This window comes from Acinetobacter kyonggiensis, from assembly GCF_900107285.1.
Taxonomy (GTDB): domain Bacteria; phylum Pseudomonadota; class Gammaproteobacteria; order Pseudomonadales; family Moraxellaceae; genus Acinetobacter; species Acinetobacter kyonggiensis.
In genome coordinates this window covers 1-57,671 of record NZ_FNPK01000012.1, presented here as the reverse complement: position 1 = coordinate 57,671, position 57,671 = coordinate 1, and the positions used below count along the sequence as shown (strand labels likewise).

Below are 57,671 nucleotides of genomic sequence, written 5' to 3'. Positions count from 1 at the left end.
TGCTCAATACATTTTAATACTAAGCTTCAACCATCTGTACTACAGCCAAACGGCCACCCTCTTGTTTTGAAAGTAAAATTTGAACGCCATTTTTGAGTTCAATTTTACCTCCAATCGGGATCACCGTTTTGGTTGTCACATCTGTCAAATCTGTAAGACCCTCATTGACTAACCACCAACGCTCATTATGCAAGACAAAATAGCCTTTACGTGTCGTTTGTTCTGATGTTAAACGCTCATTGGGTGCAATCATATTATTGGCATGCCATGCAAATAAAGACTGTCCTGTCCAAACCATTAAACGATGATTATCGGGTCTATAATTCCCTTGTTGACGCGCTGAATAAAGATTCAAAATCGGTAATTTACCGATAAAAGCGGTATTACAAAATGGGCATTTTGGCTGAGTTGTGTTATCAAATACATACCATTTTTGACTACATGCTGCATTGTGACAGGGTTGGATTAAATCGACCGTTTTAACTAAGGCTGTTTCCCAATCATTGGCAGATGGACGTTTACTTGGCTCATGTAAACCCTCAATAAAACTCTTATTAAATAATTCTGTTAAATAGGGTCCAGTGACTTGATATGAAATTTGACTGGGATCAGCCCAAGGTAATTGTGATGATTTCAATTGATTAGACTTCACCTGATTACTATGGTCCGTTGGGTGTTCAACAAATAATGCTTTTTCCCCCATGCCCATATTTTCATCTTTTTGTGGATCATCCATATCATGAATTTTGCCACCGCGCAGTGGATGTCTATATAGCAAATACATATAGATCAGCACAGCTAAAGCATGTTTATCTGTTGCAATACTGGGCAAAAACCGCTTTGGATCTTCTTTAGATAAATGATTGGTCATCACCACTTCAGGTGCAATAAAATCAGGCGTACCCACAACATCAGGCGGATATTTTCCTGGAACGACTAAACCATCCACATCAATTACACAAGCACTGCCTGTCACGGGATCAATCAGTACATTTTTATAAGATAAATCCGAATGTGCTAGACCAGCAGCATGCATTCGACGTACAGCCCGTGAAATTAAAATACCGATTTTCAGGTAATTCAGCCAACTTCCTTTTTCGCGATCATCTAAAAAGCGGTTTTGGTTATTGGCACTCGCAAACCACTTCCCTTCCTTTTCCTTGCCTTTGATTTTTAAAAAATCGTTATTTTTTGAACCATAAGCAAAAAAGTAATATTTCTTATAAGTAGGCGCGGTGATTCCTAACAAATCATTGTATTCAATGAGTCCATCAGGCCAACAAAAAATATTTTTCCAATAATCACCACCGACCCCATTAAAAATACCATCCCACTTATTGCCAACAATTTCTTTTAAGCGATCTTTTTGCTGTTCTAATGCTGCTTTTGATTCATAAAATTTATTTTTTTCTTTACTGAAAAAGCAGACCACATAACTACGGTCAGGGGAAAAATAAACATCTTTCATTGCGCCTGAAGCAATAACCTCATCAACAAATTCAATTGCTCTACCATCTACAGTGTTGCACTTAATAATCTTTGCAGACATATGTATTCACCTGATCTTTAAACTATTTTACTGAAGCAACTCTGCCTTATTTTTATTGCAAAGTACCGCCAAGGTACGATCATCATGATGGCCTGGCGTAAAGAAATGCATCCACTCCAAAAGCTTACTTGCAGCATTTTCAGTGTGTAATAAAGGGACTAACTGCGCATATAAGTCTTTCCATTTTTGCTGGTTTGCCAATCCAACCTCTGTTTCAAAGATAGGATCTGAAATCCCATCGGTCATCACCATGACTGCATCAATATTGCTATAACATCCAATTTTGATCCGAGCGCCCAATTCTTGCCCAATACTGCGGTCTAAAAACTTGGTTTGACCTGCATATTCGCCACCATCCGCAACATTCATAATGCGAACCAGCGCATCGCTATAGGCTGCAATGACGCCATCACCGACTGAAAAAGTGCTCATAAAAGTTTTATCTTTCTGGTGACACAGTACCGCGATTAATAAAGTTGTTGAAAAGGCCTTAGCAGCCACACCCATGTCTTGAGCCTGTTGTTCTATTTGAGTGATAATAGATTTATAAATTTCATAATAAACATGAAAAAATTGTTGATTCAATTTATTTGCAATGACTTTGGTTTGCTCATCTTGACCACCCACTCGCCATTTTTGGATATCCTCATTTAAAGAGTCAATGGTGTAATCATGTAAATAACGCTGGAATTCACTTTGCACAATTTCCACGGCAATACGTGAACCTTCCCTAGAATACTGTGCACTCCCCGCTCCATCAGCAACAGCAATCACTGACCATGCGCTATTCGGAATATGCATGATGGTAAAATCATCATCACGAAATGTCCCAGCATGTTCATGTGAGCGACCACGTCGACTGGCAGCAATAAGCTTATAATTTTCAGTCTGTATCATTTTTTGTTCTGTATGGGTTTTAATAAATGGCTGTTCTGCTTCAGGCTCAAGTACTTTCCATAAATTTCGTGGATCAGGAATAATATTCATTTTGCACTTTGCCGTGCGAGTCTCATTTTTAATACAGTATTGAAAAGAAAAGATTAGTTCTTCTGCTATTTCAGGCTTACCTTGGACAGTCTGTGTTTCATCATCAAAATAAAAATCATGCTCAGCAAATTTAAAACTGTCTGATTTAAAAGTAATCTGTTTAGGATCGTGCTTAGACATCACCATAATGCTTGATTGGTATGGTTGACCTACACGAGCATTCTCGACCTGAAATTTTACTTCATCTGCAAATACGTTATTAAATACGTCGGTCATTTCAGCTCTATTTTTATTTTGATTGAGGGTACTTGTATCTATGTGAATAGCATCTTGAATATTCACTTGATCTACGACTGATTCCGTTTTGTTGAAATGAGGCTGTAAAATCGTACCCATATCATCGACTTTATTTTCAATTGATTGACCTAAATCAGGATGTTCAGTTTCACGATGATCTTCTAATCTCACCACCGCAGACTGTATTTTATCGCTTTCCTCTGGCATTAAAAAAAGATTAGATATTTTTTCTGCTGTATTGACGGGATCATGATTGGATTGAAGAACGGGTTCTATAATGGCAGTCTCAAGCGCTTCAATTTCGGTCAATTTTAATGGCGCAGCGGCTGTTTTTTGAGCAAAGTTTTGCTTTTGTTCAGGTTGGGAAATTCCGATTCCTAAACCCGATTTTGGGTTAAGGCGCAAGGCTTGTAATAACTTGGATAATTGTCCTAAATTTTCATCAGTAGAAATATAGCGAATAAATTGATCATTCAATCCTATTTCATTTTTTTCTAACAATGTTTTTATTTTACATTTAAATTCAATCATCACTTTCCCCCAGTCTGAACCATTTTGCTATTTTTATGCCTTAACCTTGCCCACGAGTGAGATTAAAATCTTCCCCTGATGCAGAAAAACTAATTTGACGCAGACACCATGGACAAACTGCAAATTCACTGTATCCGTCATAGCACATCAAATTGCCACATGCACACATTGCAAAAGCTGTTTCAGCATAACAATGAGGGCAATTAGAACCGCCCTCTAAAACAGAGGTATTAATTTTAGGCTTTTCAGCAGCATGATCTGTCCAACTAAAATAATCTTCTGAAATACCTGCACAGGTTTGTAATTTAAAATTGTATAAATTGATATTTACATCAGAAAGCTCGCCATACTGTAAGTGACGTGTATATTTTAAAATATAAGGATGATGAAGCTTTTGACAACGTCCTATAAATGTAACCGTACGATCATCAACCCGACCTTTTCGGAACGAAAGCTTTTCCTTAGCCAAATGCATATACCGCTCATCCAATGGCAAAAGATCTTGTTTTTCTTGATTATTCCCAACACTAATACTCTGTGAAACAACCGAAGCACTAATCCATTTACATAGGCTTTTGACATATTCATGATCAATCTGGGTCAGTGAAATACAATTTGTTGTTAAACGTTTTAATATGGAAAAATCAACATCTTGTCCCAAACCAATAGCGACTAATGTCACTTTGTTTTCATATTTAGCGTTCCAACGAGAAATCGCATCTTCATAATCATCTGTCGGACGACCATCCGTAAATAAATATACAATCGGTTTCCAGTCCCCTTTGACATCTGCCGTCGTTCTCATCACAGAACGTTCAATTTCTTTCGCCAAATGATCAAGTGCTTTGCCTAAATGTGTACCTCCCCCCAAAGGAAGTTCACAACTTCTATAAGCAAAAAGCTCTGTCAACGGTACTAAAGTCCGTACAATTCCTGCATAAGCAAGCACTGAAACATAGACCGTTTCTAAAGCATAGGGATCGGTACGCAAACCACTCATGATAAAGTCAATGCCTTCCTGTACTGCCTGTAAAGGCTGTCCAGCCATAGATTCAGAACAATCAATGACGAAAAAAACGGGTAATCGGCGCATATTTTCACCTAGGTTATTTTTGTTATATCAATCAAATATAAAGTGTTGGGATATTCAAAAGACAGCTATGAATGGTGCATATGTCTTTTGAATACGGACTATAAAACCAACTGAATTTCCGATGGCGGTGGCGGTAAAGAAATAGAGTCAGTGACTCCAGCACTGCTACTCCCCGCAACCACACTGGCTGAAACCCACTTAAAGAAACTTGAAAAAGAATTAGAGTCCATTGTGTCGAGTACAACCACCTGATTGGTTAGCTGTAATAAAAATTCTGTTTTCGCTTTCGGTCCCGCAGCACAAGCGACAATACTCGCAAAGTTTAATTGCTGAATGACGGGTACAATTTGTTGATAGGCATAAACGTCCGACGGTGAACCATCGGTCATTAAGAATAATAATGGACGCCAATCTCCTCTTTGTTCGTCTGTCGTTTTTTTAACATTTTGCTGAACTTCATGCGTTAACAACTCCAAAGCAGCACCCATAAAAGTTGCACCCACATTTGGTACATCAATATCAGGAATTTGGATTTGATCTAAAGGCGTTAAAGGCAAATATACTTTTGCGTCCATATCAAATGTGATGACACTCAAATGTACACTTTCTAAAGCATAAGGATCCTGCCTTAATGCGCTGAGCATAGACTGAAGCCCAACATTGAGAGAATGAATCGGTTCTCCTCGCATAGAACCCGAGGTATCAAGCAAAATATAAACTGGTAGACGACGCATTTTTATCTCTTTAGACGTATTTTTTTAACCATTCTACAAAATTATCAGATGCAGAAGATGAACCTAGCGCATTAAATTTCCAGCCATTACTTTCACGAACCAATTCTGCAAACAATAATGAACGTTGTTGATCGTATTGATCTTTTCCTGACAAATTAAAACGCACCATCTCTTTACCAGAAGCATCAACTGCACGAATAAATGCATTCTGAACTTGACCAAAGTGCTGATTGTTTTTAGCGCCCTCATAAATCTGAACAATAAATACAATCTTGTGATAATCATTAGACAGTGAATTTAACTTCACAATAATTTGTTCATCATCTCCATCACCGGCTCCTGTACGATTATCTCCGGTCAGCCAAATATCACCTGAACGATGTTTTAGATTATTAAAAAAAATTACATCACTGTTTTTAAGCGTTGGATTTCCTGACGAATCACGTCCTACATCTCGGACTGTATCGTTTGCATCACATAAAAAAGCAACCACATCTAGATCATATTCGGCAGGTTGCTCACTAAATAACCCCCCTAAAAAACGCTTCTTTTGTGCTGCAATATCCCAACCTAAACCAATCGTCACTAAAGACAAATTATGTTGTGATTTTTCAAGACTTAAACCTTGCCCTTTGGCTAATGTGATCGCCATTATTATTTCCTTTGTATTATTGAATTTTAATTAGAGTACAACATTTACTTCAGGTGGTGGCGGTGGTAAATCATTCAATCCACTCACTTCTTTCTGACCAGCATCAACTTTCTGACTGCCCGTAGAAATACTTGCAGAAACCCATTTAAAGAAGGCTTTGATGGTATTGGTATCGGCAGTTGCCAACTCGACCACAACTTCAGTGATTTGCTTTAAAATTGAAGTATCGGTACACCACTTAACATCTAATGACAAAACTGAAAAGTGAATGTGTTATCCATTATTTTCATAAATCACCTGAATCCTGCTTAAACATAATAGATTAACCGCCACTAGAAAACCTAGTGGCGGTTAATATCATTATTCGGTTACTTTAATGTTAAATTTTATTTAAAAAATTTTTCATTGGCTAAAATACGTTCCTTTTGTGAAGTCGGATATTTATTGTCTATAATCATTTTTTGTATTGCTGCCTTACCCGCAGTTTTATAAGCAATACAATAACTCGCTGCAACAGCAAGTTCGTCCAAAGCACGCCACTCATACACACTGGCATCCACAAATAATTTATCTTGCGGTAGAGTAATATTTGCCGCCTGCTGCGCAAAATAACTCGCCAAATCAAAAAGGTTCTTTCCTCTATAGTATCGTGCTAATTCATATAGTGGCTCTGCGCGTTGCTGCCGAGCAACCCAACTTTGTAGATACTCTTTGTAGATAATTTCTTCACTTAGCCCCAGACGTTCAGCCATTTGGGCCGCACGAAATTGCGCCATCCAGCGTTCTTCTTCCCAACCGCCTGCACTGGCTCTTTTTAAGTAAAACTCACGACTTTTTTCTAGCATTTTTGCATCACGATAACTCTGGGCTAAATAAAATAAATAGCGCAAATTATCAGGTTCGTCCTGCAAACCTTGCTCCAGTAATGCAATGTCCTTTAAATAAGTATCGGCAATTTTTGCTCGTGCACCATCATGCTTCTGTACGATTAAAGCCAAAATTTTTCTAAGGACGTTCATACAACTATCCGAATATATCTTTTAAATAGTCCTGAATAAGCTCCTGAGTACCATCACTAACCCGTATCCGAAATACACCAAGAGTCTATCCATGGCTTTACAGAGGCTAAACATCTTAAAATAACATGAGCTTCATTTTTGACCATCATATTAAGGCGAATATGCATTTCCATTAAATTCAAAATCTCCTCACTTATATAACCAACACAAAAACATACATTAAATTAATGCTTTATCAACTTATAAGACACTTTGCAAACCAATTTACAAAGTGCCTTTTGCATCCCTTAAATTCTAAAACTTAAAAGATAATTTGATCGTTATTCAATAAATCTTGCAGATTTGTATCGACATTTTTTAAGATCAGTAAATCGACTTTTCCTGTAAAGGCTGTACCATCACGGTCAGTAGCGCATATGCTTATGCTGCGTTTTATACAAAAACAGCTCAAAATCGGACAAACCCTGATCATTTTGCATAAGCTTGTCATTATTTATGCATTTCAAATGTTTAAAGATTAGTCACAATCTGGTCTTTTAAAATAAAGCCCTCTTTTCAAGCATTCTACTACTGTGTATAACAATGGGCAGTTTAGGGAAAACTGATAAGCATAGGCAAAGGACGTCAAAACACGTTAGACTATGCAACAATCAATACAAGCAAAATGTCGTTTGAGACAAAAAGAAGGTGAAGATTGATGCCGCTCAATACCGTTGAAGAGCTCGTAGCAGATATCCGTGCAGGAAAAATGGTCATCCTGATGGATGATGAAGATCGTGAAAATGAAGGTGATTTAGTTATTGCTGCGACACATGTACGTCCAGAAGATATCAACTTTATGATCACGCATGCACGTGGTTTAGTTTGCTTAACGCTTAGTCGCGACCGTTGTCAGCAACTAAATCTTCCGCTTATGGTCGATGCGAACGGCGCACAGCATGGTACGAATTTTACACTTTCTATTGAAGCAGCAGAAGGTATTTCAACAGGTATTTCACCTGCTGAACGTGCGCATACCATTCAAACGGCTGTTGCAGCTCATGCTAAACCTGCTGACATTGTTCAGCCGGGTCATATTTTCCCACTCATGGCACAACCCGGTGGCGTACTGCACCGTGCAGGTCATACCGAAGCTGGTTGTGACTTATCACGTCTTGCAGGACTTGAACCGGCCTCTGTAATTTGTGAAATCATTAATGAAGACGGCACTATGGCACGTCGTCCAGACCTTGAAGTTTTCGCAGAAAAACATGGTTTGAAAATAGGCACCATTGCGGATTTAATTCATTACCGCATGACCAATGAACAAACCGTTGAACGTATTGATCAACAAACCCTAGACACTGAATACGGCACTTTTGATTTGTATCGTTACCGTGAATTGGGTAATCCAGATATTCATTTGGCTTTAGTGAAAGGTCAGCCTGCTGAGGGCGTGACGACGGTTCGTGTCCATGGCTTTAGTCCAGTTCGTGATTTATTGAAACTCAATAAACAAGATGGTGAACCTGCATGGAACTTAGACCGTGCACTAAAAGAGATTGCCAACAGTGATCGCGGTGTTTTGGTGTGGATTGGTCAACGCCATTTACAAGATTTGGGTCCTGCTTTAAGCAACTTAACGGCACCAAAACCAAGCAAATCAAATGCAGCACTTTCTCAGCAATATCAAACGATTGGTGTAGGTGCACAAATTTTACGTGATTTAGGCGTTGAAAAGATGAAGCTACTAAGCTCACCTTTACGTTTTAACGCACTATCAGGCTTTAATTTAGAAGTGGTGGAATATATCACCGCAAATCAAACAACAGAGAAATAATCGAGGTTGCTATGGCAGTTCGCCGTATTGAAGGTATGTTACATCTCGCGAGCGAAGGCCGTTACGCGATTTTAGTGGGCCGTTTTAATAGCTTTGTGGTCGAACATCTATTAGAAGGTGCAATTGATACATTGAAACGTCATGGTGTATCAGAGGATAATATTACCGTTGTTCATGCACCGGGCGCATGGGAACTTCCTGTGGTTGCAAAAAAACTTGCCGCTTCAGATCGTTTTGATGCGATCATTGCACTGGGTGCTGTGATTCGTGGCAGCACACCTCACTTTGATTTTGTTGCTGGTGAATGCGCTAAAGGTTTAGGCGTTGTTGGTCTAGATACTGGCTTACCAGTGATTAACGGTGTACTTACTACGGATAGTATTGAACAAGCGATTGAACGCTCTGGTACAAAAGCAGGTAATAAAGGTGGCGAAGCTGCCCTTACTGCAATTGAAATGGTTAACTTGTTAAAGGCTATTTAAAGCATGTCGCAAACACTTCAAGCTACTTATGCAGCGAAACGTAAAGCACGTCGCTTTGCTGTACAAGGAATTTATGAATGGCAGATGAGCCACAATCCCGTCCATGAGATTGAAGCACGTACGCGTGTGGAAAATGCCATGCACAAAGTGGATCTCGGCTATTATCATGAATTGTTAACTCAAGTGGTTGCCAATCATGAAGCATTGGATGCGCTCCTAATCCCTGTGCTTGACCGTGAGCTTAATGCCTTAGATGGTGTTGAGCTGGCAGCACTTCGTCTAGGCGCATATGAACTCAAAGATCATCTTGAAATTCCATATCGCGTTGTTCTAGATGAGTCCATTGAGCTTGCTAAACACTTTGGTGGTGCTGACAGCCATAAATACATCAATGGTGTATTAGACCGTTTAGCAACCAGCTTACGTGCAGCAGAAAAGCAACAAGCCGACTAATTTTTCAGTAGATTTGTTGTATGGCTGAGTTTTCCATCATTGACACTTATTTCAATCGACAGAATCGAAATGCTGTCGACTTAGGTGTCGGTGATGACTCAGCCTTGCTCACCCCCCCACCCAACCAACAATTGGTCATCTGTGCCGATACTTTGGTTGCCGGTCGACATTTCCCTTTAGACACCACTCCGCATGCCATTGGCTGGAAATCTGTTGCCGTCAATTTATCCGATATTGCCGCAATGGGGGCCAAACCGCACAGCATTTTACTGGCCTTGAGCTTACCCCAAATTGATCATGACTGGCTCAAAGGCTTTAGTCAGGGTTTATATGATTGTTGCGATCAATTTGGCGTCAGTTTAATTGGTGGTGATACCACGCAAAGTCCACACCTCACTCTTTCAGTGACCGCACTAGGTTGGGTTGAATCGGGTCAAGCCGTAACACGTTCAGGTGCGCAAATAGGTGACTATATTTGTGTCAGTGGGCACGTTGGTGATGCTGCTTTTGCTTTACAGCATCTCGGTCATGTACTACAAAAGCGTTTGGATTACCCGACACCGCGCTGTCAACTCGGACAACAGCTTAAAGGCTTAGCCTCAGGCATGATTGATGTATCGGATGGTTTAGCCCAAGATTTAGGTCATATTCTCAAAGCATCTCATGTCGGTGCTCAAATTCAATTAGACAAACTTCCAATAAGTGAAGCACTTCATATTTTACCTCAAGAAAAACAATGGCATCACGCTTTAGCGGGTGGCGATGATTACGAATTATGTTTTACCATCAGCCCACAAAATTACGATAAACTTTTGCAACAAAAATTAGATATTAATATTACGATTATTGGACAAATTACCAAACAAAAGGGATTAACTTTTGAGCTGGATGGTGCACACTATCCATTACAATTTCATGGATACCAACACTTTGCATAAACCCGCAATCAATTTTAAAAACATGGCTTGGTTCAACCGCTGTATCGTGTTTTGCGGTGTTGGATTTGGTTCTGGACTGCTGCCAAAAGCACCGGGCACCTTTGGTTCTGCTTTCGCATTGCTGTTTATTCCAATTTGGCTGGCACTGGGGTTTTTAAACGCCACATTGGCTATAATTCTTATGTCTGTTGTTGGCATCTATATTTGCGGGCAAACTGCTAAAGTGATGGGGGTTCATGATGATGGGCGTATTGTTTGGGATGAGTTTGCTGGACAATCGATTACCTTTTTACCGCTCATTTATTTAGGGGTCATGAACTGGTATTGGGTCTTGATTGGATTTGCTTTATTTCGTTTGTTTGATGTATGGAAACCTTGGCCTATCAGCGTGATTGATCGTCAAGTTGGTGGTGGTTTCGGCATTATGCTGGATGATATTATCGCTGGCATTTGGGCCGCACTCTGCATCTGCATTTATTTATATTTTGTGATTGGCTTAAGCTAAGCTAAAACTTGTAGGATTGCATATGTCTACTAACGTTATTATTCTTGCTGCAGGTAAAGGAACACGTATGCGTTCAACTTTACCAAAAGTATTACAACCTCTTGCAGGACGTCCTTTATTGGGACATGTGATTGAAACTGCAAAAAAACTCAATGCAGCAAATATTATTACCATCTATGGTCATGGTGGAAATCTGGTTCAACAAGTATTTTCCCAAGAAAATGTAGAATGGGTTGAACAAGCCGAACAACTCGGTACAGGTCATGCTGTGAAAGTGACTTTGCCCGTGTTACCTACGGATGGCGTATCGCTGATCCTCTCGGGTGACGTGCCGTGTATCACTGAGGCGACCTTAAGAAAATTGCTGCAAGCCTCTACAGAAACGGGGATTGGCATTGTGACCCTGACGGTTGATGATGCCACAGGTTATGGGCGTATTGTGCGTAAAAATGGTGAAATTCAAGCCATTGTTGAGCATAAAGATGCCAGCGATGAACAACGCAAAATTAAAGAGTTTAATACGGGTATTTACTGCGTCAACAATGCCAAATTGCATGAATGGTTACCCAAACTGTCCAATGAAAATGCGCAAGGTGAATATTACCTAACCGATATTATTGCCATGGCGATTGCCGATGGTTTAAGCGTGGCTTCGGTTGAACCAGAATTGGCTTTTGAAGTTGAAGGGGTCAACGACCGCGTGCAACTGGCAACGCTGGAACGTGAATTCCAAAACAACCAAGCCAAAAAACTGATGCAGCAAGGCGTACATTTAATAGACCCTGCACGTTTTGATTTACGTGGCCATTTAAGCGTCGGTCAAGATGTTCGTATTGACATCAACGTGATCATTGAAGGTGATTGTGAATTTGGTGATCATGTCGAAATTGGTGCAGGTTGCGTGATTAAAAACAGTAAAATTGCCGCAGGCACCAAAGTACAACCCTATAGCATTTTTGATCATGCCATTGTCGGTGAAAATGCCCAAATTGGACCATTTTCACGTTTACGCCCTGGCGCTAAACTTGCCAATGACGTACATATTGGTAACTTCGTTGAAGTGAAAAACTCCAGTATTGGTCTAGGTTCTAAAGCCAATCACTTCACTTATTTAGGTGATGCTGAAGTCGGTGCAGGTTCAAATATTGGTGCAGGTACGATCACCTGTAACTACGACGGTGCAAATAAGTTTAAAACCATTATTGGCGATTGCGCTTTTATCGGTTCAAATAGCTCACTGGTTGCCCCAGTCCATATTGGCAATGGTGCAACGGTTGGTGCTGGATCGGTGATTACCCGTGATGTTGCAGAAAATAGTTTAGCTTTCGAGCGTTCAAAACAAGTGGCCAAAGAAAACTATCAACGCCCCCAAAAAGTGGAAAAATAAGAGGATTTAAATATGTGCGGAATTGTTGGTGGCGTTGCTGAACGTAATATTATCAATATTTTAATTGAAGGTCTTAAACGCCTTGAATACCGTGGCTATGATTCAGCAGGTGTTGCGCTGATTAATCAAGGCCAAGTTTTACGCGAACGTCGTGTCGGTAAAGTGGTCAATTTAGAACACGCAGTCAATGAAGCAAATATCGAAGGTTCATTAGGCATTGCCCATACACGTTGGGCAACACATGGCAAACCGACTGAAAATAATGCCCATCCGCATATTTCGGGTACAGTTGCAGTAGTACATAACGGTATCATTGAGAACTATCAAGAACTCAAAGATAATCTTGAGTCCCTCGGTTATGTTTTCACCTCGCAAACGGATACTGAAGTTGTCGCGCATTTAATCAATGATGCCCTAAAATCGACGTCTAGTCTTTTAACCGCTGTGCAACAAGTGGTTCCACAACTTAAAGGGGCTTATGCACTCGGAATCGTGCATACAGATCATCCAGATGAATTGATCACGGTTCGTGAAGGCTCGCCACTGGTGATTGGTGTGGGTATTGGCGAAAACTTTATTAGCTCTGACCAATTGGCTTTATTGCCGATCACGAATCGTTTTATTTACCTCGAAGAAGGTGATATCGCACGCTTAACCCGTAGCAGCATTGAAGTCTTTGTTGAAGGTCAATTGGTTCAGCGTCCTGTGAAAGAATTAGATGCAACCGTGAGTACGGTATCTAAAGGCGAATATAAACATTACATGCTCAAAGAAATTTATGAGCAACCCGAAGCAATTCAACAAACCATTTCCCAAGCGCTCAATAGCAATGCATTACGTGCCGATTTCTTAGCCGAAGCAGTTGCCGATTTTAAAAGCATTCAACAAATACAAATCATTGCCTGTGGTACTAGCTACCATGCAGGGATGATTGCAAAATATTGGTTTGAACAACTGATTGATTTACCTTGTCAGGTGGAAATTGCCAGTGAATTCCGCTATCGCACACCGGTCATTGTCAATCACACCCTGTATATCTGTATTTCTCAATCAGGTGAAACTGCCGATACTTTAGCCGCGCTGCGTGATACCCAACAACGTGCGCTGGCAAAAAATTTAAACATTGTCACCATGACCATTTGTAATGTAGCCACCTCTTCAATGGTGCGTGAAACCAAACATAGTTTACTGACTTTGGCTGGACCTGAAATTGGGGTAGCCTCAACCAAAGCATTTACCACGCAGCTTGCCGCACTAATGCTGTTGGTTTTAAAAATTGGTCAAGTGAAGCAAAGTATTGCTGTTGAAAAAATGACGACCATCATTACTGATCTATGGCATACGCCAAAAGTTATTTTAGATACCTTGCAGCAAAATAAAGATATTTTACGTTTGTCTGAATTGTTTGTTGAAAAACAACATTGCCTATTCCTAGGTCGTGGCACAGAATTCCCGATTGCGCTTGAAGGTGCATTAAAGCTGAAAGAGATTTCTTATATTCATGCTGAAGGCTATGCAGCAGGTGAACTCAAACATGGGCCGCTTGCACTGGTCGATAATGATATGCCTGTGGTCATTCTTGCACCGCAAGATGACATGCTGGATAAGCTGAAATCGAATATGGAAGAAGTCCAAGCCCGAGGCGGAGAGCTATTTGTCTTTGCCGATGAAAACAGTGGTATTAAAGGAAAAGACCGTCAACACGTGGTTCATATTCCGAGTATCAGCCCTATTCTTGCGCCGATTGTTTACAGCATCCCCGTTCAATTGCTGTCTTACCATGTGGCTGTACTGCGTGGTACTGATGTTGACCAGCCGCGTAATCTGGCAAAATCAGTCACTGTAGAATAACTTCGGATCAAAAGGTCAGTTTAAATGTTGTGTTCGTATAATTAAGTTTGTATCAAATAATTAAGTTTAGATTTAATTATTTTATTTTGTATATTGATAAAATAAGAAAACAGCAAATCTAACCCTTTAGGTATGGTAGTTCTCTGCCAGATCTAAAGGTTTTTTAATATAAAACAATCTAAATTACCCCCATGCTACAAAAACAAAGTTTTTATTAAAAATACAATATATTCAATAATATATATCTATATAAAACTCTTATTTAACATTCAAAAAGTATCAGTTTTTTAAATTTCCCTTGAAAATATCATTCTTATTTAAGTTGATCTTTGCCTTTCTGAGCAAAAAATCGTGTTTTCAAATGATGGAAATCTGCAAACAAACTTAATTTTGCTCATAATTTAATATATAAAATTTACATACAAACTTAATTTTAAAATTAAAAAATAATGAATTCAAAATATCAATAACTTAGGATAAAAAATTAAACAAACTTAATTAAATTCCCATAATTAGGCACAGTATTTAGTCATAAAAGTATAATTAGATTAAGAAGGAACTATGCTCACTAAGACGTGTGGTGGATGATTTAGCCTATCAATAATGTTTCCCAAGTCCATTAATTGAGTATTAAAATACCCAATTAAAACTTAAGTTATTGAATTATATAAATAATATAATTAAAATCATAAAATTTTGTTTGTGTATAAATGTATTTAAGTTTGTATCTTTTTGCCAAATACAAAGTTACCCCCCTTCAGATACGATTAATTATCAACCAAAACCCACAGGGGTCTTCTGTATGGCAAAAATTATAAAAAACTATGAAGAATTAGTAACGGAAGGGTATGGCCAAGGCCATGGACGCGATTATAAACCTTGTAAAACTGTTCAAAACTTCAGTTCAATTGGTCGCTCTCACAGAGTACAAGGCCGTGTCAGTAAACGTCTTCATCACTTATTTTCTGATCTAGAGCTATCCACTTTTTTACTACTTGATTGGAATCAGAAAGTTACAGATATTCGCGAACATTATCCTTTAGATATCTATGATCTTAACTCTATCTGTTCTCGTTATCGGATGAACAAGGTATCGGTTGATTATATACCGTTTACCCTATCTTCAGATTTTTTAGTTGATTTTGGCAAGTTTCCTATAGCACTTGACACTCTTTACAGCAAAGATCTGAATAAAGCTCATATTATTGAGTCATTAGAAATTAAACGTCGCTACTGGGAAGAAGAGCACAATACGCCTTTCAAATTGATTACTGAAAAAGACATTCCTGCTACGGTACTAGAGAACATTAAATGGCTGTATGTAGAAAAAAATGATCTTGAAATAACAAATCATATGATTGATCAAGCAATTTATTTTATGGAAGAAATTAGCCAATATCCTCAAAGCACATTGATCCTCTTCTGTAACCATACTGACCAAACTCAAAAAATGGGTATCGGAACGACGCTCGCATTGTTTAGAAAACTATTTGCACTGCGAATACTGCAATTTAATCTAGAAATTTCATACTTGGAGCTTAAACTCTCTGATATTCATGCAAGTAATTTGCTCCAGAATGAGAATACAATCCATGCAACTAATTAATTCAGTTTACATCTTGAATTCAACACAATACCGAATACTCAAATTCCTACCTCAATATACGGTATGGATTGCTATTGATAATAAAAATGCATTCCCTGAACTCATTTTGTCCAAGGAAATTCAAACTCTCTCAGATGATCAAAGCCTAATACCAGCACAAGATCCTTATGAATACTTAAAACGATTAAACTTGAGTGAAGATTCTATTCAACTCAAAAAAAGAGATGAAAACTTTTCGATTATTCAAGATCTAATTAATGATGAACACGTTCTTATCAATGCAAAAATTAGAACAGCAAGAATAAAAACTATACATCTGGAAAAAGAGGTATCAATTAATAAAATTTTACGACTCCTGAGACGTTACTGGCAGCGTGGTCAAACTATAAATGCTTTGGTACCAGACTATGAAAACTCAGGTGGAAAAGGCCAAAAAAGAGTTATAGGTAATAAAAAGATTGGTAGACCACGCATCTATGAATCGAGTGAAGGTAAGAATGTCACTGAACAGGTTGAATTGTATTTTAAGAAAGCCATCGAAGAGTATTTATTACCCGTCAAAAAACAATCCATTAACGAAACTTATCTTCGGTTTAAAAATTCATTTTCTAAGCACTTTCATCAAGTGCAAGCCGCAGATATTCCAACGTATGCTCAATTCTATTATTTTTATAATACGCGATACAGAAATAAGAACAATTCCAAGGAAATTCTGACGAATCAGAAAACACTGAAAGATCACAAACCTCTGACTTCAACAGCAACCAAGCAAGCAAATGGTCCTGGTGCACGTTATGAGATAGATTCAACAATTGCGGATATCTACCTTGTATCATCACGAGATCCATCACAGATTATTGGTAGACCTACCGTATATATTGTTATCGATGTATTCAGCCGGATGATTACTGGGCTTTATGTCGGTATGGAAAACAGTTCATTTAACACAGCCATACAATGCCTCAGCGTCGCAATCCAAGATAAAGTGAAATTCTGTCAGAGTTACGGCTTGCAAATACAACCGGAAGACTGGCCTATTTATGGTTTACCTAGCGCCATACTTGCAGACCGCGGTGAACTAATTGGCTATCAAATTGAACTTCTTGAAAAAAACTTTTCGGTTCGAATTGAAAATGCGCCACCGTATCGAAGCGATGCTAAAGGTATTGTGGAGAGGGCTTTCGGAATTATTCAGTCACGCTTTAAATCCTACGATAATATCGGTGTTGTTTCTGGATTCAAGGAAAAAAAGAAAGGCGGACATGATTATCGGCTAGAAGCTTGTCTGACTTTGGAAGAGTTCAGAAAAATCATATTAAGCTGCATCTTATTACGCAATAATTTTGATGTTTTGACGAAATATGATCGCAGTGCTGATATGCCGACTGATCTGCCTTCTATACCCCTTAAACTCTGGCAGTGGGGCCTACAGCACCGTACGGGGATGTTGAGACAAGTGGATAACAAATCACTATATGTTGGCTTGCTACCTAGGATCGATGCCTCATTAAGTGACAAAGGACTTAAAGTCAAAGGATTAGTCTATCAATGTCTGGAAATGCATCAACAAGGCTGGTTTATTCGTAACACGACCAAATCCCGCCCGAAAAAGTTGCGGATTGGTTTTGACCCATACTCAGTAAATACCATTTATGTTTTTTTTGATGAAAATAAATTGGAATACTGGGAAGCCCACTTAAGTGATGCATCACGTCAATATCAGCATCTGACCTGGTGGGAAGCTGAACAAATTCAAAAAGCAATCAAAACTGTTGAAAAACAGCATTCGCAACTAAAGTCTGTAGCCATCAGTGAGTTGCAGGATTTTACTGACAAAATCATTCATGCAGCACAGAGTCGGCAGGCTCAAGTAGGAGTTCATCAACTTTCTAAAGCACAACGTACTCGGGATATCCGTCAGAATAAACAAGAAGCTATCCAAGTGGAACGTGCGGAACATCTCCAGAACAGACCCAGCAATTCTATCCGGACTATCCATCCCAACCAAGACAATTCTCAAATATCCCAATCTGACAGCAGCAATCTGGATTTGACCAGTCAACCAGACTTAATGAGACAATTATTTGAAGAGGACGATGAAGAATGAATAATAATGAAATAGTAGTTAATACATCGATACAAGACATCTATGGGGATAATCCTCTAATTACTAAATTACCGCCTATCCTTGATACGAAGTCAGTCATTAAACACCTACGAGGAAAACTGAAATTTATTCCAGAGCAGCGTTTTTTACCCCAACCAGAAAGAATCCATCTGATTGCTCAGCTGCCTCATGATTTTTTTCAACCACTGACCAAACATCTATCACTGGAACAAAAAATTTCTATCATGATCCGGCAAGGTTACGTGAGTAGAAACATCAATAATGGTGATAGACAAAGGCATTTGCACGCCGCTTTTCAACAACTTGAACCATCGAATGAAAGTTCTTACCGCTATGCACCTCCAGAATCAACTGCGACCAGCATGTCAATTATAGGATGCTCAGGAAGCGGAAAAACAACGACGATGAACAAGATTTTGCGTTATTACCCACAAGTGATTGGGCATAAAGAGCTAGGATTAAAACAAATTGTTTTCCTTAAAATTGATTGCCCGCATGACAGCTCTTTAAAAAACTTATGTTCAAACTTTTTTAGAGCAGTAGATTTAGCGTTAGGAGATACTAACTTCGAGCATCGTTTCACCAGAAGCCGCTTAAATGTGAATGCCATGCTGCAACAGATGAAAATTATCGCAAATAATTATTCTATTGGACTTTTAATCATTGATGAAATCCAGCATTTGAATACAAAAAAATCTGGCGGGGCTGAGATCATTCTTAATTTCTTTGTGACGCTGGTGAATGTGGCATCGATTCCTATCGTGATGATTGGGACACCTAAAGCCAATGAAATCCTGCAAGAAGACTTAAGGTCAGCTAGACGCAGTGCAGGATTAGGCTCTTTAATCTGGGAACCTATGCGCAATGAAGCGCCTATTCCAGATCCTGGCGACCCTGATCAAATGATCATTTCTGAATGGTATGCCTTTACCAACAAGCTGTGGCAATATCAATGGGTTCAACAACCAGCTGAACTGACCGATGAATTAAGAAACACTTGGTATTATTATACGCAGGGTATTCCAGATCTAGTGGTTAAGCTGTTCTGTCTGGTACAAATTCACGCCATCACCATCGGCCTAGAAAAAATCACCTCAGAATTATTTAAAAAGGTCTATGAAGAACAATTACAGCCAGTCCACGACATTTTAGATGCACTGCGTTCAGGCAATCCCGCACGTATTGCACGGTATTCTGACCTAACTATCCCTCAAGTTCAAATTAAAGAATATGTTGAAAAACAACTCTTTAAATCTGAATTAAAAATGAAAAAACAGCATAAAGATTTAGGACCGCATTATTCTACCCTCATTGGTATGCTGACAGCCTTGGGTCACCCGGCTGCTACAATAGAACCGTATGTTACTTCTACATTAAAACGATATCCAAACGAAAAATTACAGGTACTTCTCCAGCATATTTTAGAGATATTAGATAGCTCTTCCACTGAAGATGAACTTGGACAAGATCAGACTATGACTCCAGTAAAGAAGCCAAGAGCATCACGTAAAGTGATGAAAGCAGAGGAATGGAAGAGTACTGAAGCGAATGATTTACGAAATTTTTTCAGTCAAGCACAAGAACAGGAAGTAGATGTGTATGAGCTATTAAAATCATCTAAATATTTGTTTAATCCTATATCTCCGAATGTACATTAAACAAAACTGAGAGGATGAAGCATCATGATCTCAAACTTTCCAATACCATATCCAAACGAATTAATTTATAGCGTGATTGCACGTTATGCAGTTCATAATGGCATTATCAGTCCTAAATATCTCACTGAAGAATTGTTTAATAGCAGAAACTTAACGCCAACCTATGATTTATCCACTCATCTCGATAGATTGGCAAGTTATTTACCTGATCATTATGATGCGCATAGTCTCATTCAAAATCATACATTGTTCCCCCTATTTCAGCCATTTCAACCAGATAGCGTTGTGAATTATGCAGTACAAGCTCTACGAAGTGAGCGCACTCAATCACTGCATACCAGACTGGGAAAAAATGCGTCGCGGATTAAATCTGTGAATTTTTTTCGGTTCTGTCCACACTGCTGGCAAGAACAGATGGAGCAATATGGTGAAGTCTACTGGAAACGCAGCTGGCAGATTACTGGATACGAGTATTGTACAAGGCATCAACAACCTCTTTTTGTAAGCTCTGTCCCTTGCAATGGACTAGACCGAAAATTTTATGTTGCTCATTTAAATGCTCTTAAGGACTCTTCACAGCTCGAATTTAATCCACAGGACTTACATCACCATATCGAGCTTGCAGAACTAATCGAAGAGCTACTCACTCATTCAACCTACATCACTGTGCAAGATTTTTCGATTTTATCGAAGGCCTATTTCAACCTATTGAAAGACAAGGATTTACTATCAGGTCAAAAAAATGTCAACTATGAAAAAGTCCGTCAACTTGTTGTCAATTATTGGGGGGAAAGTTTTCTTCAATACTATCACTTAGGTGATCTGCGGTCTGAGAATTGCTGGCTCAAGAATATCTGCAGAAAACACCGAAAAGCTTTTTCATATCTCGAACATTTGATCCTAATAAGGGCTCTTTCTCCCAAATACAGTCCAATTCACACATATCAACAGTACCTTGATATGGCGACCACAGCTATAGAGGAACAAACCATCACAGTCAATGTGAAACCTGAGATCAATCAAACATTGTCGGAGGATCAACTCAAATGGATACAATTGATTCATGATATGTCAGTCAAACTAGCTCGTAAACATGATGGCGCACTGTACGCACGTTTATATCGTAATCATAAAGACTGGCTGTTACAAATCAATCAAACCGCTGTCATGGCACCACTTTCCCCACCCAAGCCACGTGTCGATTGGAATGTTCGGGATCGTCAGTTTATGAAACAATTGATTAAGATACGTGATGAATTATTAGAAGACTTAGATTCACCACAATGGACCAAAAAAAAATTGATCAAACAACTAGGTCATGTTAGCCTGATTGAGAAAAATTGGCATTTTCTGCCGTTGACCAAAACATTTTTGGAGCGTTACGCTGAGTCAGTCGACTGTTATCAAATACGTCGTCTTACTCGGACCTATATTCATCAACAAACTGAGAATAAGTACTATCCACCGAGCATTTTTTTACGCCTATCCGGATTAAGCCCAGAACGCTTAACGCCAGAAGCACGTCGATTTTTTAATCATATAATGGGGTAAAAATAGTGAGGACTCTTCCTTTAGCCTGTGTACCAAAAGAAAACATTTACTATTATGCAACGCAGATTACTCATCGTGGGGAAACTCGTTTTGATATCGATACCACTTTATGTGATGCACCTGATAATAGATATTTTGATACTACAATGCCAATTGAAAGCATCCTCTTATATCACTACAAAACACCGCTAAATCAAATTGACCCAGTACCTCTAGTCAACCGTAAGCTCACTCAAATCAATTTGGGAAATTTGAACGAGACCAATGCAGAAAATCCAACTGTAAATACTCATCCAACATATCGAAATCGTTCTTGCTTCAGTTTCCAATATCACAATCCTGAAGATGCTTTGGATGGGTGGACCATTCAAATACCTAAACTGGTATTAGGACGAGATCTTCTCTTCTCTCACCCCTATTTTTTACGTGCGGCACTGTTTGCTGAAAGATACACAACTGATGTACTAATTGATCGCAATGAAAAGAAAGCATTTCATATTTTTATTGCACCGAACAGAAAAATAACTGCAAAGGATTTAAAAGATCGTGTTTTTCTACAAAAACTCGCCTTAATTCTTTTACACCCTGAATTAAATCAGGCATTCTTAAGTGTTTATGAAAAAACCATTGCAAATCAGGCTCATTCCCAAGCCTATCACTTTGATATGGATGCCCCTGTCTTGGACAACATTCAACTCGATATGGATGGTTGCATGTATCCAGAAAAAAATATTTTTCGGATCGAGCGTATCAATTCGTTCGAAAATTTAAAAACAGGAATAGAGAAGCCCATTATATTTCATGTGGTCTCTCAAAAAAAATTGAGAAAAATTAAAGATGTATTTAATAAAAATGAGCAGCTTAAAAAGCAAGTGAGCCAAGATAAATCTAAACTTGACAGTGAAGCTAATACTGATATCGATCAGCAAATTACACAACTTCGAAATAAAGTTGGGCAAATTCTTACTATTGAAGACCTACGCTTCTCTATACATGCCTCCCGTTCAGAAATTGCCGGTCAAGGAGGGAATACAGGTAGAAAAAATGATTCAATAGAGCATGGTTTTGCAGGTGGCGAAGCACAAGATGATGGTACTTTACCAGGCTTTACTATAGATTCAGGAACCGCTTTTGTAGATGAGCATCATCATAATTTTTTCCTAATGATAAAAGAAATCGAGAAAAAGGGATATAAAGTCATAAACATCCATAATAAAGATTTCGTAAAATGTGGCAGATTTAAAGGACATAAACTCAAGAATGGTAAAAATCGCCGATTTTATGTAACACTAATACTTGATCAGAATCATAATGAGCTGTTTTACTTATGTGAAATAGATACATCAGATGGGAAAAAAAATATTTCCACACTCATGCTCCGGTATAATTTTAATACCAATCGATTCATGAATCGGCAGATAGAGCCTTTCAAAATTGCAATCCTGTCACAATCTCTAAGTTGGCCTAAAGAATTCTTGGCTACAATTCATAACATAGAGCCATATATGATTAACCATCCTGCAAAAGACCTTATTGCCGTTGATGCTCGTTATTATGAAGGCTGGGCAGAGCGTATTCTTGAGAAATGGCGCTCAGTAAAAAATTCATCTTCACCAATCACATAACTCATACTCGATAATATAGATCATGAGATTGAGATAAAAAACCGATTGAACATCACATAAATAAGGCGGTTACAATCATGACTGCACGAAATCCGATGAGAGAATTATAGTGCTATGATATGGTCACTCCTTCCGTTTCCCATTAGTTTTAAAGGATCTTGATAACTCACATGATAAAACTCACATGCTTTAAAGCCTACGATATTCGTGGAAAATTGGGTGAAGAATTAAACGAAGACATCGCTTATAAAATTGGCCGGGCTTATGGTCAGATTTATCAACCTAAAACAGTGGTAATCGGTTGTGATGTTCGTTTGAGCAGTGAAGCATTAAAACAAGCCACCATTCGTGGTTTAAATGATGCAGGCGTTAATGTCCTCGATTTAGGTATGACAGGCACAGAAGAAGTATATTTCGGTGCATTCCATCTCGATGTTCAAGGTGGCATTGAAATTACCGCGAGCCATAATCCTATGGATTATAACGGCATGAAATTGGTTCGTGAAAATTCACGTCCAATCAGTGCAGATACAGGTCTAAAAGAGATCCGTGCTTTAGCTGAAAAAGCTGAGTTTAGTGAAGTTGCACAAAAAGGCACAACTCAAAACTACAATATTTTGCCTGAATTTATTGAACATCTGATGACTTACATTGATGTTTCAAAAATACGTCCAATTAAATTAGTAGTAAATGCCGGAAATGGTGCTGCAGGTCATGTCGTTGATGCGATTCAAGCGAAATTTGAAACACTGAATGTACCGATTGAATTTGTTAAAATTCATCATGAAGCAGATGGCACTTTCCCGAATGGTATTCCCAATCCACTTTTGATTGAAAACCGTGATAGTACCCGTGATGCGGTATTAAAACATCAAGCAGGTATGGGTATTGCCTGGGATGGTGACTTCGACCGTTGCTTCCTTTTTGATGAAAAAGGTCAATTTATTGAAGGCTACTATATTGTCGGTCTACTGGCTCAAGCCTTTTTACTGAAACAATCGGGTGAAAAAATTGTACACGATCCACGTCTAGTGTGGAATACACTTGATGTCGTTGAGCAATATCAAGGTGTTGCTGTACAATCAAAATCAGGTCATGCCTTCATTAAAGATGTCATGCGTGAGCATAACGCGGTATATGGCGGTGAAATGAGTGCACATCACTATTTCCGTGACTTCGCTTATTGCGATAGTGGCATGATTCCTTGGTTATTGGCCGTTGTCGTATTATCGGAAACCAAACAATCATTATCAAGTCTTGTAGAAGAAATGATTGCCAAATTCCCATGTTCGGGTGAAATCAACTTTAAAGTTGCTGATACTCAAACTACGATTCAAAAGATTTTTGATCACTATGATGAGCAAAAACCAGTGATTGATTACACAGATGGTGTGAGTCTAGATTTCGGTGAATGGCGTTTAAATGTCCGTGCTTCAAATACTGAACCACTATTGCGTTTAAACATTGAAAGCCGTCGCGATCAAAATCCAAAAAGCATCCAGGCATATGTGGATGAAGTGACCCAATTGATCGAAGGCTAAAAACCTCAATTAATCAAAAAGGAGCTTTTATTTAGCTCCTTTTTGATTTGATGAACGAGCTACAAAACTACTTAGGATATTAATCACGATAACCATTCGGGTTTTGTTTTTGCCAATTCCAACTATCTGCCAACATATCTTCTAAGCCATATTGCGGCTGCCAGCCCAATTCTGCTACAGCACGCGTATTATCGGCAAATGATGTTGCTACATCCCCTTCACGCCGTGCTACAAACTCAAAAGCAACTGCTACGCCAGTGACCTGTTCAAAGGTATTTTTGACTTGTAAAACCGATGAACCATTGCCTGTGCCAATATTCCATGCACGACAACCTTGAGCATTTAAACGATTATTCAACGCACATAAATGCGCACGGGCTAAATCGACCACATGGATATAATCACGCACGCCAGTCCCATCAACTGTATCGTAATCATTGCCAAAAATAGCCAATTTTTCTCGACGCCCGACTGCAACCTGAGTCACATAAGGCATCAGATTATTCGGAATACCTTGTGGATCTTCACCAATGCGACCACTTTTATGCGCACCAACGGGATTAAAATAACGCAGTAATGCAATCGACCAACGCTCATCAGCTACGGATAACTTTTGCAACAGTTGTTCAACGATCAGTTTGGTATAACCATAATTATTGTTGGGTATGCCTGTTGGCATATCTTCATTCAGCGGTGACGTATTGGCTTCATCATAGACCGTTGCCGATGAGCTAAACACTAAATTAAATACCTTTGCGCGTTGCATCGCTTGCACTAAACAAATCGAACCCGCAATATTATGGTCAAAATACTTCAGTGGAATCTGCTGACTTTCACCTACGGCTTTTAAACCCGCAAAATGAATGACGGCATCAATCTGATGTTCAGCAAAGACGGTATCCAAAATTTCAGCATCTCGAATATCCCCTTGCATAAAGATCAACGATTTCTCTGTCAGTTCTTGCACACGTGTTAAAGACTGTTCAGAACTATTGGATAAATTATCCAGCACAACAACCTCATGCCCTGAATTTAACAGTTCAACACAGGTATGTGAGCCAATATAACCTGCACCACCCGTCACTAAAATTTTAGCCATCAGCTTTTCCCAGTAAAATTCTTAATAGACCTTGCGTTGAAGAATCAAGATCAGAAACATCAGCTTGCTCTTGATTGAGAATCGGTAACAGTTGATTGGCAATTTCTTTACCTTTTTCTACGCCCCATTGGTCAAAGGGATTAATATTCCACATCACAGATTGCACAAATACCTTGTGCTCATACATCGCAATCAGCATACCTAAACTACGTGGATTCAACTCTTTTAACAGAATTGTTGTGGTCGGTTGGTTGCCTGCATATTGTTTATATTTGGGTGAACTTTCTACTTCTTTCGGATCTAGAACATGATTGCCAAAGGCCAATAGACGTGATTGTGCCAAACAATTCGATAAGGCTAAATGGTGTTGTTCAACTAAAGCCTCTGCATTTTCAACATAGGTAAATTGATTGGCATTATAGCGTTTCACCGGTGCAATAAAGTCACAACTCACAGCATGTGTACCTTGATGCAGTAGCTGATAAAAAGCATGCTGGGCATTTGGTCCAACTTCACCCCATAAAATTGGGCATGTATCTGATACGACCTTTTCACCAGAACGCTGAATCGACTTACCATTCGACTCCATTTCTAATTGCTGTAAATAAGCCGCAAAATATTTCAGCCGACCATCATAAGGAAGTACCGCATGAGTTTGAATATTCAGGAAGTTGTTATTCCATATTCCCAATAAACCCATCAACACAGGAATATTTTGTTCAAGTGGTGTGTTCTGAAAATGCTGATCCATTTCATAAGCACCAGCAAGCAACTGTTTAAAGCCCTCGACCCCAATACTTAATGCAATAGGCAAACCAATACACGACCATAGTGAATAGCGTCCACCGACCCAATCCCACAATAAGAATTGATTTTCAGTGCTGATTCCCCACTCGGTCATCTTATCGGGCTTGGTTGAAACACCAACAAAGTGACATCTTAGAACTGATTTCGACGTTCCTAAAGATTGCTCAAGCCAGCATTTTGCCGTTTGTGCATTAGAAAGCGTATCAATGGTGCCAAAAGACTTGGATGAAATAATAAATAAGGTGGTTTCTGGACGAAACTGATGTAAAAGATCTGAAAGTTGGCTGCCATCCATCGTTGAAACAAAGTGGACTTTTAATTTTTGAGCAGTTTGAACTTTAAAATCAGTCAGCGCTTGAGACACCATTAAAGGACCAAGATCTGATCCACCGACACCAATATTGACCACATCATGGATGACCTCACCTGTAGCTCCCCGATACTGACCCTGATGAATTTTTTCGACCAATTGATACATACGATCAAGCTGACTATGTACCTGCGCTGCCAAATCTGCATGTGTACTATCTTGCTTCGGCAAACGCAAAGCCCAATGCATCGCTGCGCGATTTTCAGTGTAATTAATTTTTTCTAAAGAAAATAAGCGCTGAATCCAGTTACCCAAATGTTGTGATTCCGCATAACAAATAAGCTCGTTAATAATACGCTCATCAACACGGTGCTTACTATAATCAAAACATAACTGACCCGCATGAACGGAATATTCATCAAAACGTTTTTTATTTTTTTTAAATAAATAATTTAAATTAATCTCTTGCTCTTGTTGGGCAAAACTTTTTAGTTTTTCCTGAATCAGATCCGTATCATGCAAGGGAAATTTTTCAATACTATTCATGAACGCCCTACCCCCTCATATGCAAATCCTTGCGCTTTCACATAAGATGGATCATAGACATTACGACCATCTAAAATAAAAGGATGTTGCATCAACTGTTTTAAATATTTGTAATCTGGGCTCCAATATTGTTTCCATGCGGTAATCAAACAGAGTGCATCAGCGCCACGTGCTGCTTCATATTGATCATCACACAAAACTAAATCATCTCGCTGCCCATAAATACGTTCAATTTCTTTTAATGCTTTCGGATCATGCAGTTTAACCGTCACGCCTTGTGCCCAAAACGCATGCAGCATGCTATGAATGGGTGAATTCACTACACTTGAAGACTTCGCTTTAAATGCCGCACCCCAAATGGCAATTGTTTTACCCTGAAGTTCAGCGTGATAATAATTCCAAAATTTTCGAAACAGGACTTCTTTTTGCTGTTCGTTAATTTCCCAAACTTGTTGTAAGAGTCGACTATGGTTTCCTGAATCAAAAATAGTTTGCGATAAAGTCAGAATATCACGCGAGAAATTTTCACCACCAAAACCAACACCCGCATATAAATAACTAGATCCAATACGATTATCCGCACTGAGGCCTTTGCGTACATTTTCAATATCAATATTCAATTTTTCAGCAACCAAAGCCAAATCATTCATAAAGCTAATGCGTGTTGCCAACATGCCGGAAATACTGAGTTTGGTGAATTCAGCATCTAAAATGGGCATAAAAATAAGTTGCTCTTCCCGTGGAAAGAACGGACGTAGAAGTTCTGTAATCTGCATTTTTGCAAATTGATCTTGATCAAAACCAACGACAATAGATTTCGCCTGAGTCAAACTCTCTATCGAACGACCATCCTGTATGATATCCGGTAGGTAAACCCACGCATCTTTAGGTAAAAGCTGCTGGAGTTTTGATGTCCCATTAAAGCCAAAGGTAGAACCATTAATCATGAGCTTGGGATGAATAATCGCTTTTTGGCTTAAATTCTCAGCAAGCGCGATCGCGTCATCAAAATTTGAAGGGTTAAATGCAAATAAATAAACATCAAAGTCTTTTTCAAGAATAGATTGATCTGTGATCTGTAAAAAATTTTGACTCAGCTGCATTTCTATCGCATGTGTTAGCTCTGAATCAAAATTTAACTGCCCTAGCTCAAAATGTGTTAAATCTGATTCGGGACACCAAGAAACAAAGTGACCCATTTCTGCAGATAAGGCACTCATTACGGCTGCCTGTAAAGTTGCACCGAATACCGCAATTTTCATAATTGACTAACCTTAAATTTCTAATTCTTTAATCAGCTGTTTAAAATCAGCGCCTAATGTTGCATGTTCAACACCGTAGTGTAACACCGCTTTGAGATAACCAATTTTACTACCACAGTCAAAAGTTTGACCTTTCATTCGGTACGCTTCAACTGCTTCCGTTTGCTGTAACATTGCAATCGCATCGGTTAGTTGAATTTCATTGCCTGCGCCCTTAGGTGTTTGTTCTAAAAGTTGCATAATTTTTGCTGGCAAAACATAACGTCCAACCACTGACAAATTCGATGGTGCTGTACCCACTGCTGGCTTTTCTACAATACCTTGCATGACAATACTTTGACCTTCTGCCGGACTTTCTTGTACATCCACAATGCCATACTGATCGACCATATCATCAGGCACAGCTTCCACCATAATCTGCGCAGCTTGATTTTGACTAAAACGCTCAATCATCTTTGCCAAGTCATTTTTTTCGGCGCTATCTTTGACTAAAACATCAGGTAATAAAACTGCAAATGCTTCATGACCTACAATGTCTTTTGCACAAAGTACGGCATGGCCTAAACCGAGCGGTTGTGGTTGACGTACACTGACAATACTGACATGAGCGGGTACTATTTCTGTAATCAATTTTAATAAATCATATTTCTTTTTATTTTCTAATGTCGCCTCAAGTTCAAAATTGCGATCGAAATAATTTTCGATGGATGCTTTGGATGAATGCGTCACCAAAATAATTTGCTCAATACCCGCTGCAATCGCTTCTTTAATGACATATTCAATGGCAGGACGATCAACCACCGTCACCATTTCTTTAGGAATGGATTTGCTTGCAGGTAAAAAACGTGTACCTAAGCCTGCAACAGGAAGAATAGCTTTTTTGATCATAATACATTTACTAATAAAATTTAGATAAGTAAGTTAAGTATCTTACTTCTGAGATAAATCAGCTTCAGATGATTTCTGTTCAGAAAAGCGCACCGCACCTACCACTTGATCAGAAGCATTAATCCCCTCTTTTTTCAACATAACGATAACAGTTTTAAACATAATCTTGAAATCGAGCCCAATCGATTGCTGATCGACATATTCTACATCTAATTCGAATTTTTCTTCCCAAGATAAGTGATTACGCCCACTGACTTGTGCCAACCCTGTCATACCGGGACGAACTTCATGGCGACGCATTTGTTCAGGAGTATAATGTTCTAGAAAATCCTTCATTTGAGGGCGAGGACCAACAATACTCATGTCCCCTTTTAACACATTGATTAATTGTGGCATTTCATCTAATGTAGTAGAACGCAATTTATGACCAAAAGCGGTAATTCGCTCTTCATCAGGTAAAAGATGACCATTTTGATCAAAAGCATCTTTCATTGATCTAAACTTGATCATCTTAAAAATTTTTCCATTTAGACCTGGACGCTCTTGCAAAAAGAAAACAGGTGAGCCTAGGTTTTTTCTTACTTTGTAGAAAACGAAACCAAAAACAGGTAATAAAAAAATTAAGGCCACTAAAACAATTATAATATCCACAAACCTTTTTAGCATTATCATAAACCCATAAAACTTTAATTTATTAAAACTGATTTAAACATTTAGAATTAAGTTGTTCCCGATTTTTATCATAAAACCACCCCCACTTATTAAAATATTGTATCGCACTTTTTAAATGAGCTTGAAGTAATTGTTTGCTTTTATAAGATGCCTGTTCATGCTGATGTACAATATGGGCTAAAGGATAATAAACATTCCCATACTTTTCTGCACAGCGTCTTGATATATCTATATCTTCCATATACATAAAAAAACGCTCATCAAATCCTTTTAAATCTATTAAGCATTCAGACCTAAATAGCATAAAACATCCTGAAAGATACGGTACAAAAGATGGCTTATCCAGAGGTAAAGCTTTTAACAAATATTTTTGATCAAGTTTATGAGCTAAGATTGCAGAAAATCTACGAGTAAATAAGTTTAATGGTGATGGCAACAACCTTGCCCCATACTGGTTTTCACCATTTTCATAAACTATTTTTGGTAAAAAGAGACCTTCAGTCCTAGTTTCAGCAAATTGAATCAATCTTTCAAACTGAGAAACATCAAAATTAATATCAGGATTACAAATTAGAAAAAAATCTGATTCTGATGCAAATTTTTGAATTGCAATATTATGCCCATAACCGAAACCAAAATTTCCTCCAGATTTCATATAAATTACTTTAGGATGATTATATTTAATCGCCCATTCACTTTGATCATTATCTATTAAAATAATTTTCCCAACTAAATCAGAGGATTCTAAACTATGTAAAGTTGGTTTTAAATCCTCAAAATTATGCTTATAAATAACAATTGAAGTATTAATTTTCATTTAAAATACCTTTTTTATTACTTAAACCATCTCTAACTGCCAGCAGTAAAAATTTTATATAATCAATTTTATTTTTTTGTGTAGCAAATAGAATACAGGTAGCAATAAAATTATTCAAAAACATATTAGCTATCCATAACTTGCTAATATGGCTCATTCGCCATAGCAAAAATAAATTACGAATTCTATAATATCTTCGATATGGGGAATGTACAGGACAATTTATACTTCCCAGTCTTACTGTTTTTTCACCTATACTATGATACATAAGTGCATTATTTGAAATATATATTTTATATCCCTTATTTAAAGCTCGCAAACACCATTCAGTGTCTACATAATCAATAAAAAGATCCTCATTCATGAATCCAATATCAATAAGAGCTTTAGTACTTACCAAAGATCCAGATGAAATAATCACACCCACTTTTTTTGGTTCATTTATTTGGCTAATATCTATTTTATGAATCAAACCTTTTCTATTAACAAGCAAGCCTGGAGCATAAAACCCTAACTCTTTATCAATAAATTGAGGACCTATAGCTGCCAACTTAACTCCTGATTTTTTTACAGACAAAAAATCCCCTGTAAGTTTATCTAAAAAACTTTGATCAATCGTACTATCTTGATCAAAAAAAATAATGTAATCTGCCCCATTTCTTACAGCTTTATTTATTCCAATATTTTGAGCTTTAGCAATACCAAGATTTTTTTCTAAATTTATAACAGAATACTTATTTTTATTTTTTAAAAAAGAAGTATTCGAATTATTATCCACAACGATACATTGAAAATCATTATCAGTTAAAATATTTAGCAATGATAGAACATTATCAATATTTGGATTATAAGTGACTATAACTGCAAAATTCATTTAATTTATTCCCAATTACCTATTTAGCTTTTAGGTAATGACAAAAAAATGGAAACAAAAGTATAATAAATATTACACCCGGTGAAAATATTGGTGCCTGGAATAAACTACTATACAACATAAAAGAAACATAAACCAAGTATTTATTTCTTTTATCTTGACTACTTATTAAAAATGAAGAATATATTAAATAAGTAATAAAAATAAAAACTAATACTGGTGCAAAATAACCATTATCAACAAAAAAGAAATTAAACAAGGTACCAAATGCATTGTACCAACTATTACTACTAAAGGAATAGAGTCTAAACTCACTTAATAAAGAAGGATAATAAGCATATGGTAAAAGTTTACCATCAATACCTAGTAAAAAACTTACAGGTGCCAAAAAGCTTGTAACAACAATTCTAAATGGATACCCATCATAATTCAAAATAGAAAAATCGATACTCTGTGCTAAAATAAATGGTGGTAATAAATGATATTCTAAAACCTCTACAAATCCTTGAAGAAAAAAATCTGAATCTTCATTTCTTCGACTAATTAACACCCAAAATGATGAAAACACAAGCAATAATATCAAAGCTGAATATTTTCTTATATAATTAAATACATTACCGCCATTTAAAATAGTTTTATAATATAAAATCAAAAGACCAAAATAAATATTAAAACGACCACCATAAGACATGTTAAAAAGTATTAATAAAAATAAAATTAAATAAAAAGCAAGGTTTGCACTTTTATTTTGAGCATTTGAAACAAATACTAAATATGCCCACAATAATGGAATTACATAAAAATTAATTAGCGTTGCTATAGTTGGATGCCCATAAATCATGGTACGCAACGAATCATCAGTGTAATAATTTATTCTTAAATACTCAAAACCCATTTCATAGCCAACACCAAACATAACAATTAAAGGTTTTAATAAAAAAACCAATGCAATAAACATAAAAATAAAATTGTATTTCGAATTCACATTCACTTTTTCAAATTTAATTTTATTTTTCTTCTCAATTATACAAAAAAACAATACAGGTAAAATTAAAGAAATATATAAAAACAAAATTAAGATACCAACCTTATAATTTTGAATATAGCTATAGTTAAATCTATCATAACAAAAAAAACCAATAATTTGGAAAAATGATAATATAATCAAAGGTAAGAAAATTTTAAATCGCATAAAATTTACCGATTTTCATTTTCAAAAAAATTAACTATATTTTTAAATTGCTTTTCCCATGCAAAGTTTTTTATAGCATAATCATGAATTGACATCTCAAAATCGCCCATTTTTTTCTTCCAATCAATTAAATCTTCAATATCTACTGGAGATTCATCTGCTTCAATTGTTTTCACGAAGTTTAAATTTTCAAATGAATCATCAGAATGACTTTTAATGAATGGTAAGTTCATTGCTGTATACTCTTTAGATTTTATTGAACAATTATAATTAACACCACTTCTATGCCGAGCCAATGAGTCTACACCAATGTCCATTTTCTTGAATAAGCTTTTTATTTCAAGATTATTTAATCTACCATGAAAAACTATTTCGTTTTTCAAATTCAACTTATCAGTTAATAATTTTAAATTATTATATTCTGGCTGATTATCCCCAACTATATGAAAAAAAACTTTTATATTGCTTAAGCTCTTATGCTTATATTCATAAATTCCTTTTATAATACGATCATAACCATGCCAATTTTGTAAATTAGCTAATCCAACTATATTAATCTCATTATTTAAAAAATAATTTTGATTATATTGTATAATCTCAATATCATTAAAATTCACACAATTAATAATTCTTAAAGCAGGAATTCCCCATATTTTATTTTGATTTTCACCCATAAAAACCACTAAATCAATATACTTAAAAAACCTTTTTTTTAATATATTATAATATGAAATTGTAATTTTTTGCTTAATTGTACTTACCTCACCACCAAAAGGGTATGCAGGTATCTCCATAATTTTATTAATGCACTTTTTTTTAATTTTTTTTAAAAAAAATGGCAATATAAATACATTAGTTTCATAGCTAATATTTCTTAAATAAAAATACTCATATTTTCTTTCTTTTAACAACTGTAAACAAAATATTAAAAAAAAGAAATAATAAGAAACTCTATTTAATTTTTTGTTATAAACAATTCCATCTAATCTCGCCTCTATACCGTCTGAGTCTCTATATATATAGTCGACTTTAAAATCAATATTCTCAAATGCTTTTATTTGATTCTGTATTTTCTTTGAAATACCATCATTTCCATTTTTATCAACAATATAAGCTGACACATACAATAATCTCATACTTTATCTCCATTGAAGTGCTTTAAATGAAGGCGCATTTTGGTCTTTTTCTGTCAACATCATCTCTAAATCATTTATAATTGGCCAGTCAATTTTTAAATTTTCATCATTCCAAACAATACTACGCTCAGACTCTTTAGAATAATAATTCGTTGTTTTATATAAAAACTGGGTATTATCTTCTAAAGCAATAAAACCATGTGCAAAACCAGCAGGAATCCAGAACTGCTTATGGTTTTCACCTGTAAGCTCCACCCCTACCCACTGACCAAATGTAAGTGAGTCTTGACGAATATCAACAGCTACGTCCCATGCTCGACCTTGAACAACTCGAACCAGTTTTCCTTGGGCATGCGGGTTAAGCTGATAATGTAAACCTCTTAATACACCTTTTTGAGAGTACGAATGATTATCCTGAACAAATTTTGGAATTTCTAGGTTTCGCTCTGTTAAAGCTTGCTCGAAATTCTTTTGGTTAAAACTTTCCATAAACCAACCACGATCATCTGCAAAAACACGTGGCTCAAATATCAATAAATCCTTGATTTTGGTTTCTATTACATTCATTTCCAACAACCTATTTAAAAAATGCAAAAAACCTTTATTAAAAAAGGCTCTTAAAAATTATTACGCTTGGTTTATATGTTCTTGATGGAGCTTTAATAGATATTGTCCATAACCCGTCTTCTTAAAAAATTCGCCACGTGCTTTTAATTGATCTAGATCAATCCAACCATTATTAAATGAAATTTCTTCAAGACTTGCGACTTTTAATCCTTGACGGTTTTCAATGGTCTGAACAAATTGACTTGCTTCTAACAAAGATTCATGCGTGCCTGTATCAAGCCAAGCAAAACCACGCCCCAAAACTTCAACATTTAACTCATTTTTTTCTAAGTAAATGTTATTCACATCTGTAATTTCCAGCTCACCACGATGAGAAGGCTGAATATTTTTTGCAATCTCTACCACGTTATTGTCATAAAAATATAGACCTGTGACAGCATAATTAGACTTTGGCTGTACTGGCTTTTCTTCAATACTTAAAGCTTTACCATTTGCATCGAAATCCACCACACCAAAACGCTCAGGGTCATTCACATAATAACCAAATACTGTTGCACCCGAAGTTTTTAACGCTGCACGCTTTAACTGATCACTAAAATGCTGACCATAAAAAATGTTATCACCCAAAATTAAGCAAACATTATCATCCCCAATAAAATCTTCACCTAAAATAAAGGCTTGCGCCAAGCCATCTGGAGAAGGCTGTACTTTATATGAAAGTTTAATCCCCAATTCCTCACCTGTACCCAATAATTTTTCAAAATTAGGTAAATCTTCTGGCGTAGAAATAATCAATATTTCCCGAATCCCTGCCAACATTAAGACAGATAATGGATAATAAATCATAGGCTTATCATAAATAGGGAGCAGCTGCTTAGATGTGCCCATTGTAATTGGATACAAACGTGTACCCGAACCACCTGCTAAAATAATGCCTTTACGGTTAATCTGTATTGTCATGCTATAAAATCTCTTCAATGACTTGATCTACACCCAGTTGCCATTCAGGCAAGTGAAGCTTAAATGTCTGTTGTAGCTTCTGTGTATTTAATCGTGAATTCAGCGGACGTTTAGCTGGGGTGGGATAAGCTGTTGTCGCAATTGGATGCACCTTTTGTATCGTCAAAACTGTGCCATGATTACGCGCATGAACAAAAATATAATTTGCGTAGTCATACCATGTCGTCTCACCCAAAGGCGCTAAATGATAATGACCATGCAACTGTTTCTGTTGTTCCTTATTTTGTAAAAAATAATAACGTATTACTTGCGCCGTAACATCTGCAATTAAAGCTGCACCTGTAGGTACACCCACCTGATCTTGAATAACATTCAACTCTTCTTTGATCTGAGCAAGCTTTAACATGGTTTTAATAAAATTCTGCCCACGAGCTGCATACACCCAACAAGTACGGAAATTTATAAAACGAGCATTGCTATTTTCTAAAGCAATTTCACCATCACGTTTGGTTTGACCATAATGATTTATCGGTGCTGCGAGATCATCTTCAATCCACGCTGTTTCACCCTGACCATTAAACACATAATCAGTTGAATAATGAATAAGTAAAGCATCCTGCTGTTCGCATAGCTTCGCCAAATGTGCGACAGCAAAATGGTTTATTAAATCAGCCTGTTCTTTTTCAGATTCAGCCTTATCTACAGCTGTATACGCTGTTGCATTAACAACCACATCAGGATTAATACTCTCAATTGCATCCTTAATTGCTGCAAAATTTGCAATATCACCACACAAACCATTAAGATTTATCGTGCGATCCAACGCAACAACTTGCCCTAAAGGCTGCAATGCACGTTGTAATTCCCAACCGACTTGCCCGTTTTTACCCAGTAATAATATTTTCATACTAATACATTAAGCCCGCTCAGTTTGATATTGTTGATTAAGCCAATTCTGATATTCACCACTTTGAATATTTTTCACCCATTGCTGATTGTTTAAATACCATTGTACAGTTTTACGAAGACCCGTTTTAAAGCTTTCTTCTGGAACCCAGCCTAAATCTTGTTGAATTTTACTTGCATCAATTGCATAACGTAAATCATGACCAGGACGATCTGTCACATAAGTAATAAGGTCTACATAATGCTCAACACCTTGAGGTTTATCTGGGGCTAACTCATCTAGCAAGCTACAAATTGCTTTAACCACATCAATATTTTTTTGCTCATTGTGACCCCCAATATTATAGGTTTCACCAACATCAGCCTCAGTCATGACTTTATAAAGTGCACGGGCATGATCTTCAACATAAAGCCAATCACGAATTTGTTGACCGTCACCATATATAGGTAAAGGCTTACCTTGTAACGCATTTAAAATAATAAGTGGAATCAATTTTTCTGGGAAATGATAAGGGCCATAATTGTTTGAACAATTGGTAAGAACGACAGGCAAACCATAAGTTCGATGCCAAGCACGAACCAAGTGATCCGAACTTGCCTTACTTGCAGAATAAGGAGAGCTAGGTGCGTAAGATGTCGTTTCTGTAAATAGGTCATCCGTTCCTTCTAAATCCCCATACACTTCATCTGTAGAAATATGATGAAACCGAAAAACTGCTTTTTTATTTTCATCTAAGCCCAACCAATAATGACGACTTGCTTCCAATAATTGATATGTTCCAATGATATTTGTTTCAATAAAATCAGCTGGCCCTGTAATTGAACGATCTACATGTGATTCAGCCGCTAAATGCATCACCGCATCAGGTTGAAATTCAAAAAAAATTTTATCTAGAGCAACGCGATCACAAATATCAGTTTGTGAAAATTGATAACGCTTATTATGCGCAACCATTTCCAACGACTCTAAATTCCCAGCATAAGTCAGTTTATCTACATTCAATACATTATTATTTGTATTTTCAATGATATGGCGTATAACAGCCGAACCAATAAATCCTGCACCACCAGTAATTAAAATTTTCATAATTTTTCCTATCAATTATCGCCAAACAAATCACGTGTATACACTTTAGCTTTTACCGCTTCCAAATCTGTATGCATACGATTTGCCAAAATTACATCTGACTTAGATAAAAACTCTGTTAATTCACTATATAAAGCATACCCTTCAAACTCTTTAGTTTTTAAAGTTGGCTCATACACAATCACATCAATATTGTATTCTTTTAACTCATACATAATGTCCTGAATCGCAGAATCACGAAAATTATCAGAACCTGATTTCATGGTCAGACGATATATACCCACCACATTTGGACGCTTCTTCAATATCTCTTTGACAATAAATTGCTTACGCGTTTTATTTGAGTGAATAATCGCTTGAATTAAATCCTGTGGAACATCTTTATAGTTGGCTAGCAGCTGCTTGGTATCCTTAGGCAAACAGTAACCACCATAACCAAAGGAAGGATTGTTATAATGCTGACCAATACGAGGATCTAAGCCTACGCCACGCACAATATCAAAACTGTCTAAACCATGCTTAGCACAATAAGTATCTAGCTCATTAAAATAAGCCACACGCATCGCCAAATAAGTATTTGAGAATAACTTGACTGCTTCTGCTTCTGTAGAATGCATACATAAAGTTGGAGCATTTTTCTCTACAGTTGCATTTAAATAGAGCTGAGCAATTGCTTCACCACGTTCCGATTTTTCCCCGACTATAATTCGTGATGGATATAGGTTGTCGTAGAGTGCTTTGCCCTCTCGCAAAAACTCAGGACTAAATATAATTTGTTCTGTTTGAAACTTTGCTTTAATTTGTGCTGTATAACCTACAGGAATCGTAGATTTAATAATAATCGGTGCAGTTGTATTTATCGGTAAAATATCTGCAATAACGCTTTCAATTGAAGATGTATCAAAAGAATTGGTGTCTGAGTCATAATTGGTAGGCGTTGCAATAATAATATAGTCTGCACTCTTATAAGCAGCCTCTTTATTTAGCGTCGCTGTTAATTTTAGCTCAGAGTCCTTTAAAGTTTTCTCAATATAGTCATCTGCGATTGGAGAAAGACGTTGATTAATCAGTTCAACACGTTTGGCATCGATATCTAAACTGGTAACAGTGTGTTGTCGTGCAAATAATACTGCATTTGAGAGCCCTACATACCCCGTGCCGACAACTGTTATATTCAACATCATTTTATTCCTATTGTTTCATTTTTAATGAATGTTTAAAAAATGGAAAAAGGTGGATTTTAAATATTAATCCATCTTTATAAAAATAATTAAATACGGTCAATGAAAGAAGCTCAATGATGAACACACTATAAGCTGCACCGATTAGTCCATATACATAAATCATTGCGTAAGATATCGGTAATGCACTTAAAGCAACGAACAGCATTTTTTTAGAAATATAAGCATAACTTTCTTCTTTCACCATCAATCGTGCTGCAATAGTCCCTAGCCCACTTAACATCGTTGAAAGCGCTAAAATAATGAGTAATTGATAGGCATCTTGGTATGCTGCACCATACAATGTTTCTATAATCCACGGCCCCAATAGCCCTAAGACAGCAACCACAGATAAAGAAACAGCTAAAATAACCAAATTTAGCTTGGCAATCATTACATAAGACTCATAATGACTTTTTTCTCTATAAATTTTACTTAGTACAGAAGTAATCACTGCAAAGTTGATAAATGACCATGCAGTGCCCAGCGTAACAGCCACTGCATAAACCCCAAGATCTTTTAGAGATGTTAGTTTTGCTAACATTAGACTGGTAATTTGTGTATAAAAACTTACGGCTAAGGTGGATATAACTAAAGAACCACCCGCTAAAAAATAATATTTTCGATATTTTTGTTGATTCAGTATCGGTGTTTTAAGACTTCGATTAAACCAGTATCGCTTTAGCAAATATGGAATCAGAGTGACCAACACGATAGGAATGGCAAGATATGCATATTCCAGTTCGAATAGCACAATCACATATCGCACCACTAATGCAATTGACAACCCCACCATATTAACAATTGCATTGATATAAGAGTGAAGAACAGCATTATTATAAACGGCATAAATATCTTGCGTAATAAAGTATGTTGCAAATGCTGTAGCTATACCAAAAATAAGTGTTAATAAGTCGGTAAAAATATATAAACCAAATAATATTGGTAGGCTCATGAACAAAAACAAATAGAATCTTATTTTTTGAGTATTAGATAAATAATTTAATCCAGATTGATGATTCTTACTAACACGTTTAAATAAAATTTCTTGATTACCAAACCAAGTGAGCGTTTGGACAAATGTAAATAATGTTGTAGCTAATGCTATTTTTCCAAAATTAGTTGGCCCAATATATTTTGCAACATATGACGTTACAAAAATCAATCCAAATATTGAGATAACTTTTTCAAGCATCATCCACAGTGAATTAGATACAATTTTTCCTGAAAAAATTCCCATAACTAAAATTAGGCTCTAATATTATTGGTTAATCATAATGATTATAAAATCATATATTGTCGCTATTAACATAAACCGTGCACATTATAATAGCTATAAAAAACAAAGTCTCGTTTTTTTAATATTTTTATCATTTAATGAAAATTAAATAATTTAATTATTTGAATTTAGATGGGGTTTATAACCGTCGACATACTTGACCAATATACTTAATAATTCAGATATTTGATTGTGATTTACATATACTTTTAAATCATTAAAAATATTAAATATTTCATTATAACTGTAGAATATTTCGTATGATTTTAAAATTCTCTGATGCTCAGTTTTCTCTACATTTCCATGATCAATCAACAATTCTTCATACAGCTTTTCACCCGGTCTTAAGCCCGTAAACTGAATTTCAATATCGCCAAGACCTTTTTCATCTATCGGTTTAAAGCCACTCAAACGAATCATTTGCTTGGCTAAATCGACAATTTTTACTGGCTCACCCATATCCAACAAAAAGACATCACCACCTGTTCCCATGGCACCCGCTTGAATCACCAGCTGTGCTGCTTCAGGAATGGTCATAAAGTAACGTGTCACATCTGGGTGCGTGACGGTAACAGGCCCACCTGTTGCAATCTGCTTTTTAAACAGTGGAACGACTGAACCTGAAGAACCCAATACATTACCAAAACGTACAATACTAATTTGTGTTTTCGGATTCATTGAAGCTAAAGCTTGGCAATATAACTCTGCCATGCGCTTGGATGCCCCCATGACATTGGTTGGACGCACGGCTTTATCGGTCGAAATTAAAACAAAAGTTTCGACCCCTTGATTTACTGCTGCATCGACACTTCTTGCCGTACCAATCGAGGTATTATAAATCCCTTCAAATGGATTGGCTTCGACCAAAGGTACGTGCTTATAAGCCGCTGCATGGTAAACCGTTTGTACTTGATACGCTGCAATCACGCGCTCTAGTTTGGTTTGGTTTGTCACCGAACCAAGAACGGGAACAATCTGCACAGCTGAATTTTGTAATTCACGGTCAATCGAATACAGCGCAAACTCAGACATCTCAAATAATACTAAAATTTTCGGCTGATGCTTCACAATCTGACGGCATAACTCCGAGCCAATAGACCCACCCGCTCCAGTGACCATCACCACTTTGTCTTTAATGTTTTTTTCTAAAAGCTCTGCCTTTGGCGGTACAGGATCACGGCCAAGTAAGTCAATAATATCCACTTCACGGATATCCGAGACTTTGACCTGACCATCAACCAATTGGGTCACACCCGGCAATTCCATAATTTTAACGTCGGCCAGCTCAAAGGATTCGATGATTTCTTTTTTTCTTGCTCGACCTACCGATGGCATGGCCAATAAAATTTCTTCAATCTGAAATTTGCCTAATTTATTTGAGATACGTTTAGGTGAATAAATGTTTAAACCACTTAACGATTGCCCTTGCAGCGATGCTTTATCATCAATAAAACACACCGGCAAATAATCATCTGATCGAAATAAAGCGGCTGCAATTTGTTGACCTGCAAGCCCCGCGCCATAGATGGCAACCCGTTTACGATTTTGTTTTTTTGCAAAGGTTTTAAGCGTGGCATAACGAATCACCGCGCGACTCCACCACATCCACGAAAACAGCATAAAGCCGTACATGAGTGGAATACTCATCGGAATAAAAGCCAAATCTAGCTTTTTAATGGCATATAAACCCACAATTTGGATAAATGTCGCGATGGAGATCCGCAGTAAATAATCTTCATTAAATGAACGAACAATCGCACTATAAATGCCAAGCAAGGCAAATATTAAAACACCAAACATTCCGACATAGAGATACCAAAAATCAAGCCCTTGCATTACAGGCACATTTGGCTTTGCCAAACGTATGGCATACACCAACCACATGATTAAAGGTAAGACACAGACATCCATCGCCACGAAAACAAATTGTTTTTGACGACGTGGCAAAGATGCTAAATATCGAATAATGTCTTTCACTAAAAGCTCTAAATTGGAGAAACGTCAGAACACGCAATGGCGCAGATTATACGCCAATTTCAGTTTAAATTTTTGCGATTACAGCGTGAATAGCCGCAATGGTTGTTTGCATACTCTGTTCCGATAAGGTTGGATGCACCAAGAACATCAAACTACTTTCACCAAGTTTTTTGGCATTTTCCAAACGCTTTTCAGGGCGCCAAGGCGTATAATCAAATGCGTGTTCTAAATATACTTCTGAACATGAACCACTAAAACATGGTACACCTAAGGCATTAATGTCCTGCATAATGCGATCACGTGACCAACCTTCTGGCAATTTTTCAATATTCACTTGGACATAACATTTATAACATGCATGCACATAATCATTTGATGGACGATGCACAGTAAAATAAGGGCTATTTTCAAACGCATTTAAAATAATATTAGTATTATCCGTACGCTTTTTTGTCCATTCTGGCATTTTGGTCAACTGGATACGCCCAATCACCGCCTGCATTTCCATCATGCGCCAATTTGTACCAAATGAGTCATGTAGCCAACGGAATCCCGGTGGGTGTTGTTTGTTATAGATGCTGTCAAAATTTTTGCCATGGTCTTTATATGACCACATTTTTTTCCATAACTCTTCATCGTTGGTGGTGACCATACCGCCTTCACCACCCGTGGTCATAATTTTATCCTGACAAAAGGACCATGCGGCAATATGACCAATTGAGCCTGCAAGTTTGCCTTTATATTGGGCACCATGTGCTTGCGCACAGTCTTCAATCACATAAAGACCTTTATCGCGAGCCAATTGCATGATTGGATCCATATCACACATCCAACCTGCCAAATGCACACAAATAATCGCTTTTGTATTAGGTGTCAGCACCGCTTCAATCGTTTGCGCTGAAATATTCTGTGAATCGAGTTCTACATCAGCAAAAACTGGGTTCGCCCCTGCTGTCACAATTGAACTGGCTGAAGCCAAAAAGGTCCGCGAGGTGACAATCACATCCTCGCCTGCACCGATACCTAATGCCTTTAATGCGACATCTAACGCAACCGTGCCATTGGCTAATGCGACTGCATATTGAGTACCTGCGAACTGTGCAAATTCTTTTTCAAATTCACGGCACTCTTGCCCTGTCCAATAGTTTACTTTGTTTGATAATAAAACTTTAGCTACAGCATCCGCTTCAAATTGAGTAAAGCTTGGCCATGGTTCAAATGCAGTATTGAGCATGATTCATTCCTAATTTTTTAAATATGAAACTATTTTTTCTCTAAAACTCTTGCGGGGTTCCCCACTACAGTCACACCTGCGGGTACACTTTTCGTTACCACAGCGCCCATACCCACGATCGCACCTTTACCAATCACTAAAGGTTTATCTGGCGTGCCTTGTTTAATCACAGCACCCGCTCCAATATAAGCATGGTCTTCAATATGAATATTGCCATTGCATTTTACCGCTGGGGCAAAGGTTACATAGTCACCAATAATGCAATCATGTGCGACATAACTATAAATATTGGCATGAAAAAATTTACCAATCTTAATATTGGAAGTCAGACAGCTAAAAGGACAGAGTAAACTCCCCTCCCCAATTTCCACTGCATCTAATACAACAGTGTTTGCTGCTTGTACCGCCAAATGCTGAATACCATCTTGATCTAAGCGAATCGCCAATTTTTCACGCACACGACTATTTGCAATCGCAATCATCACTGCTTTATGTTGGGCTGAATGTGAGACAAAATCTGCATAACTTAAAACCGGATAACCATTTAAAGTGGTTCCTGCTTGCCCATCATCAATAAATACAAATTGTGCTTGAAGAAGTGTTGGATATTGTTGTCGTACTAGAGGCATCACCTCTTTACCAAAACCACTTGCACCATATACACCAATATAAATTGTCACTTCTTAGCATCCTTTTTTTCTGTGCCTGTAAAACGAGTCATGGTGGCCTCGCCTTCCGCGCTGATATCATCTTTGGCGAGGACTTTATGCACGGTTTTAAACATAATTTTAAAATCTAAAAGGGTCGATTGATGCTCTACATACCATGTATCCAGTTTAAATTTTTCTTCCCAGCCAATCGCATTACGTCCATTGACTTGAGCATGTCCTGTCATACCCGGACGTACATTATGCCGTTTCGCTTGTTCTTCATTATAGAGTGGTAAATATTCTGTCAGCAGTGGACGTGGCCCAACAATACTCATGTCCCCTTTAATCACATTCCAAAGTTCAGGCATTTCATCCAAGCTGGTTGAACGTAACATTTTACCGAATGCTGTTAAACGCTCGCTGTCAGGAAGTGGCTGACCATTGGCATCGACCGCATCCTTCATAGTACGAAACTTAATCATCTCAAACGGTTTACCATACAAACCCGGACGAACTTGGCGGAATAAAACTGGAGAACCTAATTTTTTCTTCACTTTATAGGCAACAAAAGCATATAACGGTGCAAGCAGAATGAGTGCTGTGGATGCAATAATGATATCAAGTAAACGTTTCAACATTTATAACAATCCCATTTCTGTCATCATATGTTTATTCACTTGATGAACATCATATTTATTTAAGGCGATCTCTCGTGAACGCTTACCCATTTGTATCGCTAACTCAGGCTGTTCAATAAATTTCTGCATGGCTTCTACTAAATCAGCGATAGATTTAACCTCTACTAAAAATCCATTATCACCATCTACAACGGTTTCACGACAACCCGGTGCATCTGTGGTAATGACAGCACGCCCCATTGCCATTGCTTCTAATACCGTTCGTGGCGTGCCTTCACGGTAAGAAGGCAATACATAGACTGAACTTGCTGCAATAGCAGGTCGAACATCTGAAAGTTTACCCCAATATTTAAGCGTTCCTGCATTTACCCATGCATCTAATTCTAATTGAGTAATAGCAGTCGGATTGTCATCAATCCATCCGACCAAGTTAAATTGAATATCAGGATGATTTTTTTTAATGATTGCCGCTGCTTCGGCATATTCACGTACACCTTTATCCCCCAATAGACGAGCAATTAACAAGAAGGAAATTGCAACTTGGTTCTGGCTATTGAGTGGCAAAGGCATGACATCAAAATCAGAGACATTAACGCCAGAGCCATTCACAACAACCGCAGGAATATTCGACTGCAATAGTTTTAATGCTCTGAATAAAGCAAGATCATCTGGATTTTGAAAAAAAGTTTTAGAACAATGCGACAGTGCTTGCCGATATAAGCCGTGAACTAACTTTTGAAAAATACTGCGCGTGCTATCTTGATCTACATTTTGAAAGGCATAGCCTAAACCGGTAATTAATGCAAAACGTTTAGGCACTTTTGCTAGCCAAGCGGCTAAAGTGCCATATATGACGGGCTTAATGGTATAGCACAATACGCAATCTGGTTTTATTTTATGAATCAGTTTATACAGCGCAAATACTGTGGACAAATCTGTAACTGGGTTTGTACCCGTGCGCTGCATAGGGACACTATAAACCTGATAGCCTAAACTCCGTAATTTTTGATATTCATCTGAAAAGGAGGATAAATCTGGCGCAATAATATGAATTTCATAACCTTGCTGATGAATAGCCTCTAAAAGTTTTCCACGAAAATTTAAAACTGAAGGAAGGTAACTGCTCACCATTAAAAATTTCATTTGAATCACTGGCTCCCTTACCGTATCAATTTAAATTTTCTATGCCTTAAAATGAAGAACATTGATGCTCAAACACTTCAAAAAAAAGTCAGTATAAATGATTGAATCTGAAATATTGCATTTAAAGATATGCAGAGCTCTATAGATAACTCACAAAATAAGCAACACTTGCGGTAATTTTGCACTCACATTTCTTGATCTTTCATGGGCTTTATTGCATCAAGATTGAAAAGATAAAATATTCCAAGATCCATCAGTTCAGGGCACAACTTTGATCTGTGGTCTACCTCATTCAGTAGATTTGTTGAGTACCACAATACGTGTAGGTACTTGGTTAACTTGGCTCTGCAACTTTTTTAAGGTGAGTTTCTCACCTGAGCAGCATTACTTCGTAAGATTTAATGCCATACCTCTTTTTTCCACCGATTCAGCCAAACTAAATACTAAGATTTCCTCTATCGATTAAAGCGCGATTGTATTGCGACGAATTAATAATCCGATAAATTTAAATGTGGATTTATTGATAAGAAAATTATATTGCTGAATCAATATTCAAGGATAGTTTAGGCAACAAAGCCCTTAAAAACTTATTACTTAACTTGACCCTGATAAAGGTTCAACCATTTTTCTAAAATAAATTTCCAATCAAAACTATTTGCTTTCGGATATCTCATTATATTTTCCTGATGGTTCAAAACATTCAGAATCATTTTAGACATAGCTTCAGGTTGTCCGACGCCCACTAAATTTGAGTCAAGTAACTCCATTGCACCATCTGTTTTTGTCGCTACAATTCTTCTTTGACACAGCATCGCTTCCAATATTGCTATGCCAAAACCTTCCCATGCCGATGCAGATACAAACAAGTCACATGCATTCAAAAGTTGTGGAATATCATCTCTAATGCCTAAAAATTTTACATTTTTTTCAATTGCTAAATGAATTGCGAGATTTTCAATTTCATTTCTCTTTGGGCCATCCCCCACGATGATTAAAATAGTATTTTTTTGCTCTTCTCGAACAATTTTAAATGCTTTTAATAAAGTAGGATAATCCTTAGGCGTATCAATTCGACCTATTGTTAAAATAACTTGCAAATTATCATCAAAACCCAAGTTCTTTCGGATATCAGCTCGTACATTCTGATTAAATTTATATTTATTGCTTTCTATGCCATTATAAACGGTCATCATTTTTTTATTTTTAACAGCTCCAGCCTGCATTAAAGCTTTAGCCGCATTATCACTGACATTTGTATGTACATCGCATAACTTTTCAGTCAATCGATACATTGCCATACGTACACGTCCACCCTCATAATTTGAATGTGAACTACAGATGACACGAATATTTTTTCTCAACATTTTCACAAATCTTGCCATCATATTGGCATGAAACATATGTGAATGAATAACATCGGGCCGTATCTGATCAACCAGTTTAATGACAGCATTTAATGCCTTAAAAATGGATAAATTATGATTAAGCGATACTTTACATATATTAATTTCTTTATTTTCGGGTCTTCTAACGATTTCACCGAAAAAGTAAACAATACTGACTTCTTGTCCTGACTCGTACAACTTATCTGCAAGTTCACAAACAACTTTCTCAGCTCCTCCCATACCTAAACCAGTAATGAATAACATGATTTTCATTTTATTTACTCTTTAAGACGAAATAATACAACCAGCAGAGAAAGAATACATTGCACCAAATAACTAACCATTAAAGTATAAATACCACCAACAATTCCATATTCAGGAATACATAAATATGAAACCAATACACTAAAAATCAACACGATAGAAAATAAATAAACCTGTTGTTTAATAAATCCTATGGCTGTTAGCGTATAACCCAGAACAGTAGCCAAATAAAGTATAAAACCAGCCACCATGGTCAATACAAACGCATCTGTATAAGCTACATATTCAGCACCATAAACGAGGTTAAGTACAAACTCTCCCATGAAATAACTGAGGAATATAGCGATTAGACCCAACCCACCAGCAACAAGCAAAGCCATAGATAAAAGCTTTTTAAAATATGCTCTATTATGATTCCATGCATGCGTTAAACGAGGACTAAGATACTGGCAAATAGAATTAATAAATATACTACCCACAATAATAAAATAGCTGAGCACGGTAAAAATACCCACAGCCTCAATACTTGCATACTGATCTAAAAATAAACGTGGAATATTACTTTGCAAAGTAACGATACCCAATGAAATTCCCATAGGGATAGCAGACTTCATAATCCCTAAATCTAAACTCATTTTTTTTATTTCTTTAGTTTTCTGAATATACAAATTATCGATGAATAACCAAACCACAATATAAACAAATAAAAATAAAATTAATGCCGTATAAAAATCAAATAAATACAAACCTAATGCAACAGCTAAAACAGAAAGAGCCCCTTTCAAAAATAATGATTTACTAATTAATTGAGTTTGATCATGTGCATTATAATACGCATAAATAATATCGGAATAAGATTCAAAAAACTTTAATAGCCCAACCAAAAGCAATACTAAAATTGAAACATTAAAAAACAAACCAAGAACTAAACAGCAAGCTAACGCAATAAATGAACAAATTAAACGTAAATAATAGAAATGTGTATAGGTATATTTCTGCTCACTATTTACATCTAATATATAAAGAGGACGTAATTGAAGGTTTCCAACAGCAAAAATAGGTGTGACTATTGCTAAGGCTAATGCATATTGACCCAAGTTTTCTTGATTCGTCATGCGAGCAAAAAAAATCAAAATGACCCATTGAGAAAATGCAAAAACAAAATTACCACCCACAAGCCATTTTGCTTTTTTCAACAACAGTAAGATATCTTTCATTTTTAATTAGACAAATTTAATGTACCAAGGCATCGCAATATTAATCCCTTGATTGATATTAAATTCTGGTTCATAGTCTAAAAATTGTTCAATTTTAGCAATACTTGCTTGTGAATGTCGAACATCACCGGCACGGAATTCACGATAAACTGGTTTTTTATTATAAGTGACCCCATTTTCATGCAATGCTGCCTGAAGTGCATTAAATAAATCATTTAAAGTCGTACGGTCACCTACAGCAACATTATAAACTTGATTTTTTGCTTCATCATTTGCAATTGCTGCTAAAATATTGGCTTGAACCGTGTTCTCAATGAAACAAAAATCACGACTCGTTTCACCATCACCATTAATAAATACCTCATCACCGGCAATCATTGCAGCTGTCCATTTGGGAATCACCGCAGCATAGGCACCATTCGGATCTTGTCGCTTTCCAAAGACATTAAAATAACGCAAACCAATGGTTTTAAAAGCATATGTACGAGCAAAAACATCTGCATAGAGTTCATTGACATACTTGGTTACTGCATAGGGTGACAATGGATTACCAATATTTTCCTCAACTTTCGGTAAAGCAGGATGATCGCCATAGGTTGAACTACTGGCCGCATAAGTAAAACTTGAAACCTTAGCATCGCGTGCCGCAGTCAACATGTTTAAAAAGCCCGTAATATTGGTTGCATTGGTGGTAATGGGATCGACAATTGAACGCGGTACAGAGCCTAAAGCTGCTTGATGTAATACATAGTCCACATCCATACAGGCTTTTTGACAATCTTCAAAATGACGAATGTCGCCTTCAATAAAAGAAAAATTACTCCATTGCGCAGGACTCACCAAATTTTGAACTTCATCCAGATTATATTGGTGCCCTGTGGCAAAGTTATCTAAACCTACGACTTTTTGATCAAGCTTTAACAAGGTTTCTAATAAATTTGAGCCAATAAAACCAGCCACACCCGTGACCAACCACATTTTAGGTGCTTGTTTTAATTGTGTGCAAACGGTTTGATATTGGCTCATGTTATGTATTCCTTACAAAGTTCGTGATTAAAGACGAATGTCAGATTCAGATTGATCAAGCACATATTTTAAGTCATATAAAACATGGGCTTTTTTCCCTAAAGCGCGAATCTCTGTTGCCCCCATGACTTTAAATTGCTCATGTGCAACCGCTAAAATGACAGCATCATAAGTATCTTGATTAACTGCTTGTACTGGTGTAATCGCATATTCATGCACCGCTTCTTCAGTGTCTACCCAAGGATCATAAACATCGACATCCATATGGTATTCATTCAACTCATTCACAATATCAATAATTTTAGTATTACGAATATCAGGACAGTTTTCTTTAAAGCTCAAACCAAGGACCAATACTTTCGCACCCTGAACCTGAATCTTTTTCTGAATCATTGCTTTGACAAGCTGAGTGACCACATAAGCACCCATTGAATCATTTAGGCGACGTCCGGCTAAAATAATTTCTGGATGATAACCAATTGACTGTGCTTTATGGGTTAAATAATACGGGTCAACACCAATACAATGCCCACCGACAAGCCCCGGACGGAAAGGTAAGAAATTCCATTTCGTCCCTGCTGCTTGCAATACCGCTTCGGTATCAATACCCATTTTATTGAAAATAATCGCCAGCTCATTAATTAAGGCAATATTGACATCACGCTGCGTGTTTTCAATCACTTTTGCCGCTTCTGCCACTTTAATGCTAGACGCTTTATGTGTGCCAGCTTCAATGACCAAGTTATATACTTGATCGACAAAATCAGCGACTTCAGGGGTAGAGCCTGAGGTGATTTTTAAAATATTGGTAACGCGATGTAATTTGTCACCCGGATTAATGCGCTCAGGGCTATAACCTGCAAAGAAGTCTTGATTAAATCTTAATCCTGAAACTTTTTCCAATACAGGGATGCAAGTTTCTTCAGTTGCCCCAGGATATACCGTTGATTCATAAACGACGACGTCACCCGCTTTAAGTACCTGACCAATACTGTTTGATGCTTTGACTAAAGGTGATAAATCGGGTTGTTTGAACTCATCAATAGGCGTCGGAACAGTCACAATAAAGAAATTACAATTTTTTAAATCTTCTAAATTTGCTGAATAGCTCAGTTGACTGGCTTGAGCCAATTCTTCTTTTGATACTTCTAAGGTATGATCCTGTCCACTTTTGAGTTCATCAATCCGTTTTTGATGAATATCAAAACCAACCACGGGTACTTTTTTACCGAACTCTACCGCTAAAGGAAGTCCGACATAACCCAATCCAATAATTGCAATTTTTAGTTCCGCGAGTTGTAACATGTTACAGCCTTATCTTGTTTATTTATGTCTATAAATCAGTAGGCTTAACGCCGAGTTATAATATAGCAGAAAAAATATATTTATACTTATTCAAAAGAAAAACATTTTAAAATTTTGTATTAATTATATAAAAATAAAGCATTAAATTATAAAAACAACAAGGCATACAATATAATTAAACATTAAATTCATAAAAAAATTAATAAACAATTACAATATTAATTATATTTAATTTTAACATTATTAATCTTAAACTAAATATCAAACAGAATAGAATTGAACGATTAATAAATTTTATTTTCATCTATTTTAAACATTCTATTCGAAGTCGTACTTTTAGTTAAAATACAGAGAACTAGATCTCATTTGGCCCATAAAAACCTGTTTTGAACATCAAAATCACCTACCCACATCAAACTCATGAAGAAAAGCTATACCCCAGCGATGATCTTGGTATAAAATAACAATTACAATTTATTATTAATATTTTACGTATTACAGGGTAAAATGCCGACTATTTTTAAAATCAGATTATTTTTATAAACGGGATTTCGAGTGAGATATTACCAATTTTTTTTACTCTGCGCGCTAGCTGCAGGTACAACAGGATGTGCGATTACATCGGGGCTACAAACATTTGATTTGCCAAGTGAAGGTGTTTATCAGACCGAACTTGGTACTCCGGTTAATGTGCTTAAACTCACTCAAGAATCACTTCCGGCTCTACAACCTGCACAAGTCAACATTCAACAAGATTATGCTCATTTATTTAGCTCGCCACATAAAAATTATAAATTAAGTGCGGGTGATATTCTCTCTATTTATCTTTGGGCTTATCCTGATATTACGCCACCTACCACAACAATTAATAATGAACAATCTATACAAGCCAATGGCTATCAAATTGATCAAAATGGCTATATTCAATTTCCCATGATTGGTCGTTATAAGGCTGCGGGAAAATCATTAACACAAATCAACCAAGAATTACGTAGCCAACTTTCTCGTTATTTAAAAACCCCCGATGTGATTGCACGGGTACTCTCCTATCAGGGACAACGCTTTTCAGTGCAGGGCAATGTCATGAAAGGTGGGCAATTCTACTTAAGCGATCAACCAGTCAGCGTTTATACGGCTTTAGGTTTAGCGGGTGGTGTGAATCCTCAATTGGGTGACCATGCTTCAATGACGCTAGTTCGCCAAGGTCGTACTTACGCACTCAACAGCGTTGAATTGGAAAAATCAGGCTATTCTTTACATAACCTACTGATTCAACCCAATGATACACTTTATATCAATGCGAGAGAAAATCAAAAAATTTATGTTATGGGTGAGTCTGGTAAGAATCAATCCCTACCCATGCGTGATCAAGGGATGAGTCTAAGCGATGTTCTCGGTGAAAGTTTAGGTTTAAATCCACTGTCTGCCAGTCGTAGTAAAATTTATGTAGTGCGCAGCAACCGAAATGACGCAAGTACTGAAGTTTATCATTTGGATTTAACCAGCATTGCTGACTTTGGCTTGGCCAATCAATTTAAAATGCACAGTAATGATATTGTCTATGTCGATGCTTCAGGCCTTGCACGCTGGCAACGTGTGATTAATCAAGTTGTTCCTTTTTCTAGTCTTGTTAATACTGCCAACAATTTAGGCAATTAATATGAATATCCAAAAGATTCTTGTGGTTTGTGTGGGGAATATTTGCCGCAGCCCAATGGCTGAATACTTTTTAAAACGGGAATATCCAGAGCTGAACATCGAGTCTGCGGGTATTTCTGGTTTAATCGGTCATGCAGCAGATCAAAAGGCAATACTCTGTATGCAGCGTTTAGGTATAGATATGCAGCCTCATATTGCTAAAAAACTCAATGCTGACTTAATTAAAAAGGCAGATCTGATTTTGGTCATGAGTCAAAATCAGCAAAAGCATTTAGAACAGACTTGGCCTTTTGCAAAAGGAAAAACATTTCGATTAGGGTATTGGCAAAGTAGAAATGTGCCTGATCCTTTTCAACATGAGCAATGGGTCTTTGATGAAACCTGTCAGTTAATACAAGATTGTATAGCTGACTGGAAAAAACATATTTAACTTTTTGATAGCAAGATTATGAGCCAAAATAGCAATACCGAAGATACCATTGATTTAAAAGAGCTGTTTTTTTCACTCATTGCGCAATGGAAACTCATTGCACTATGCGTCATTTTAAGCTTGGTCTGCGCATTACTCTATTTAAGAACCACGCCTGATACTTATGCAGTGGATGCATTGGTACAAGTTGAAGAAAGTAAAGGCACCTCGGCAGCTTTACTGGGTGATCTATCCAGCATGATTGAGCAGAAGCAACCCGCTCAAACTGAAATCGAGCTGCTTAAATCACGCTTAGTACTGGGTTCTGTCATTAAAGATCTAAATTTAGATTTAAAAATTTCCGGTACAGAAAATAGTTTTTTTAATCGTTTACTCAGTCCACATGACTATCAAACCACATATAATAAAAACGCCGTTATTTTTAAAGATGATGCCAAGTCTTTTGATGTTCGAAAGTTTGACATTCCAACCTATTATCTAGATAAGAACCTGCTGCTCAATTTTAATGGCAATAAATACACATTAACAGATGCAAAAACCAAACAAGTCATTTTTAGTGCAGTAACCAACCAAGAAAGCCAGCATACATCGGAATATGGTACTTGGAAGATTGCCCTCTATACGCAAGATCAACTCAAAAATACTTATAATATTGAAAAAATGTCTTTGCCTGCAGCAATGCTTTCAATTACAGAGAATTATTCTGTGGCTGAAAAAGGTAAATTGACCGGTATTTTAGGTTTAAATTACCAAGGTCAAGACAAAGAACACATTACCAATGTTCTCAACTCGATTCTTGTGGCTTATAGCCAGCAAAATATTGAACGTCGTTCTGCCGAAACAGCACAAACGCTAAAATTTCTGGATGAACAACTTCCTGAGTTAAAACAACAACTGGATGTTGCTGAACGCGAGTTTAATAAATTCCGTCAACAATATAATACCGTTGATGTGACTAAAGAATCTGAACTGTATTTAACCCAAAGTATTCAGCTTGAAACATCAAAAGCTGAAATTGAACAAAAATTAGCAGAAGCTGCTGCGAAATACACCAATGAACATCCAGCCATGCAGCAAATGAATGCGCAGCTGGGCGCGATCAATAAAAAAATTGGCGAGTTAAATGATACCTTAAAACAACTTCCTGATTTACAACGCCGTTACCTGCAACTGTACCGTGAAGTTGAAGTAAAAACTCAGCTCTATACTGCGCTATTAAACTCTTACCAACAACTGCGTATTGCCAAAGCCGGTGAAATTGGCAATGTGCGTATTGTGGATACTGCGGTACTACCAATTGAACCTATTAAACCAAAAAAATTGCAAATTTTAATCCTTGCCATTTTCCTTGGTGGTTTCCTTGGAACCTTATTGGCTTTATTACGTAATATGATGCATTCAGGGATTAAAGATTCCAATCAAATTGAAAATGAGTTGGATTTACCGGTATATGCTACCGTGCCTCGCTCACCGACTCAGGAAAGCCGCATCAAATTATTGAAAAAGAAAAAGAGTATTCCTATTTTAGCCATTAAAAATGGTGATGATATTGCCATTGAAAGCTTACGTAGTATGCGTACCGCAATTCATTTTGCTTTAAATAATGCAAAAAATAATATCATTATGATTTCAGGTCCGGCACCGGAAGTGGGTAAATCTTTTATTTCAACCAACTTAGCCGCTATTTTGGCACAAAGTAATAAACGGGTACTGATTATTGATGCAGATATGCGTCGAGGTTATTTACATAAATACTTCAACCATGACAACCTCCCTGGTTTAGCTGAATATTTAAATACCCAGCAAACGCTCGACAGCATTATTAAGCCTACAGAAATCCCTCATTTAGATGTCATTACTCGAGGTAAAAGTCCGGTTAATCCTTCAGAACTTTTAAGCTCAGCAAAGTTTGCTGCGATGTTTGAGCAACTTTCCCCGATGTATGATCACATTATTATTGATACACCGCCTGTGCTTGCAGTAACGGATGGGATTATCATTTCGCAATATGCTGGCGTGAATCTTGTCATTGCGCGCTATGCAAAATCGCAGATGAAAGAACTTGAATTGACTGTAAATCGTTTTGAACAAGTTGGGGTTAAAGTCAATGGCTTTATTCTAAATGATATTCAACGCGGCTCTGGTGGTTACGGCTATGGTTACGGCTATGGTTACGGCTATAACTATGCCTATGGCTATAAAGCATCAAAAAATAATGATTAAAAATTTATAATTAAAAAAGTCAGAGATCTGCTGACTTTTTTAATCTTAGGGTCTGTTGACATTTCAGCAGCCCCTATTTACTGCTAAAAAAAATTTGATCGATAAATAACATTTAAAACAAAAGTTTATAATTGATTATCTAAATGAATAAAAATTTGCTATTTTAATGTATTAAAAATGTTTTTATTATTCAGCTAATTATAGAATAATAAGATTAATCAGAATATATTGGATTTCTACACAATACGCATCGCTCGGAACGTGTTGGCTAGAAAAGTCTGCTAAAATTAATGCAACTTTTTTTATATAAAATGAATTTGGGAAAACCTATGAGTAAAGCCTTACCCATCGCTGTCGCTGTTCTTTTAGGCGGTGCTGCACTTGTACCTGTTTACTATGCGACTCAAAACCCTGCGACTGTGACATCTAAAGCGTCAAAAAATGCTTCTGCTGTTGAAAAAATTAGTTATGCATTGGGCTATGAAGTTGCACATCAAACACCTCCTGAATTAGATATTAATAGCTTTGTGACTGGCGTACGTGAAGGTCATGCCCGAAATAAACCAGCTTATAACGAAGAAGAATTGCAAAAAGCATATGAGCAGTTCCAAAAAGAAATGCAGCAAAAGCAAGTTCAACAAGAACAAAAAGTCCAAACGGCGAGTGATTCTTTCTTAACTGAAAATGCGAAAAAACCCGGTGTAAAAACGACGGCTTCTGGCTTACAGTACAAAATCATCACCGAAGGCACAGGCAAACAACCTGCTGCAAACTCTATGGTGACCGTGCATTACAAAGGTCAACTGGTTGACGGCAAAGTATTTGATAGCTCAATTGAGCGTGGTGAACCAATTGAGTTCCCATTGAATCAAGTTATTCCAGGCTGGACTGAAGGTCTGCAATTGATGAAAGAAGGTGGCAAAGCCACTCTTTATATCCCTTCGCAATTAGGCTATGGTGAACAAGGTGTTCCGGGCATGATTCCTGCAAACAGCACCCTTATTTTTGATGTTGAACTAATCAAAGTAAAATAAAAATTGAAGGAGAGCTTTTGCTCTCCTGATTTATCTTGAGATAAGCATATGAAAACACCGATGACATTGCTTTGTTTATGCATGTTTACCACAACAGGTTTTGCAAAAACTGTGACCAACAGCAGCAGTTTAAATGAACAAGTCGGCTACAGCTTTGGTTATTTAATGGGACGCAGCAATGCCGAATCGGTCAAAGATTTGGACTTAGATGCATTCATACTGGGTTTAAAAACAGCAGCTCAAGGCGGTAAATCGGCACTGACTGATGAAGAAATGGCACGCGTTCTCACGCAACATAAAAAGCAAAGTGATGCAAAACAACTTATTGAGTTAAAAAAGAAAGCAGATGCCAATGCCAAAATTGGTGCTGAATTTTTAGCTGCCAATGCCAAGAAACAAGGCGTTCAAACCACTCAATCGGGTTTACAATACCAAATACTCAAGCCAGGTACAGGTCCATCACCTAAAGCAAATTCTATTGTTAAAGTGAATTATGAAGGTCGTTTAATTGATGGCACTGTTTTTGATAGTTCAATTGCACGAAATCAAACGGCTGAATTTCAAGTCAGCCAAGTCATTCAAGGCTGGACTGAAGGCTTACAACTGATGAAAGAAGGCGCTGAATATCGTTTCTTCATTCCAGCACAACTTGGCTATGGTCAAATTGGCTCTGGTGATGTGATAGAACCGAATAGCACATTAATTTTTGATATCGAACTGATTGAAATTTTAGCTAAACCGAGTAAATAACCAAGTAAATGCATATAAAAGAATAGCGACCAGATCAGTTTAGAGCATAAAAATGCTTATTTTGACTCGCTATTTTTTATCAAATGAGCAGTAAAACACCCTCATTCATGGGGATGATATAAGGCTCTGCTTCTAATGTGGTGTCTGCTGTTGCTCAATGTATTGCTTAATGATTTCTAATGGCACACCGCCACAACTTGAAGCAAAATAGCTTGGCGACCAAAGTGATCCACCCCATAACTTGTTCTTGATCTCAGGAAAGTCTTTCCTTAAATGCCGACTCGATACGCCTTTTAAACTATTAACTAAATTTGAAACAGCAACTTTTGGTGGGTAGTTAATTAATAAGTGAACATGATCATCCTCACCATTAAATTCAGTCAATTCAGCTTCAAAGTCTAAACATACTTTTTTAAACATCCCTTCCATTGCATCAAGCATAGGTTTTGTAAAAACATCTTTACGATATTTCGTCACAAAGACCAAGTGAACATGCATATTAAAAACACAGTGCCGACCTGATCTTATTTGTTGATTTTCCATTATAGACCAATTAACATGTAATGTATGAAAACACTTAAGTTACGCATAAAAGACAAACATTGCAAGGTGTTAGACCAATTAGCATCTGAGGTGAATTTTGTCTGGAATTATGTCAATGATTTGTGTTTCAAACATCTACAACGCAAAGGGCAATTCTTTTCAGCT

Annotated in this window: 50 protein-coding genes and 2 pseudogenes (1 of these 52 running past the window's edge); 20 read left to right on the top strand and 32 right to left on the bottom strand. The window is 37.1% G+C overall.

Annotation, left to right across the window (positions count from 1 at the left end):
* On the top strand, positions 1-17 hold the 3' end of the coding sequence (locus tag BLV99_RS10970) for an HpcH/HpaI aldolase/citrate lyase family protein (protein ID WP_086184172.1). It extends 916 nt beyond the left edge of the window; 17 of the gene's 933 nt are visible here — the last part of the coding sequence; the start codon falls outside the window, past its left edge; its stop codon occupies positions 15-17.
* Between the two features lie 2 nt (positions 18-19).
* Here BLV99_RS10970 and BLV99_RS10965 read toward each other — a convergent pair whose 3' ends face one another.
* From BLV99_RS10965 to BLV99_RS10935, 7 genes and pseudogenes are all read right to left on the bottom strand, one after another.
* Positions 20-1,549, bottom strand: a complete 1,530-nt coding sequence (locus tag BLV99_RS10965; protein WP_092690560.1) for a helix-hairpin-helix domain-containing protein — start codon at positions 1,547-1,549, stop codon at positions 20-22.
* Between the two features lie 27 nt (positions 1,550-1,576).
* A complete protein-coding gene (locus tag BLV99_RS10960; RefSeq protein WP_092690557.1) occupies positions 1,577-3,364 on the bottom strand; it encodes a PP2C family serine/threonine-protein phosphatase in 1,788 nt (595 codons plus the stop codon).
* A 40-nt stretch (positions 3,365-3,404) separates the two neighbouring features.
* Positions 3,405-4,457, bottom strand: a complete 1,053-nt coding sequence (locus BLV99_RS10955; RefSeq protein WP_092690553.1) for a TerY-C metal binding domain-containing protein — start codon at positions 4,455-4,457, stop codon at positions 3,405-3,407.
* 98 nt (positions 4,458-4,555) lie between these two features.
* A complete protein-coding gene (locus BLV99_RS10950; RefSeq protein WP_086164908.1) occupies positions 4,556-5,191 on the bottom strand; it encodes a vWA domain-containing protein in 636 nt (211 codons plus the stop codon).
* A 10-nt stretch (positions 5,192-5,201) separates the two neighbouring features.
* Complete coding sequence (locus BLV99_RS10945) at positions 5,202-5,843, bottom strand: TerD family protein (protein ID WP_086184176.1); 642 nt, start codon at positions 5,841-5,843, stop codon at positions 5,202-5,204.
* Between the two features lie 30 nt (positions 5,844-5,873).
* Positions 5,874-6,071: pseudogene (locus BLV99_RS10940) on the bottom strand (tellurium resistance protein TerY); the annotation flags it as partial.
* Positions 6,072-6,229: 158 nt separating this feature from the next.
* Positions 6,230-6,862, bottom strand: a complete 633-nt coding sequence (locus BLV99_RS10935; RefSeq protein WP_244516304.1) for a tetratricopeptide repeat protein — start codon at positions 6,860-6,862, stop codon at positions 6,230-6,232.
* A gap of 697 nt (positions 6,863-7,559) precedes the next feature.
* Between BLV99_RS10935 and ribBA the strand changes: the two genes are divergently transcribed.
* From ribBA to BLV99_RS10870, 13 genes are all read left to right on the top strand, one after another.
* On the top strand, positions 7,560-8,681 hold the full coding sequence (ribBA, locus tag BLV99_RS10930; RefSeq protein ID WP_092690550.1) for a bifunctional 3,4-dihydroxy-2-butanone-4-phosphate synthase/GTP cyclohydrolase II: 1,122 nt from the start codon (positions 7,560-7,562) through the stop codon (positions 8,679-8,681).
* 11 nt (positions 8,682-8,692) lie between these two features.
* Positions 8,693-9,163, top strand: coding sequence for a 6,7-dimethyl-8-ribityllumazine synthase (gene ribH, locus BLV99_RS10925; RefSeq protein WP_004649641.1), 471 nt, complete (start codon positions 8,693-8,695; stop codon positions 9,161-9,163).
* Between the two features lie 3 nt (positions 9,164-9,166).
* Positions 9,167-9,616: a transcription antitermination factor NusB gene (gene nusB / locus BLV99_RS10920; protein WP_004649642.1), complete on the top strand. Its 450-nt coding sequence runs from the start codon at positions 9,167-9,169 to the stop codon at positions 9,614-9,616.
* Positions 9,617-9,636: 20 nt separating this feature from the next.
* Entirely contained in the window at positions 9,637-10,554 is a 918-nt protein-coding gene (thiL, locus tag BLV99_RS10915; protein ID WP_092690548.1) for a thiamine-phosphate kinase, read from the top strand.
* Positions 10,532-11,059, top strand: coding sequence for a phosphatidylglycerophosphatase A family protein (locus BLV99_RS10910; RefSeq protein WP_092690545.1), 528 nt, complete (start codon positions 10,532-10,534; stop codon positions 11,057-11,059). The genes thiL and BLV99_RS10910 overlap by 23 nt, the downstream gene beginning before the upstream one ends.
* Positions 11,060-11,081: 22 nt before the next feature.
* The gene (gene glmU / locus BLV99_RS10905) at positions 11,082-12,446 is read left to right on the top strand and encodes a bifunctional UDP-N-acetylglucosamine diphosphorylase/glucosamine-1-phosphate N-acetyltransferase GlmU (protein WP_092690542.1); all 1,365 of its coding nucleotides are present in this window, start codon (positions 11,082-11,084) and stop codon (positions 12,444-12,446) included.
* Between the two features lie 12 nt (positions 12,447-12,458).
* A complete protein-coding gene (glmS, locus tag BLV99_RS10900) occupies positions 12,459-14,297 on the top strand; it encodes a glutamine--fructose-6-phosphate transaminase (isomerizing) (protein WP_092690539.1) in 1,839 nt (612 codons plus the stop codon).
* Between the two features lie 802 nt (positions 14,298-15,099).
* A complete protein-coding gene (locus BLV99_RS10895; RefSeq protein ID WP_092690537.1) occupies positions 15,100-15,903 on the top strand; it encodes a TnsA endonuclease C-terminal domain-containing protein in 804 nt (267 codons plus the stop codon).
* A complete protein-coding gene (locus BLV99_RS10890; RefSeq protein WP_092690534.1) occupies positions 15,890-18,010 on the top strand; it encodes a Mu transposase C-terminal domain-containing protein in 2,121 nt (706 codons plus the stop codon). The genes BLV99_RS10895 and BLV99_RS10890 overlap by 14 nt, the downstream gene beginning before the upstream one ends.
* Positions 18,007-19,689: an AAA family ATPase gene (locus BLV99_RS10885; protein ID WP_092690532.1), complete on the top strand. Its 1,683-nt coding sequence runs from the start codon at positions 18,007-18,009 to the stop codon at positions 19,687-19,689. Before BLV99_RS10890 ends, BLV99_RS10885 begins: the two co-directional genes overlap by 4 nt.
* 24 nt (positions 19,690-19,713) lie before the next feature.
* Complete coding sequence (locus BLV99_RS10880; protein WP_092690530.1) at positions 19,714-21,240, top strand: TnsD family Tn7-like transposition protein; 1,527 nt, start codon at positions 19,714-19,716, stop codon at positions 21,238-21,240.
* A 5-nt stretch (positions 21,241-21,245) separates the two neighbouring features.
* The gene (locus BLV99_RS10875) at positions 21,246-22,865 is read left to right on the top strand and encodes a Tn7-like element transposition protein TnsE (RefSeq protein ID WP_092690527.1); all 1,620 of its coding nucleotides are present in this window, start codon (positions 21,246-21,248) and stop codon (positions 22,863-22,865) included.
* Between the two features lie 170 nt (positions 22,866-23,035).
* Positions 23,036-24,406 (top strand): phosphohexomutase domain-containing protein, encoded by a 1,371-nt coding sequence (locus tag BLV99_RS10870; RefSeq protein WP_167356325.1) that lies wholly within the window; start codon positions 23,036-23,038, stop codon positions 24,404-24,406.
* 79 nt (positions 24,407-24,485) lie between these two features.
* Here BLV99_RS10870 and galE read toward each other — a convergent pair whose 3' ends face one another.
* The 24 genes from galE to tviB all read right to left on the bottom strand — a co-directional run bounded on the left by galE (position 24,486) and on the right by tviB (position 50,867).
* Complete coding sequence (gene galE, locus BLV99_RS10865; protein WP_092690525.1) at positions 24,486-25,505, bottom strand: UDP-glucose 4-epimerase GalE; 1,020 nt, start codon at positions 25,503-25,505, stop codon at positions 24,486-24,488.
* On the bottom strand, positions 25,498-27,168 hold the full coding sequence (gene pgi / locus BLV99_RS10860; protein WP_092690522.1) for a glucose-6-phosphate isomerase: 1,671 nt from the start codon (positions 27,166-27,168) through the stop codon (positions 25,498-25,500). The genes galE and pgi overlap by 8 nt, the downstream gene beginning before the upstream one ends.
* Complete coding sequence (locus BLV99_RS10855) at positions 27,165-28,430, bottom strand: UDP binding domain-containing protein (RefSeq protein ID WP_092690519.1); 1,266 nt, start codon at positions 28,428-28,430, stop codon at positions 27,165-27,167. Before BLV99_RS10855 ends, pgi begins: the two co-directional genes overlap by 4 nt.
* A 12-nt stretch (positions 28,431-28,442) precedes the next feature.
* Complete coding sequence (galU, locus tag BLV99_RS10850) at positions 28,443-29,318, bottom strand: UTP--glucose-1-phosphate uridylyltransferase GalU (RefSeq protein ID WP_092690516.1); 876 nt, start codon at positions 29,316-29,318, stop codon at positions 28,443-28,445.
* 42 nt (positions 29,319-29,360) lie between these two features.
* Entirely contained in the window at positions 29,361-29,984 is a 624-nt protein-coding gene (locus tag BLV99_RS10845; RefSeq protein ID WP_092690513.1) for a sugar transferase, read from the bottom strand.
* Positions 29,985-30,012: 28 nt separating this feature from the next.
* Positions 30,013-30,807: a glycosyltransferase gene (locus tag BLV99_RS10840; protein ID WP_092690511.1), complete on the bottom strand. Its 795-nt coding sequence runs from the start codon at positions 30,805-30,807 to the stop codon at positions 30,013-30,015.
* The gene (locus BLV99_RS10835) at positions 30,797-31,681 is read right to left on the bottom strand and encodes a glycosyltransferase family 2 protein (RefSeq protein WP_092690508.1); all 885 of its coding nucleotides are present in this window, start codon (positions 31,679-31,681) and stop codon (positions 30,797-30,799) included. Before BLV99_RS10835 ends, BLV99_RS10840 begins: the two co-directional genes overlap by 11 nt.
* Before the next feature lie 19 nt (positions 31,682-31,700).
* A complete protein-coding gene (locus BLV99_RS10830) occupies positions 31,701-32,873 on the bottom strand; it encodes an O-antigen polymerase (RefSeq protein WP_092690506.1) in 1,173 nt (390 codons plus the stop codon).
* A gap of 5 nt (positions 32,874-32,878) precedes the next feature.
* Positions 32,879-34,009: a glycosyltransferase gene (locus BLV99_RS10825; protein WP_092690503.1), complete on the bottom strand. Its 1,131-nt coding sequence runs from the start codon at positions 34,007-34,009 to the stop codon at positions 32,879-32,881.
* Between the two features lie 3 nt (positions 34,010-34,012).
* A complete protein-coding gene (gene rfbC / locus BLV99_RS10820) occupies positions 34,013-34,576 on the bottom strand; it encodes a dTDP-4-dehydrorhamnose 3,5-epimerase (RefSeq protein WP_092690500.1) in 564 nt (187 codons plus the stop codon).
* Between the two features lie 60 nt (positions 34,577-34,636).
* Positions 34,637-35,536, bottom strand: coding sequence for a glucose-1-phosphate thymidylyltransferase RfbA (gene rfbA, locus BLV99_RS10815; RefSeq protein ID WP_092690498.1), 900 nt, complete (start codon positions 35,534-35,536; stop codon positions 34,637-34,639).
* Position 35,537: 1 nt separating this feature from the next.
* A complete protein-coding gene (gene rfbD, locus BLV99_RS10810) occupies positions 35,538-36,443 on the bottom strand; it encodes a dTDP-4-dehydrorhamnose reductase (protein ID WP_092690496.1) in 906 nt (301 codons plus the stop codon).
* A 9-nt stretch (positions 36,444-36,452) separates the two neighbouring features.
* Positions 36,453-37,529 carry a dTDP-glucose 4,6-dehydratase gene (gene rfbB, locus BLV99_RS10805; RefSeq protein ID WP_092690492.1) on the bottom strand — a complete coding sequence of 359 codons (1,077 nt, stop codon included), beginning with the start codon at positions 37,527-37,529 and terminating at the stop codon, positions 36,453-36,455.
* Between the two features lie 11 nt (positions 37,530-37,540).
* Positions 37,541-38,707: a nucleotide sugar dehydrogenase gene (locus BLV99_RS10800; protein WP_092690648.1), complete on the bottom strand. Its 1,167-nt coding sequence runs from the start codon at positions 38,705-38,707 to the stop codon at positions 37,541-37,543.
* A 13-nt stretch (positions 38,708-38,720) separates the two neighbouring features.
* Complete coding sequence (locus BLV99_RS10795; RefSeq protein ID WP_092690489.1) at positions 38,721-39,989, bottom strand: oligosaccharide flippase family protein; 1,269 nt, start codon at positions 39,987-39,989, stop codon at positions 38,721-38,723.
* A 153-nt stretch (positions 39,990-40,142) separates the two neighbouring features.
* Complete coding sequence (locus BLV99_RS10790; protein ID WP_092690487.1) at positions 40,143-42,005, bottom strand: polysaccharide biosynthesis protein; 1,863 nt, start codon at positions 42,003-42,005, stop codon at positions 40,143-40,145.
* Positions 42,006-42,069: 64 nt separating this feature from the next.
* A complete protein-coding gene (locus BLV99_RS10785) occupies positions 42,070-43,239 on the bottom strand; it encodes a DegT/DnrJ/EryC1/StrS family aminotransferase (RefSeq protein WP_092690484.1) in 1,170 nt (389 codons plus the stop codon).
* Positions 43,240-43,268: 29 nt separating this feature from the next.
* A complete protein-coding gene (locus BLV99_RS10780; protein WP_092690482.1) occupies positions 43,269-43,919 on the bottom strand; it encodes an acetyltransferase in 651 nt (216 codons plus the stop codon).
* The gene (locus BLV99_RS10775) at positions 43,916-44,527 is read right to left on the bottom strand and encodes a sugar transferase (RefSeq protein ID WP_092690479.1); all 612 of its coding nucleotides are present in this window, start codon (positions 44,525-44,527) and stop codon (positions 43,916-43,918) included. Before BLV99_RS10775 ends, BLV99_RS10780 begins: the two co-directional genes overlap by 4 nt.
* Positions 44,528-45,670 (bottom strand): glycosyltransferase family 4 protein, encoded by a 1,143-nt coding sequence (locus BLV99_RS10770; protein WP_092690476.1) that lies wholly within the window; start codon positions 45,668-45,670, stop codon positions 44,528-44,530.
* Positions 45,671-46,260: 590 nt separating this feature from the next.
* Complete coding sequence (locus BLV99_RS10765) at positions 46,261-47,328, bottom strand: glycosyltransferase (RefSeq protein WP_092690473.1); 1,068 nt, start codon at positions 47,326-47,328, stop codon at positions 46,261-46,263.
* A 5-nt stretch (positions 47,329-47,333) separates the two neighbouring features.
* A complete protein-coding gene (locus BLV99_RS10760; protein WP_092690470.1) occupies positions 47,334-48,536 on the bottom strand; it encodes an oligosaccharide flippase family protein in 1,203 nt (400 codons plus the stop codon).
* Positions 48,537-48,542: 6 nt separating this feature from the next.
* A complete protein-coding gene (locus BLV99_RS10755) occupies positions 48,543-49,562 on the bottom strand; it encodes an NAD-dependent epimerase/dehydratase family protein (RefSeq protein ID WP_092690468.1) in 1,020 nt (339 codons plus the stop codon).
* Positions 49,563-49,589: 27 nt separating this feature from the next.
* Complete coding sequence (gene tviB / locus BLV99_RS10750; RefSeq protein WP_092690466.1) at positions 49,590-50,867, bottom strand: Vi polysaccharide biosynthesis UDP-N-acetylglucosamine C-6 dehydrogenase TviB; 1,278 nt, start codon at positions 50,865-50,867, stop codon at positions 49,590-49,592.
* Positions 50,868-51,422: 555 nt separating this feature from the next.
* On the opposite strand from tviB, the gene BLV99_RS10745 reads away from it, so the two are divergent.
* The 5 genes from BLV99_RS10745 (at position 51,423) to bamJ (BLV99_RS10725) (ending at position 56,963) form a co-directional block, all read left to right on the top strand.
* Positions 51,423-52,526, top strand: a complete 1,104-nt coding sequence (locus tag BLV99_RS10745) for a polysaccharide biosynthesis/export family protein (protein WP_092690463.1) — start codon at positions 51,423-51,425, stop codon at positions 52,524-52,526.
* A 1-nt stretch (position 52,527) separates the two neighbouring features.
* Complete coding sequence (locus BLV99_RS10740) at positions 52,528-52,956, top strand: low molecular weight protein-tyrosine-phosphatase (RefSeq protein ID WP_086185445.1); 429 nt, start codon at positions 52,528-52,530, stop codon at positions 52,954-52,956.
* Between the two features lie 18 nt (positions 52,957-52,974).
* The gene (locus tag BLV99_RS10735) at positions 52,975-55,179 is read left to right on the top strand and encodes a polysaccharide biosynthesis tyrosine autokinase (protein WP_092690461.1); all 2,205 of its coding nucleotides are present in this window, start codon (positions 52,975-52,977) and stop codon (positions 55,177-55,179) included.
* A 329-nt stretch (positions 55,180-55,508) separates the two neighbouring features.
* Complete coding sequence (gene bamJ, locus BLV99_RS10730) at positions 55,509-56,213, top strand: BamJ family beta-barrel-assembly machinery protein (RefSeq protein WP_092690645.1); 705 nt, start codon at positions 55,509-55,511, stop codon at positions 56,211-56,213.
* Positions 56,214-56,261: 48 nt separating this feature from the next.
* Complete coding sequence (gene bamJ / locus BLV99_RS10725; RefSeq protein WP_092690458.1) at positions 56,262-56,963, top strand: BamJ family beta-barrel-assembly machinery protein; 702 nt, start codon at positions 56,262-56,264, stop codon at positions 56,961-56,963.
* Positions 56,964-57,095: 132 nt separating this feature from the next.
* Here the strand turns inward: bamJ (BLV99_RS10725) and tnpA are convergent, their stop codons facing one another.
* Positions 57,096-57,509: an IS200/IS605 family transposase gene (tnpA, locus tag BLV99_RS10720; protein ID WP_092690455.1), complete on the bottom strand. Its 414-nt coding sequence runs from the start codon at positions 57,507-57,509 to the stop codon at positions 57,096-57,098.
* 21 nt (positions 57,510-57,530) lie between these two features.
* Between tnpA and BLV99_RS18050 the strand changes: the two are divergent.
* A pseudogene (locus BLV99_RS18050) lies at positions 57,531-57,671 on the top strand (RNA-guided endonuclease TnpB family protein); the annotation flags it as partial.

What these genes read in the sequence shown, in the direction of transcription:
- BLV99_RS10965 (WP_092690560.1), bottom strand. Translation starts at nt 1,549, where the DNA reads ATGTCTGCAAAGATTATTAAGTGCAACACTGTAGATGGTAGAGCAATT.
- BLV99_RS10960 (WP_092690557.1), bottom strand. Translation starts at nt 3,364, where the DNA reads ATGATTGAATTTAAATGTAAAATAAAAACATTGTTAGAAAAAAATGAA.
- BLV99_RS10955 (WP_092690553.1), bottom strand. Translation starts at nt 4,457, where the DNA reads ATGCGCCGATTACCCGTTTTTTTCGTCATTGATTGTTCTGAATCTATG.
- BLV99_RS10950 (WP_086164908.1), bottom strand. Translation starts at nt 5,191, where the DNA reads ATGCGTCGTCTACCAGTTTATATTTTGCTTGATACCTCGGGTTCTATG.
- BLV99_RS10945 (WP_086184176.1), bottom strand. Translation starts at nt 5,843, where the DNA reads ATGGCGATCACATTAGCCAAAGGGCAAGGTTTAAGTCTTGAAAAATCA.
- BLV99_RS10935 (WP_244516304.1), bottom strand. Translation starts at nt 6,862, where the DNA reads ATGAACGTCCTTAGAAAAATTTTGGCTTTAATCGTACAGAAGCATGAT.
- ribBA (WP_092690550.1), top strand. Translation starts at nt 7,560, where the DNA reads ATGCCGCTCAATACCGTTGAAGAGCTCGTAGCAGATATCCGTGCAGGA.
- ribH (WP_004649641.1), top strand. Translation starts at nt 8,693, where the DNA reads ATGGCAGTTCGCCGTATTGAAGGTATGTTACATCTCGCGAGCGAAGGC.
- nusB (WP_004649642.1), top strand. Translation starts at nt 9,167, where the DNA reads ATGTCGCAAACACTTCAAGCTACTTATGCAGCGAAACGTAAAGCACGT.
- thiL (WP_092690548.1), top strand. Translation starts at nt 9,637, where the DNA reads ATGGCTGAGTTTTCCATCATTGACACTTATTTCAATCGACAGAATCGA.
- BLV99_RS10910 (WP_092690545.1), top strand. Translation starts at nt 10,532, where the DNA reads ATGGATACCAACACTTTGCATAAACCCGCAATCAATTTTAAAAACATG.
- glmU (WP_092690542.1), top strand. Translation starts at nt 11,082, where the DNA reads ATGTCTACTAACGTTATTATTCTTGCTGCAGGTAAAGGAACACGTATG.
- glmS (WP_092690539.1), top strand. Translation starts at nt 12,459, where the DNA reads ATGTGCGGAATTGTTGGTGGCGTTGCTGAACGTAATATTATCAATATT.
- BLV99_RS10895 (WP_092690537.1), top strand. Translation starts at nt 15,100, where the DNA reads ATGGCAAAAATTATAAAAAACTATGAAGAATTAGTAACGGAAGGGTAT.
- BLV99_RS10890 (WP_092690534.1), top strand. Translation starts at nt 15,890, where the DNA reads ATGCAACTAATTAATTCAGTTTACATCTTGAATTCAACACAATACCGA.
- BLV99_RS10885 (WP_092690532.1), top strand. Translation starts at nt 18,007, where the DNA reads ATGAATAATAATGAAATAGTAGTTAATACATCGATACAAGACATCTAT.
- BLV99_RS10880 (WP_092690530.1), top strand. Translation starts at nt 19,714, where the DNA reads ATGATCTCAAACTTTCCAATACCATATCCAAACGAATTAATTTATAGC.
- BLV99_RS10870 (WP_167356325.1), top strand. Translation starts at nt 23,036, where the DNA reads ATGATAAAACTCACATGCTTTAAAGCCTACGATATTCGTGGAAAATTG.
- galE (WP_092690525.1), bottom strand. Translation starts at nt 25,505, where the DNA reads ATGGCTAAAATTTTAGTGACGGGTGGTGCAGGTTATATTGGCTCACAT.
- pgi (WP_092690522.1), bottom strand. Translation starts at nt 27,168, where the DNA reads ATGAATAGTATTGAAAAATTTCCCTTGCATGATACGGATCTGATTCAG.
- BLV99_RS10855 (WP_092690519.1), bottom strand. Translation starts at nt 28,430, where the DNA reads ATGAAAATTGCGGTATTCGGTGCAACTTTACAGGCAGCCGTAATGAGT.
- galU (WP_092690516.1), bottom strand. Translation starts at nt 29,318, where the DNA reads ATGATCAAAAAAGCTATTCTTCCTGTTGCAGGCTTAGGTACACGTTTT.
- BLV99_RS10845 (WP_092690513.1), bottom strand. Translation starts at nt 29,984, where the DNA reads ATGCTAAAAAGGTTTGTGGATATTATAATTGTTTTAGTGGCCTTAATT.
- BLV99_RS10840 (WP_092690511.1), bottom strand. Translation starts at nt 30,807, where the DNA reads ATGAAAATTAATACTTCAATTGTTATTTATAAGCATAATTTTGAGGAT.
- BLV99_RS10835 (WP_092690508.1), bottom strand. Translation starts at nt 31,681, where the DNA reads ATGAATTTTGCAGTTATAGTCACTTATAATCCAAATATTGATAATGTT.
- BLV99_RS10830 (WP_092690506.1), bottom strand. Translation starts at nt 32,873, where the DNA reads ATGCGATTTAAAATTTTCTTACCTTTGATTATATTATCATTTTTCCAA.
- BLV99_RS10825 (WP_092690503.1), bottom strand. Translation starts at nt 34,009, where the DNA reads ATGAGATTATTGTATGTGTCAGCTTATATTGTTGATAAAAATGGAAAT.
- rfbC (WP_092690500.1), bottom strand. Translation starts at nt 34,576, where the DNA reads ATGAATGTAATAGAAACCAAAATCAAGGATTTATTGATATTTGAGCCA.
- rfbA (WP_092690498.1), bottom strand. Translation starts at nt 35,536, where the DNA reads ATGACAATACAGATTAACCGTAAAGGCATTATTTTAGCAGGTGGTTCG.
- rfbD (WP_092690496.1), bottom strand. Translation starts at nt 36,443, where the DNA reads ATGAAAATATTATTACTGGGTAAAAACGGGCAAGTCGGTTGGGAATTA.
- rfbB (WP_092690492.1), bottom strand. Translation starts at nt 37,529, where the DNA reads ATGAAAATTTTAATTACTGGTGGTGCAGGATTTATTGGTTCGGCTGTT.
- BLV99_RS10795 (WP_092690489.1), bottom strand. Translation starts at nt 39,989, where the DNA reads ATGGGAATTTTTTCAGGAAAAATTGTATCTAATTCACTGTGGATGATG.
- BLV99_RS10785 (WP_092690484.1), bottom strand. Translation starts at nt 43,239, where the DNA reads ATGCTCAATACTGCATTTGAACCATGGCCAAGCTTTACTCAATTTGAA.
- BLV99_RS10775 (WP_092690479.1), bottom strand. Translation starts at nt 44,527, where the DNA reads ATGTTGAAACGTTTACTTGATATCATTATTGCATCCACAGCACTCATT.
- BLV99_RS10770 (WP_092690476.1), bottom strand. Translation starts at nt 45,670, where the DNA reads ATGAAATTTTTAATGGTGAGCAGTTACCTTCCTTCAGTTTTAAATTTT.
- BLV99_RS10765 (WP_092690473.1), bottom strand. Translation starts at nt 47,328, where the DNA reads ATGAAAATCATGTTATTCATTACTGGTTTAGGTATGGGAGGAGCTGAG.
- BLV99_RS10760 (WP_092690470.1), bottom strand. Translation starts at nt 48,536, where the DNA reads ATGAAAGATATCTTACTGTTGTTGAAAAAAGCAAAATGGCTTGTGGGT.
- BLV99_RS10755 (WP_092690468.1), bottom strand. Translation starts at nt 49,562, where the DNA reads ATGAGCCAATATCAAACCGTTTGCACACAATTAAAACAAGCACCTAAA.
- tviB (WP_092690466.1), bottom strand. Translation starts at nt 50,867, where the DNA reads ATGTTACAACTCGCGGAACTAAAAATTGCAATTATTGGATTGGGTTAT.
- BLV99_RS10740 (WP_086185445.1), top strand. Translation starts at nt 52,528, where the DNA reads ATGAATATCCAAAAGATTCTTGTGGTTTGTGTGGGGAATATTTGCCGC.
- BLV99_RS10735 (WP_092690461.1), top strand. Translation starts at nt 52,975, where the DNA reads ATGAGCCAAAATAGCAATACCGAAGATACCATTGATTTAAAAGAGCTG.
- bamJ (WP_092690645.1), top strand. Translation starts at nt 55,509, where the DNA reads ATGAGTAAAGCCTTACCCATCGCTGTCGCTGTTCTTTTAGGCGGTGCT.
- bamJ (WP_092690458.1), top strand. Translation starts at nt 56,262, where the DNA reads ATGAAAACACCGATGACATTGCTTTGTTTATGCATGTTTACCACAACA.